This window comes from Mariniradius saccharolyticus AK6, assembly GCF_000330725.2.
In the GTDB taxonomy this organism is placed as follows: domain Bacteria; phylum Bacteroidota; class Bacteroidia; order Cytophagales; family Cyclobacteriaceae; genus Mariniradius; species Mariniradius saccharolyticus.
On the sequence record NZ_AMZY02000006.1, the window covers coordinates 56,167 to 113,837 of the forward strand.

A 57,671-nucleotide genomic window follows, 5' to 3' on the forward strand; every position below is an offset into this window, starting at 1 on the left:
GCCCTTCGCGGACTATTGAAATCCTGAACTTGGTGAGGTTTGAAGATTCCAAACTGGTCTACATTTACAATTTTGATGGGAAGTATTTTCGATTTTTTGATTCTCTTGCAGGGATGATTGGCTTTTTCGAGTCAGGCATAGAGCCTTTATACTCGTTTGATTCGGAGGATGAGTTGGATAATTTTCTTGAAAAGTTAAAAATTTGAAAGTCTCCCTCATCGAAAGGGAAATTCCGAAAAAGCCCACTAACTCCTCACTTGCCTCGATTTCGGTGATTTTGCGGTCGTGTCGTAAGAGAAATTTTCCAGCCTTCGGACCTACGCCATCGTAGCATCTTCATGAAGTACCCTCCCGTCCATTTCCCTCCAAAACTTGTAAAAAGCTGGTTTTGGAAATTCGCTGCTTCTTTGCCTGAGATTGTCGTGTCAGAGGTTCTTTTTCCCAACCAGACCCCATCATTAACTACCTCGTCCCCTCCAATACCTCGCTGACCAAGGTGACCAAAAATCGTCCCGGTTCCTCGCGCATGGGGAAATGCCCGCTGTTTTCAAAGCTGAAATTTGCTTTTTGGGGGCATTCAAGGCTTCGAGGTATTCTTTTGCCGGGCCACAGGGCGTATGCAAGTCATGAACGCCCATTGTGAAGTAGATTGGTATCTTGAATTGGTAGGGGAAATCGGGGGCATTGCTTTGGGACATGTGGTATGACCGTTGCTTGGTGGCATAGAAGCCGTTTTCCCCACAGAACTTGGGTACGGTGAATTTGGGTAAGGGATAGGGTTTGGGGATGGCAGTCATTGGCTTTTTAGGCATTTTAATTCCTCACTCGAATTTCTTCCCCACAATTGATGCGGGCTTGGTCCAAAGCCATTCCGATGAACATGGGGTAGCTCCAGGATTTGTACCTGCCCCATACATCACCTGCATATTTAGGATATATTTCATCTATGACCAAAGGGATCAGCGGTTGGGCTTTATCTTCCAGTAGTCTTAGGGCAATGGCTGCATGGAGGACGGTGGTTTCCTCTTCCGCTTGAAGGTATTTCCCCAATGTTTGATAGGCTTTGGGATCTTCCTTGATTTGGATGAGCATTTTGGCACTCTGAATGGCATTGATTGGAGAAGGGTCATCCAATATGTTTTCCAGTTCCTGAAGTAACAAGCTGGAATTCAACCCGGCATATTCCAAAGCAATCAAGCCCCAATATCGGACAAGGGGATCCTGATCCTGCATCCGTTTTAGGGTTGAAGCGCCATCTATCTGCCCTACCAGGTTCATTGCCTCAAGAGTTTTTTCCGGATCAAATTGGGTGTCATCCCTTAAGATTTCATAGACGGAACTTCCTTTTGCCCGGAGCATATATTCAGATTCGTTGAGCATTCCGGAATCCCTGTGCTTTACCATCCATTGATCCAGTTCTTTTTGGAATAAACCGATACGTTCCTGATGCTCAGGTTTCATCGCCAGGTTATTCAATTCATAAGGATCTTCTTCCAGGTCATATAATTCAATGGTCATTTTGGGATGAAAGTATTGTTCCATGTGATTAGGCAAGGTCTTTTCATTTCTTGCCCGGTAGATTTCCTCCATGGCCTGTTTGCCTTGGGTGAAGATGATGGCATTTTGAATGTAGGGAAGTTGGGGAAGATAATGGCGGATATATAAGTATCGCCCATCAGAAACCGACCGCGACATCTCATGACAATCGTCCGCACGGCTTCGGAAGCCAAAATTGTACTGGTTTTTCACTGCATTTGGGCCAAGAAAATTATTGCCTTCCATATAGGACGAAGGGGCTATGCCCGCCAAGCCCAAGACAGTAGGAGCAAAATCCACAAAACCCACCAGATCATCCACCTGTTGGGTTTCCAGATTGGATACCAGGTGTCGGTATTTTTCCGGTACATGAAGGACGAGGGGAATGCGTAAGCCAGAGTTGGTAAGCCAGCGCTTGTGTCGGGGAAGGCCAAAGCCATGGTCGGAAAATACAAAAATGATGGTATTGTCATACAGCCCGTCGTCCTTAAGCTGTTGGACAAGCTCCCCTACTCCTTGGTCAAACATGCTGATCAGGTCGTAAGCATGCGCGATGATTTCCCGCATTTTTGGGGTATCGGGAAAATAGGGTGGAATAGGTGCTTTTGCGGGGTCATGTCTCAGCTTGAGGTCCTTTTTTACCGACTCCGGGTCGTCGTTGTTGGTGGGGCCTTCGTGGGTAATCATAAAATTGACTACCGAGAAAAACGGTTGACCTTCTTTCCTGTTTCGCCAATGGGCATCTTTGCTGCTATCATCCCAACGGCCTTCGGCACTGAAGTTATAATCTGTTTTGACATTGTTGGAGGTATAATAGCCATGTTCCCGGAGGATTTCGGGGAGGATTTTCAGGTCATTGGGTAGGGGCACATCGGAACGTAGGTGTTGGGTTCCCAAGGAAGTGGCATACATGCCGGTAATCAGCGTAGAACGGGCCGGGGCACAGATGGGAGAGTTAGCGCTTGCCCTTGTAAAGATAAAGCCATCCGCTGCCAGCCCGTCGATATTGGGTGTAGTAGCGTATTCATCACCATAACATCCCCAAGCCGGATCAATGTCCTCGGTGGAGATCCACAGGATGTTGGGCGGGGGGAGATCTTTTTGGCTTTCAGAATTGCAGGAAAAGAAAATCAGCGCAGATAAAAGAAAAAAAGGAAGTATGGTTCTCATGGTGCCTTATCGTTAAAGTCGAAGTACTTTATGCAAAAACAAGCCTTTATGTTTCGATCCTTATTTGATCGACCGGTTACAATGAATGAATATGCAAATTTTTACTTAACGCCTCAAATGACAACATAAAATACATTCCTTAGTTTGTCAGGCTTGGAATTTGAAACAGTTTAGGGTGTTTTGGTTCAAATTGTGGGGTCGAAAAAAGACATACAGAAGCCTGATCATACAAAGGATCAGGCATTAATTTATTGTTTAATTGTTCAGATAGGACAGATGGGCTTCCTGACAATTTTTGCATGCTTTGGCACATGCCTGAAGTCCGGTAATCAATTCATTACATCACATGGTTATTCTACTATAAGGTAACAAATCCATTTAACTACCTTAAAAAAAATAGCAAATACCATTACATCAATCAGCAAGGGGTTTTACCTTATTGACCAGTTCTACCAAGAATTTTCCCGGTTCTTCCAAAAAAGGAACATGCCCACTGAAGTCAAAAGTAATGACCTGCTTATAAGGAGCAGAGATACTCTCCCAGTATTTTATGGCGGATTCATAGGGTGTATGCAGGTCATGCCTTCCCATCATGAGGATCATGGGTATGTCGAAGCTTTGTGGAAAATCAGGAGCCCCTCCATTGGAAAGGATCCTCCGGCTTATCCATGACGTACTTTTGGCGAGGTTGTCAATATCTTCAATCGTATACTCAGGAGATAGCGAAGGGAGCGCAAACAAAAGTTCAAAATCGGATTTTCCATACCATCCACCATTAAATTTCCTGGACCATTTGCGTACGGCCAATAGCTTGCCAACAGGAGTCTGTCCAATGGGATTCGGATAGGGCGCCAGGGATTTTAACTCCTCGAGGGCTTCGGCGTTTTGAGCATCTTGGGCCAAGCGGAGCAGGGTTTGGTAAATGACCGCCTCGGGATTTCCCGGAGCCATTTGCCCTATTCCGATATAGGCATGCAGTTTCTCAGGGATGCGTGCCGCCATGCGGATGCCGATGCCGGCGCCATAGGAGTAGCCCATCAGGAATATTTTCTCCTGCCCAAAGCGAAGCCTCAGGTGTTCCACAAGTTGATAAGCATCCTGGATGAGGGTCCTGAAATGCAGTTCTGCGGCGACGGAAGTGGTATCGGTGTTCAGCCAATTTTTACCTGCAGCACGCTGGTCCCATTGCACCACGGTGAAATAGTCTTCCCAAGGCCCCTGAAATGCCCACGCCGTGGGCATCGTCGGCGAGGCAGGTCCACCGTGAAGGAAAAGTAGAACCGGGTTGTTGCGGTCCTTGCCGCGGATGCTGATCCATTGTTGGCTGCCGTTGAGGTTGATTTGCTCCAGGGTCTCGATTCCCTTGGGTGTATGGATACGGCGCAGTTCTTGGATCAAGTCCTTTGCCGGGGACATCTCGTCAAGAACTTGGGCGAACGCGGTGGAAATTGAAAGAAGAAAGACTATTGGGAAAATTCGAATCATGGGTAGCATTTTTTCCTAAAATAAAAAAACCTCCGTTTTATCGAAGGCTTATTTTCAAAGGCTAGAGGGTCACGGACTTTGAGGCCACGGTCGTCGCATTCAGGTTGGGGAAAACCCTTTTGTTGGACACCGGATCTACGTAGTCGTTGGTGAAAAAAGAATCACCGTACACTCGTACATGAAGGGTCCCCGTAGCGCTGACGCCAAACGAGGTCAACTCGGCTGGGGTGAATGTCTTGCTGTAAGGGGCATCTTGTACAATATAGGTTGGGGAAAAGCCCTTGTAATTGGTATTGGAAACATCCGGCGTATCACTGAAAAAATAACGGATATAGCGCCTGTTGCTGCTGTTGCCTGCAGGTGAGGTGGTGACGGCCGTGACCAGGTTGCCTCCGGTGACGCCGAGTTCCACGGCAGTGACGGTCGTGGTGGACCCTTTACCCAAAGAGGGCGTGTCGGTAATGGGCGTGGAAGCCGCCTTGTGGTCCGTTACCTTTTTCTTGAACGTGCCATAACCGGTTTTCTCATACACCAAGACATGGTTGCCAAACGAAACATTGGGCAGTTGGAATTTACCCGCCGCATCGGTGAGAGCGGAAATCGCCGGGCTCGTGTTTTCGACGGTGACTTTCATACCGGCGTCTTCCTGTCTGGTCGATCCTTCGTCAAACAACAAAACTGAGCCTGAGATTGTACCCGAAGTCGGAGCTGGATCAAGCGTATCGGAACCGCATGAAACCAAAAAGCCAAGTAACGCTAGGTAGGCAAGAGAGGATTTAATCGTTTTAATCATAATTTTTCATAAATAACTTCTAAAAGTATGAAGTTCTTTTCTCCCCAAAAAACACCCAATAAAATTTCTCAATTAGGTGAGGCAAATACATTTAAATTCCAAAACCGGGCAAGGTTTCTATCCCTCTTTGCGCTCAAAACCGATAGCCAATCCGCAGGTCCATGTGTTCGGCCACATGACCGTGGGCTTTCATGGAGACACCCAGGGACACGTTGCGGAACGCGCGGTACATCAACAGGTAGCGTTGGTAGAAAGCCGCCGTTTGGTAGTTGTCGGGTTTGTGGAGATACAGGGCCATGCGCTGGCTGAAGTCGAATTTTCCGAACAGGAAATGGTTGGCAACAAAGACGGCCGGCATCAGGGCGGGCGATTCGTTGCTGACCGCATAATCCCCCACGATATCCAAGCCCCCACCGAGGGCATTGATCCGGGAGACGGAACGGTACGCCCCCAGCGCCAAGCCCAAAACGGGCTTTCTGGCCGTGGAACCCGTCACTTCACTCGTGGTAAAACCCGCGTCGATGTAGCCTACCCAATTTTTGGAAATGGGTGCTTTTTCATGGCTGGGCAATTCCGGATTTTGGAGATAGGAATTTAATCCCAATCCCAGCAGGGGAAAATTCATGCCCTTGTTGGGTTGGCGTTGGCCGCCGTTGGAGATATGGTTGTAGGCAAAGGACAAGTGGGCGGACCAAGCGTCCGAAAAACGGTATTCCAACTTTGGACTGACAAAGCCCAAGAAACTAATCGGAGAAGAGAAAAAGATGTTGTCCGGATTTTCGATGGCATCGAAATATTCGTTCAGATAGCTCACGCCGACCCCGGTGAGTAGGGAGATCCGCAGGCGATTGTTTTGCCAAAGGATGGGCTCAAAGGTCCCTGAAATGCTCGTCGCGGAACCCAAAACAGCGGGATTGGCAAAATTGTAATGGGAAAGCTGTATGCCGAGGAAGTGAAAACAAGCGCAGGCATCCCAATTGGTTTTGTCGGTTTTAAGGACCTGGTAATGCAGGTTGAAGCCGTAGGGGTTCGATTCGGATAGGGGCTTCAGTTCGGGAGAATGGGGAATGATAAATCCATATTGTCCTTCCAGCGAAAAGCGTTTGACGCTCTGGGCATTTGATTCCGCCCAAAGAAAAAGTGCTGCCAGAAATAGTAAGCGTTTTCCCATACCTGTCAATCCTACCTTATGATCCAAAATCAGGCAATTTTGTTTGCGTAAAGTAAAGCAGCTTCATTCTTTTTTTTTCAACCACCGTCGGAGATTGCTAACGAAAGGATGGCCAAGTGGTTAGCCCCCATTGTCTGAAACCAAAAGCTGGCTGTGTATCATGTGCTTTTTGCAGGGAAACTGCCGCATTCTCGTGCCAATTCCTTAAATTCAAAGACCAAACCACAGCATTATGAAAAGACTATTTCTGGGCATCCTCCTCGCCGCATGGATGTTTTCCTGTAATTCCGGCAACAAACATACTGGCGAACAAATAAGTGAAACCCGTGATCTGGATGGGGTATCCCGCCTGAAGATCAATGGGGTGTTTAGCCTCGTCCTTTCCCAATCGGACCAAGCTTCCCTGCGTATCGAGGGCGACAAGGAAATGGCCGATAAACTTCAGGTCAAGCAAAACGGGGACCTGCTCGAACTGAGCATGGAGGAGGGGGAAACGAGTTTTTTCCAGAACAAATCACTGACCGTTCACCTTGCGGTGGCTGATCTGGAGGAATTTACCTTTGAGGGCGTCGGCAATATCAAGACCGAAGAGGCCCTGACCTTGGACAATATCCTCATCAGAGGCAAAGGCGTGGGCAATATCAAGCTGGACATCGAGGCAGAAAGTATCGATGCGGAGTTTAACCTCCTGGGCAATATGGAGCTCAAAGGCAAAGCCACGGACGTGCTTTTGGTGAATGAGGGCATCGGCAATGTGGATGCTTCCGGGCTGATAGCGCAGACCCTGAGCCTCAAGAGCTCGGGAATCGGAAGGGTTTCGGTGCATTGCGAAGAGGATCTGTCCATCGAAGTCAACGGCATCGGGGCCGTGGAATACTCCGGCAATCCCAAGACCGTCAACGAAAAGGTGGATGGGATTGGGAAGGTGACGAGGAAATGAGGGATAAGTACGAAGTACGAAGTTGGAAGTACGAATGAAATTGTACCAAGTACGAAGTACGATGTACCAAGTACGAGGTAAGAAGTTAGAAGTACGACGGGGGAGGGACGAATGCTGGGTTGGGGTCTATGGACCAACTATAAGAATAACGAATGATGAACGTCGAACAGTGCCTAGCAGAACCCAGCAATACACCAATAACTTAATAACCAATAACCAAATAACGAAGTACGAGGGGGTTGTACCAAGTACTAAGTACGAAGTACCAAGTAGGGGAAAGTACGAAGGTAGAAGTTAGAAGTACGACGGGGGAAGGACGAATGCTGGGGCGGAGTCTATGGACCAACTATAAGAATAACGAATGATGAACGTCGAATAATGAATATCGAACAGTGCCTAGCAGAACCCAGCAATACACCAATAACTTAATAACCAATAACCAAATAACGAAGTACGAGGGGGTTGTACCAAGTACTAAGTACGAAGTACCAAGTAGGGGAAAGTACGAAGGTAGAAGTTAGAAGTATGACGGGGGAAGGACGAATGCTGGGGCGGAGTCTATGGACTATCGACTATGGTCTATGGACCAACTATAAGAATAACGAATGATGAATGTCGAATGATGAATATGGAATGACCCCGTCGGGAAGCACGAATCCACTAATACCTTAATTTCGAATGATGAACATCGAATGATGAATATCGAACGGTGACTCACGGTACACACCAATCCACTAATAACTTTATAACCAATAACCAGCAGCTTTTTAGCCATCCAAACCTTTTAGCTTTTTCCCGGTCGTTCTCCCTTTGCAGGCTTCTTCAATTCCGCTTATCTTGCCGCCTTCTAAATCCGAAAAGACTTTATGAGAAACAAATGGTTGCTGATAATGGCGTTTTTCCTTGCGGGAACGGCCATGGCACAGAAGAGCCCTGAGGAATTCTTGGGCTACAAAATGGGCGATCGCTTCACGCCGCACCACCGGGTGGTGGCCTATTTTGAGCACCTCGCGGCCACCCTGCCCAACGTGAAGTTGGTTTATTATGGAGAGACCTACGAGCATCGGCCGCTTTTTGTAGCGATTGTTTCCAGCCCTGAAAACATGGCCAATTTGGAAAATATCCGCCTCGACAACCTCAAGCGGACCGGAATGGTCGAAGGCAGTCCTGCTACGCAGGTTGCCATCAACTGGATGCAATACAATGTCCACGGCAATGAGGCTGTGGCCACGGAAGCTGCGATGACGACCTTTTGGCAGGTTGCAGATCCAAAAAATACCCAGTCCAAGGAATGGTTGAAAAACCAGGTTCTCATTATCGACCCTTGTGCCAACCCTGACGGAAAGGACCGGTATACGATGTGGTACAACCAAAAGCAGAACAGCATTATGCAGCCGGACCCGCAGTCCATGGAACATGCGGAACCTTGGCCAGGCGGCAGACCCAACCATTACTTGCTTGACCTCAACCGGGATTGGGCTTGGCAGACGCAACAGGAGACCCAACAGCGTTTGGCACTTTACCATCAGTGGATGCCACACTTGTTCGTGGACTACCACGAGCAAGGTATCAACGAGCCCTTCTATTTTGCCCCGGCGGCGCAACCTTTGCACGAGCAGCTTTCGGCTTTCCAGCATGAGTTCCAAGATATTTATGGCAAAAACACCGCCAAGCATTTTGACCAAAACGGCTGGCTGTATTTCACCAAGGAGCGCTTTGACTTGCTGTATCCTTCCTACGGCGACACCTATCCCATGTACAATGGGGCAATCGGGATGACGATCGAAAAGGGCGGTTCAGGACGTGCGGGTGTTGGGATGCTTAATGCCCTTGGCGACACGGTGACGTTAAAGGAACGGATTGCCCATCAACATACGGCGGGCATCTCTGCCGTGGAAGTGACGGCGCTGAATGCAGCGAGGCTGACCGATGAGTTTGCGAAGTACTTCCAATCCAACCGCAGCAACCCGCGTGGCAAGTACAAGAGTTTCGTCATCAAAGGTGACCAAAACCCCGAAAGGCTGAAGGCGCTTTTGGCACTTTTGGACAAAAACCATATCCAATACGGCTATGCCAAGGCAGCTTCCGGTCTCAAAGGATTGGATTACAATACAGGCAAGGCCGCCACTTTTGCCGCCACTGACAAGGATATCGTCCTGAATGCCTATCAGGCAAAGTCGGTCCTGACCCAGGTGCTCTTCGAGCCCGAGGCAAAACTCCAGGACAGCATCACCTACGATATCACAAGCTGGGCTTTGCCCTATGCCTACGGCCTACAAGCGTATGCCTTGGAGACCAGGCTGGATGCAGGGAAAAAGTTTGAAAAACCCGCATTTACCCCCAATCAGGTGAACGGAACACCCGTGGCCTATTTGGCCCCTTGGTATGCCACAAATCATGCGAAGTTTTTGGCTGCTTTGCTGCAGGCGAAAGTACGCGTGAGATATGCCGAAAAGGCATTTACCATCAATGGGAAGAATTACCCATCCGGTACCTTGATCATCCACCGAAATGGCAACCAATATGTGCCCGACTTCGACAAGAAAGTCACGGACATAGCCAACAAATTTGAAATCAGTCTAGAGAGCACAGTATCGGCATATGTGGAAAAAGGCAAGGACTTTGGTTCACCCGAAGTCAGGCCGATCACCGCACCAAAAGTTGCCCTTCTTTCCGGTGCAGGGGTTTCCTCCCTCAATTTTGGGGAAATTTGGTATTTCTTTGAGCAAGAGCTCAAGTATCCTTTGACTGTATTGGATGCGGGAAGTTTGGGCGGTGCTGACCTTAGCAAGTACCAAGTCTTGATTGTGCCCTCGTCTTGGGGAGGTTCACTTTCCGACAACAACCTGAAAAAGGTGATGGAATGGGTCCGCGCAGGAGGCCGTGTCATTGCTTTTGAGAATGCCATGAATGCCTTTGCCGACAAGGAAGGCTTTGACCTCAGCAGGTATGATACAGAGGAGGAAAAAAAGGCTGCCGAAAAGACCGAAAAGGATATCCAAAATGTGGAAAGGCTGGAGCCTTATCAGGACCGTGAACGCATGGGCATCGCCACTTCTGCAGCAGGGGCTGTATACCAAGTGAAAATCGACCCCACCCATCCACTAGGTTTTGGCCTTGGGGATAAATTTTACACCCTGAAAAACAACGGCAGCCGGTTTGCTTATTTGGACAAGGGTGTCAACGTGGGTATCATTCCCGATGCCGAGGCTTATCGCTTCGGTTATATCGGCAACAAGCTCAAGCCCAAAATGCCAAAATCCATGACCTTCGGGGTGGAAAACCATGGCCGTGGACAGGTGATCTATTTCTCGGACAATCCGATTTTCCGGGCATTCTGGGAAAATGGAAAATTGCTGGTGGCCAATGCCGTGTTTTTGGTAGGGCAGTAGGAGATGAGAAGGTTAAAAAGTTATTAAGTTATAAGGTTAATGGGTTGGAGTTGATGTAGAGATAGCCTTCAGGTATTTTGAGGATCGAATTTCCAAAAGTTTTATCAACAAGAATTGTCGGGGAAGGATGGGGTTGAATCCTGTGCTTCCCCGATTTTTTTTATGGTTTTCGGAAACGGAGTGATAGGACGCAGCTGTCATTTCCCGCCCTCCTATCCCTGGCAATTTGTAATTGGCTCAATATCATTACTCACTCTCCGAGCTGGACGGGATTACCATTCCATCTTTCTCTTGTTACTTTTTTTCTTGTCAAAAAAAGTAACCAAAAAAGGACAAGAAAGTCCAATCCTAGGCTATCGCGCAAGGCCCTAGCCGGCCCGGTGGACTTTCATTCCTCCGCGCGATCGATTGAGGTAATTTGTGCAGTTTGAAGAATTGACCACCTCAGCCCCAGTTAGGCCTCACGTTAAAAACAGGCCTCAATTTGTCACCCTAGTGCCGATAGCTATCGGCAGAGGGGGCTATTACATCAGTCAGAATAGATTCCTCGTGCCTACCAATGACAAGAATCCCAACATCAATAGTTCAACCCCTTTGGGGTTGATCCAAATTTGCATCACATTCTACCCCGGGTTAAAACCCGGGGCTATTCAAGGTTCAACCCCCCGGTGGGGGTTTGAGTCTGTTGTCATCTCGTTTCTGTAAATGCCAAATTTTAAAAACTCGGAATGACAAAGGATGGCTTCACCCTTTTTCTGGCGTAGAGTTCGGGGGATAGGCTTCCCTTTTTCACCCCGATCCCGATTGATATCATGGAGAGGGGTCTTTCGGTTGCTATGGACTACGGTAGATTCCTCGTTCCTCGGAATGACGAAGGATGGCTTCACCCTTTTTCTGGCGTAGAGTTCGGGGATAAGCTTTCCTTTGTCGCACCGATCCCGATTGATATCGTGGAGAGGGCTCTTTCGGTCGCTAAGAACTGCGATAGATTCCTCGTTCCTCGGAATGACGAAGGATGGCTTCACCCTTTTTCTGGCGTAGAGTTCGGGGGATAGGCTTCCCTTTTTCACCCCGATCCCGATTGATATCGTGGAGAGGGGTATTTCGGTTGCTAAGAACTGCGATAGATTCCTTGTGCCTCGGAATGACAAAGGATGGCTTCACCCTTTTTCTGGCGCAGAGTTCGGGGGATAGGCTTTCCTTTGTCACCCCGACCCCGATTGCTATCGTGGAGAGGGGTCTTTCTGTTGCTATGGACTGCGATAGATTCCTCGTGCCTCGGAATGACAAAGGGAGGTTTGTCCTTTAGATTGAAGCCTGTTATTTTGGAATAGGTATAGAGATTCCTCGTTCCTCGGAATGACAAAGGAAGGCTTTCAGCGTACAAGTTCTGGGCAATCCCGAAAGCAGGGCGATTGATTTTTGACAGAAGGAAATTTCCCGAAAGGTTATTATTCCTAAATTCAAGCACCAACCACCAATCCCATGAAAACTTACAGATATTTACCTGCTATCGTCTTTCTGTTGCTCTTGGTTTCCTTTCCCTTGTATGCCCAAAACACCAAAGCGCTAGTCGGAGGAACCTTGATCGATGGCTTTGGAGGGCCGCCGTTGCGGAATTCCGTCATTATCATCGAAGGTGAACGTATCAAGGAAATCGGGCAAGTCGGTTCCACAGAAATTCCGGCCAATGCGGAGATCATTTCCACCGAAGGTATGTCCGTTATGCCTGGGCTTTGGGACATGCACGTGCACCTTATGATCAATGGACACAGCAATTATACCCATTGGGACAGTACCTATATCGGCGTTTTTGAATCAGTCATTATGCCCTCCTCTGCGCATCAACTCCTGATGGCGGGAGTGACCTCAGCCCGGGACCTCGGCGCACCTTTGGAAGCCAGCATCAAGGTCCGTGACCGCATCAACAAAGGCGAAATCCCCGGCCCGACGATCTATGTTTCTGGGCCATTTATCCAAAAGGCCCCCTATCCCGGTACGGAAGCTTTCCGCTGGGGTATCAACGGCGCCGCAGATGCCCGGGCCAAGGTGAAGAAACTCGTGGATGCGGGTGTGGATGTGATCAAACTGATCGACCATGACGAGATGACTTTTGAGGAAGCCAAGGCCGTGGTGGATGAAGCGCACAAATATGGCAAGCCCGTGATTGCCCATTCACACAGGCCGGACGAAATCCGCATTGGCCTCAAGATCGGCGTGGATTGTTTTGAGCATACGGGTTTGGCATCTGCCCCCGAATATCCTGCCGATATCGTGGCCATGATCAAGGAAAGGACCGCCAAGATGAATATGGGGCCGCTGTTTTGGACGCCCACGGTCGAGGGCCTTTTCAACTACGAATATACCCGCAACAACCCTGAGAAACTGGACGATCCTTCTTGGCATTTGGGTTTACCGGATTCCATCATCCGCGATATCCGGGCATCTTTGCGGTTCCCGGGCAGGATGCCCTACTTCCAACTTACACCTGTGCGCAAGCCGACTCTGGAGAAGAAGTTCAACCAACTCAAAGAATCCGGGGTGGTTATGCTGATCGGAACTGATAGCGGCATTCCGATGAAGTTCCACAGCCAAAGCACCTGGAACGAGCTGGACGTCTGGGTTAACGAGTTTGGCTATGACCCGATGCTCGCAATCAAAGCGGCAACCTATTGGCCCGCAGTAGCCATGAAGGTCGACAAGGATTACGGGACTATTTCCGAAGGAAAATACGCCGATATCATCACGGTCCGGGGAGATGTACTTCGCCATGTCGTCCTCCTGCAAAATGTCGATATGGTGATCAAGCATGGAAAAAGGGTGAGGTAGGAAAGTATTGTACGATGTACCAAGTACGAAGTACCAAGTAGAGGGAAAAGTACGAATTACGAAGTTAGAAGGACGAGCGGAAGAAAAGTACGAGGTACGAAGTTAGAAGGACGATGGGGGAAGGACGAAGGGGGAAGGACGAAGGGAGGAAAAGTACGAAGTACGAGGGTAGAAGGACGAAAGCCGCGGCTATGGACAATGGTCTTTCTACTATGGGCTAAAAAGTGAATAACGAATATAGAACGCCGAATGATGAATGTCGAATGATACCAACGCGGAAACGCTAATACACCAATAACCTAAATCACGAGGTACGAAGTTAGAAGGACGAAGTTAGAAGGACGAATGCTGGGGCGGGGTCTATTGAGAATCGACCAACTATGAGAATAACGAATATCGAACGTCGAATAATGAATGTCGAATAATACCAACCCGGAAGCAGCAATACACCAATAACTCAATAACCAATAACTAATTACTCAATAACCAAAAAAACGAGTCCACCGCTATGGTCTATGGACTATCGACTATGGACTATCCGATAACTCAATAACAAATTACCATTAACCAAACGCCTACCATGGCCAAGATCAAGACCACTTTTTTTTGTCAAAACTGCGGAGCACAGAGTCCCAAATGGATCGGGAAATGCCCTTCCTGCGGGGAATGGAATACCTATGTGGAAGAAGTGATCCAAAAGGAAGAAGTTGGACGGGGGACATGGAAAGCGAGTCCTGCCAAAGAGAAAAGGGCAGCCGTGCCGAAGCGCTTGCAGGAGATCAATTTCGAGGAACAACCAAGGACCGTTACCAAAGACGCCGAATTGGATCGCGTCTTGGGCGGGGGAATTGTGCCGGGTTCCTTGGTGCTGATCGGCGGGGAACCTGGAATCGGAAAATCTACGCTGATGCTGCAGATTGCCCTTTCCTTGCCCCAATTGAAGGTCCTCTACGTATCCGGCGAGGAAAGCGAGGCCCAAATCAAAATGCGGGCTGATCGGATGCAGCAGTTTTCCGACAACTGTTATGTACTCTCCGAGACGAATACCCAGCAGATTTTCCAGCAGATCGAGCTCTTGGAACCGGACCTTTTGGTGATCGATTCCATCCAAACTTTGCACAGCCAATACGTGGAATCCGCTGCAGGGTCCGTCTCCCAAGTCCGGGAATGTACCGCGGAGCTGATGAAATTTGCCAAGGAGACGGGGGTGCCGGTATTTCTGATTGGACATATCACCAAAGACGGCTCGATTGCGGGTCCCAAGGTATTGGAACATATGGTGGACACCGTGCTGCAATTTGAGGGGGACAGGCATTTGTCCTACCGGATTTTGAGGACTTCCAAGAACCGCTTTGGCTCGACCAATGAACTTGGCATCTACGAGATGCGGACGGATGGCTTGCGTCCCGTCGCCAATCCCTCGGAAATTCTCCTGACCCAACGGGAGGAAATTCTCAATGGCGTGGCCATCGGCGCCATGTTGGAAGGGAATCGCCCGCTGCTGATCGAAATCCAATCCCTTGTCAGTCCGGCGACATATGGTACCCCGCAGCGCAGCAGTACCGGTTTTGATTCCAAGAGGCTGAACATGCTGTTGGCCGTTTTGGAAAAGCGTGGGGGCATGCGCCTGGGACAGCAGGATGTATTCCTCAATGTCGCAGGAGGTCTTCGGGTAGATGACCCGGCTTTGGACTTGGCTGTTTGTGCCTCGCTGATTTCCTCCTATGAAGATCATCCCGTGCCAGGGGATCTGTGTTTTGCGGGCGAAGTGGGCTTGGGAGGGGAAATCAGGGCCGTCCATCGGATCGAAAACCGCATCGCCGAGGCAGAAAAGCTGGGCTTCAAGAAAATCATGGTTTCCAAGTATGCCGTAAAGGGCTTGGATCTCAAAAAATTCAAAATCCAAATCCTGCAAGTCAGCAAGATGGAGGAAGTATATCAGCGGATGTTTGGGTAGGGTAGGGCGAAACCCTTGGAGGATTGTCAAAGCGGTATCTTCTCCCCGCTTTGCGTGCCCCTGAAGTATTTATCGCCTTCGATCAGCAGTATTTCCCCGTCGATTCCTTCCTTGATATTGGAGTCCACGGCAATGATTCTTGCTCGGTGCATCGCGGTGACCCTTCGAAGCGAGGTATGTCCCACGATGATCCGCTGTACATCGAAGTATTTCAACATGCTGTCAATCGTGCTGCCATCTACCTGACCTTCCACAAAATAGCCCCTGTACCAAATAGGGCCATTTTCCCCATTGAGAAAACTGATCGTGTTGCTGAGTTGGCGGGCGGGTCGTTTTGATCCAAGTATATAATTGTAAAACAACTTGTTGGTTTTTTCATCCGTCAATTCCCTGCCCAGGTATTCCGGCGAGATACCCGCATGGACAAACAGGTAATCGTCAATCTTGACCAGCGCGGGCCGATTGCGCAGCCAATCTCCCAAGACGGAGTTTTTCCCATACATCTCCTGGATGGTGATGCCCATCAGGCGGGCACTTTGGGTGTATTTTTCATTGAGAAATCGGTTGTCCCCACTGAGGAGCATTTGTTCGTGATTGCCAGCCAGGTAATGTACTTTCCCTCCTGCTGCCGCTGCCTGAATCTCCAAATGATACACGAGCCAAAGTGCTTCCGTAACCTGGTTGCCACGCCCGGCGATATCGCCATTGACGACCAAATGCCCGGTGCCAAATGCCCAGCGATTATTGGCATCGATGACGCCATGTTGGCGCAGCAGCTTGACCATGAGGCCAAATTGCCCGTGGACATCCGATATGACAGCTACTTTTTGGACGTTGGCAAAATGCTGTAGAGGCTCCGGTTTTTCCTTCATCTTCTTTTTGATGATTTCGATACCAAAATCCCATCCTAATGAAGTCTTGAGTTTGTCGGAGCTTAGGTTTTCGGCCGTTTTCAGCTGTCCGTCTTCAATCCACTTGGCGTGCAATTTATTGTTTTTGTAGTAGAGGTAGGGCCCTTCGGAAAAACGCTGATCCGCCTGTTGGGCGAGCAAGCTTTGAGCAGCCAACATGAAAGCGAAAACAATACTGGGAACGGGGAAAAATTTCATGGCTAAACTGGGTTAAGGGCCAAAACAACCTGAAATCAAGTTAGTGCTAAATATTTGCTTATCAACCTCCTTCATGGATTTAATTGGATGTATTGCTGTAGATTAGGATTAGTAAATTCGGAAAAAACCTAGCAAACCAAGCCTAAAATTTTTCAATACCCGGCGATGGATCGGTGTATGATTGCGGTATTCGTTTTACATTTACAGGCTATGAAGAAAAAGATTGCCCTTGTTACTGGAGGCTTCACCGGCGAATCGGTGATATCCCTCAAGAGTGCTGCCGTCGTCGAAAAGAACCTCGACCATGCCCGATATGACATCTTCAAGATTCTGGTGTATCCGGGGAATTGGTACCATGAAACCAGCAACGGCGATAAAATCCCTGTCGACCTGAACGACTTTTCGATCCTATTGGGCGGGGAAAGAATCAAATTTGACGGGATCTTCAATATCCTCCACGGCTCACCGGGTGAAGACGGCAAGTTGGCGGGGTATTTTGACATGCTGGGAATTCCCTACACCACCTGCGATGCCCTGACTTCGGCGATTACCATGAACAAGGGCTATACCAAGGCTATTGTGCAGGACATTCCCGAACTGCACGTGGCAAAGTCCATGCAGCTTTTTGGGAAGCAGGTCGGACAGGCGGAAAAGATCTTGAAAAACCTCAAACTCCCCCTTTTCGTCAAGCCCAACAATGGCGGCAGCAGCATTGGGATGAGCAAGGTCAAGGAGGCTTCGGCATTGCAGGAGGCATTGGACAAGGCATTTCATGAAGATTCCCAAGTCCTCGTGGAGGAGTTTGTATCCGGTCGGGAGTTTTCGATCGGTGTCTACAAAGCCAAAGGCAGCATTACCGTCCTTCCTGCCACCGAAATCATCAGTAGCAAGGAGTTTTTTGACTTTGAGGCCAAGTATGTGCCCGGAGTTACCGAGGAAATCACGCCGGGCAGGATGTCAGGCGAGGAAGTCGCCCGCGTCAACCGCATCATTGAAAAAATCTACCAAAAGCTCAACTGCAAGGGTTCGGTGCGCGTGGATTATTTCCTCGAACACGGCAGCGGTAACTTCTATTTTATCGAGATCAATACCGTCCCCGGCCAAACAGAGACGAGTTTGATTACCCAACAGGTCAAGGCGACGGGCATGGCGATCAGGGATTTCTATACGCTGTTGATTGAGGAGATGCTGGGGACTGGGAAGTGATCTTGCGGTTCCTCCGCTTTTGTCAAGGGGTATGTGCAGGCTGCGACTTTTTTCGGCAAAACAAAACCTGATACTGTCTTATCTATTGGTTGCTGATTGTCAGCCCCTCATGTGAAAACTCGATGGTTTCGACAGCCACTTCACCGGCATCAGCATTTATGTCTGTGGAACTGATTTTTGTGGGCCATGCGTTAGCCAATGTCCACACTATGGTTGGGTTTCCACCTTCGTCGCACAATTTGATGACCACATTTTGACGTGCGATCGTGTTCATTTTGATCTCCCCGTACCATTCCCAAAAGGCATTGTCGCTCTTGAATATGCCTTTTTTCATGGTCACATTACCAATTTTGGCGATTCCGGGCATTTTGATCGTAGAGAATACTGGACTGTTTACACCTCTGTATTCTATGGGTTGGGCTTCCGCTTCCAAGCCACTTACTTCTTGAAAAAGAACGTCTTTGACACTGCCCAAATCTATTTTGAAGTAAAACTTTGGCAAAGGCCAATTGCTGTCTTGTGTTTCTCCTGCCATGATCACGAAGGATTAATATTGCCTAAGCTACCCATTTTCTCTAGGGTTTTTGCATTTGTTGTTCAAAAGTAAGCACGATGAATTCCGCAGGTTTGACGATGGCCAATTTGACAGAAACCAGCATCCTACCTTCGAGCACATCCAATCCCGTCATGGTAACACCCAATCCGATCTGAACATCAAAAGCCTCCTCGGGCGAGGCGCCGGCAAGTGCGCCTTGCTTCCATTTATTTGTCAGGAAATTGACAATCATACTCTTTACCGAAGTCCAAGTATTGGATTCATTGGGTTCAAACACATAGGCTTCCAGTGCAAGCTTGATGGATTGCTCGAACATCAATACCGTTCGCCGGACATTGATATACCTCCAATCGAGGCTGTTGCCATCGAGGGTTCTTGCACCCCAAACCAGCGTCCCTATTCCTGCAAAAGTCCTGATGGCATTGATCGATTTCCCTGAGATATGAACATTTAAGTCCTCTTGTGCTTCCTGGGAAATTTCGACGGCAGGCCGAATTACGGCATTCAGGGAGACATTGGCTGGGGATTTCCAGACTCCCACGGTATTGTCTACCATGGTGTATATTCCTGCCAATGCCGCAGCGGCGGGCAATAGATTCATCTTACCCCTCATTTCTTCCAAAATAGAGGTATATGTTGGACTGGTTGCCAACAAGCCCTTGTGCAGCTCGTCTTTCTTGCTATTTAAGAAGTCGTCGAAATCGACTTCCGCAGATTGCGAAATATGAGGTTGTTTTTTTTGAAATACTGTTCTAAAATGGGCTTCATCCTTCGGGAATTCCCTAAGCAATTTTTTGGCTTTTGGCTCTGGAAGGATTGATTCCAAATCTATTTCAGGATCAAGGTTTTTAAAACTCAGTTTCCCTTGTTGAACTATAGTAGTATGTAACCATGGATAATAGGCAGTCCCGTAGCTTAAAAAATCCGTCCCTATGCTCACTCTGAACAAATCTATCGGATCGTCTCCGCCTTTATTTTTAAACCCGTCAAAGAGGTCAAAAATCCCGATCCTGTTTTGCATCTGACTACAATGCGCCAACACCTCCCGATACACCTCATAGCAATCCTCCCCCAGTAAGACTGCCTCCGGGATAACAACCATGGTCGGTTCCTGTTCCTTTTCCAATGAGCGCAAACCCCCGTCAATAGGGTTCCCTTTTTCGTCCTTGCCCTGACCCAAAAGTTGGTCTTTTTGGATTTCCAAGGAGTCTTTGCCCTCGTAGGTACCGACTGAGACAATGTAGCAAGTACCTCCCCCATTGGCATAAAACAGCCGGATGCTGTCAAAAAAGATAAGTTGGTTATGCGGTGCAAATTTGATTGCCATTTCAGCTGCTCCCAACATCAGCTTCCTATTGTCTCCTCCTTGAGGAGATTCAAGTTTGAAAGTTGGGTGAAATCCAGCCCCAAAAAAAGCCATATAATCCGACAAAGATGTAATTCTTGTAGGTCGGTTAAGCAAGGATTTGCCGTTGTGCAACGCCTTTTCCGTGTACCCGATAAATGCGGGTACCGCCGTCGCGACTTCTACAACAGCATTCGGGAAAGCATTTTTCTCTTCTATATAAATGCCTGGAATTTTTTGGGTTTGTGCCATGATGCATTTGGGGAATCATGCTGTAAAAGCTACAAAAAATCAGACGATTAAAATCAGGTTATTTTCCTTTCCTGCGATGGGGATGGACGGGATAAAAATGGACGATAAATTCCCCCCGACTCCCTTGGACAAAGAATCGTCCTTTGGTGGTAGTTGGGTGGATCCTGGCAATGATATCAAACATTTCATTTGCCAAACATTGTTGCTTTCCACAGGGCTAAAAGACTATTATTTTCCTTGTCTGCACGCGATTCATATAAGACATGCTGACAAAAAATACGCCTGACGAATTTAGATGAATGACGGCCCCAATTGCATCTTTCGAATTGCCGGACCATATTCTCCGGCCACTTGAGTCGAAAACTGTTAAATCTCCAATGTATTCAGACCGAATATGAATACTTCTGCTCCTGGAAGGATTGGGATAAACATCAAAAAGGTCCCACTCTTCATCTTCAATTCCTGTGACAATGTTTGCCACAAAGCTCTGATTGTCTAATTGGCCAGAAAGTACATTGATCGGTATGGAAACGGGCTCGAAGGTGTATTTTTCTGATTTTGGCGTAATCACACCCGTCCAACCTTTGGGTAATTCAATCCGATAACTTCCGTCTTCCAAGGTCCTTACTTCACTTGGGAGACCTGTAAGCAGAACATCGTGGACCGGTGATTCCCGTTCGTCTTTGATATATCCTGACAAAAGGTAGGTTCCCGTTTCTTTGATAGCCACAAAAACTTGATTGAGCAAATCACTTTGAAGATTGGTAACCTGAAGACTATTGGGAACAAATGTATATCCCTCCGCCACAGGAGTAATTGACCCAGTCCAACCTTTAGGTACTTCACCAAAAAACTTTCCGGACTGGTCTACTCTGGTAGTTTCAGGGAATCCCGTTAATGTGACTCCTGGGAAAGATTGGCCGTTTTCATCATTAACTATCCCTATAATGTAAACAGAGCCAATTTTTCGAATGAGGAAGTTTTGGTCTACCAAGTCGGACCTCAAATCGACGTATAGCATCGAACCGGGATTAGATTCGTAGCCAGTCAATTCGGGAGTGATTGTACCTGTCCACCGTGCCGGCACTTCTCCGACATAGTATCCAAAATCATTGGTATACACGACCTCAGAAAAACCTGACAATGGAATCTGGGCAATAGGTTGGTTACTGACGTCGCTTACCTTGCCCGAAATGAAGTAAGTGCCCGTGTAGGTGCCGACAAAGTTTATATTTTGGGTCGGATTTCGGGCATCCTGTATAGATACAAATGCGGGACTGAACTCATAATTTCCCAAGGTCGGGGTGATCCTGCCGGACCAACCGGTGGGAACTACTACCTCGTATTCCCCATTTGAATTGCTGCGTACAATGTTGTTTTTTGCCTGAATAGTCACTCCGGTCAATGCTTTGCCTTGATCATCGGTGACTTTTCCTGAAAGAATAACCGGAGCCAATAGAGACTGATTGGTGTAATATACACGCTCGTCCAAAAGCTGAACCAAAAATATTTTGCCTGCTGATGATTCATAGTGAAAATTCCTCTCAAACCGATCCGTTTGGCTGATTCCCATTCCCTCTGTCCTCTTTACCCAATTCATGCCTTTATCTGTGGAATAGAAGGAGCCTCCCGAACTCCGAGAACTATTTACAGAACTATACCAGTCACCGTTTTTGGCGCAATGGATTTCATTTAATGTGAGGTCATCCCACCAATTACCAGCTTTGCGGACGTACCAAGGCTTCCATGGGGAATCTTGAGAAACATCATTGATATGCTTGACCAAATTCAACCGGGTTGAAAAATTGACATTGGTCCCCGCCACACTTACCACTACAGAATCCTCCGGGGTAATGCTTATGCCAAAGGAATTCAACACTTTGATGGTACCGAAATTGTCAACCAACAAAGCGGATTGTTTCCATGTCATTCCCATATCATCTGAAAAATATAATCCTCCTTTACCAGAAGTATTCTCATCCGGCAAGCTGACATAGACTCTGCCATTTTTATCGACCGCGAGTTGTTCTGCTGCGAGCAATCCGGTAGGCAGACCTGTATTTCGCGGTTCCCAAGTCTTGATATCACCCCCACTGTAGAAAACGCCATCTCCCACAAATCCTTCCTCATTTGTAAATCCACTGGCAATAAAAAAATACGTTTGGTCTTTGTTCTCTATAATTTTCCTTATCGGATAAATGGTACCCACACCTACCGAGTCCCAAGTTGATCCTTCGTTTTCAGAAAAAAAGATCTTGCCATTTCCCCCTGCGATCAAAGTCCCCGAAGAAGAAAAAAGTAGGCTTGAAATGTGGGATGAAGCTAATTTTTTCTCCCATTCAAAACCTTCATTGTGCGAAAGCCAAATGCCATCGGCAGTTCCCACCACCAATATTGAATCCTCTCTGGCTGCAAACGAGGTCTTGACCCCACCAGGAAAATCCCTTGTGGTATGCCAAAATTCTTGAGCCATTAGGGAAAATGCACTAACGAGCGCTATGATTGCGGTCAAAAAAAGTAGCTTCATAATATTGATTCCATTTTCTAATTGCACCATTTCACTTAACCTCAAGGAAATCCGGGTCGATTTTCAACTTAGAACTCCATTGGTCTTGGTTATTTTTTGATAAGGAAGATTCCCGCAATCACCAAAATGAGACCTATCCCCTTTACCCAATTGAATGGCTTTACTGGCATTCCAAATAGGCCGTAATGGTCCAATAAAAGCGAGGTCACCATTTGACCGCAAACAACGAGACCCAAAAACACGGCGATCCCAATTCTTGGTGAAGCGACGATGGTAGAAATGATATAAAATGCACCGACCAGTCCCCCCAGCCAGGCATAAGGAGGGGACTGACCGATCTGCAAAAATGATTTGTACATTGCCGAAGGGTTCGATATGCTATATACAACCAAGGCGATCGTTCCCACAGAAAAGGATATCAACGAGGACGTGATGGCATTTCCCGAAAAAGATGTCAGCTTATTGTTGAAGGCAATTTGAAGCGGCAAGACAAACCCGGCTACCAAGGCCAGTACTAAATAAATCTTGTTCATTTCTATCTTGATTTTGAGAACGATCGATTATCCAGCACCGATGCTTTCGTCATTTCCTCTTCGAATAGGACTTGTTTAAGCTTTTTATTGAATCTTCTTTTGAGTCTATTGTTAAGGAAATCTTCAGAACGCAGTACGATGAGTTCAGAATGAAGCATGTTATCGTTGACGTCATAATAGTGGACAAAGGCACGGTCACACTTAAAAGGATCATTTTCTACCACCCAATAACCCTTTGAAGGCATGTGGAGGTTACGGCTAGTCGATGCATGCAAGCAATTTGTCTCAATAGAAATGAGGATAAGGAATACGCAGATCATTGTTTTCATGATTTTTTTTAGTTTAAATGGTTTTAAAATATTCGATAGTGGAGAAGTAAATTTTTAACAGAAAGGAATTCAATAAGGCAGTGCACAGAGTACCACTTCCAGGAAACGGTCTTTCTTACCCACTCCGGTTTAATTCAATTGATGTCGGAGGAAGACGCCAAGGTTGTAAAGTGTGGAAACCTCGCTGCCCCGTTCGTCAATGTTTAAGGCGATGCCCGCCGCTGTTTTTCCAAGCAGCATCCCCGCACGGAAATTTTGGAAACTTCTGTTGTGATGTTTGGGGCCATAGTTGGTCATCAGCTGGGCTCGGGAATAAAGTCGGACCCCTTCGGCAATAGCCGGCGTATACTCCAACAACAGCATCATTTCCACTGATCCACTTTTTTGTAGATCAACCCTTGGAACTAGGAATGCCCTAAAATCACGGTTAGCATATCGGAATTGAAGGGAGGCAGACGGCGAGATGCCCGGCTTGCTGGCGTAAAATGTGCCCAGGCCAAGCTTGACAAAATCCGTCAGAGAATAAGTGATATAGGATTGGCTCATCAATTCATTCATCTCCTCCCCTTCATAAAAGGCGTGAAGCGAAGAGGTATGCATAAACCCAAACCGGGAACTACCCATACTTTTTGAAATGGTATGCTGGTAGAAGAAATTCTGTTTTCCCAGCATTGCTTCAATGGTGGCGGTTTGTGCATTTACGGCAGCAACAGCGAACACCCCAATCAAGACGACTACCCATCGGATCATAAGGGATGATTTTTAACCATTTTTCGATCCCAGGACAGCGCTCCTCCCCCAGTAATGAACAACATCACGCACATCGACAAAACGAGCACGTGGTATTCATATCCTTCGCCGGCATTAGTTCCCGACCAGTTCATATGGAATCCGTAATCGAAGTGGTAGCTGGCCATGCCGATAAAAATTCCAAATACACCCAATGCGGCAATCCGCGTCAGCGCCCCGGTAATTAGCATCAATGACCCGAAGAATTGGATACAGATGACAGCAAATGCGATAAATGCCGGAAGTCCCATATTGTCTGATAGGAACTTGATAGTGGCCTGTAATCCACTCCCTCCAAACCACCCTAGCATACTTTGGGCGCCATGAGAGAAAAGGACAATTCCGAGAGCAAAACGAATGGCTGTTGCTCCCCAATTTTCAGTTGTGTTCAAAAGTTGTGTTTTCATTTTTAGATTGTTTTTGTAGTGAGTAAATTCTTTTTTTCGGTGTAATCTTTGGACTTCGATTTAAGTTGCCTGGTAAGCTCGGCTATGCGTTGCCCAAAAAGTTCTGCAGTGTGCAGGTCTTCAGGTTCAAAAAATTCCTCATGGGAATTGCTGGACAGCGTCATCAATCCTAAATAACTGGCCATCCCATTTGGCTCGGGAAGCTGCTTACCGGCGCTGTCGTATTTAGGCATTATGCCGAGTGGAATCCATAGCATACCGTGTTGGGCTGCGAAGATGGATAAACTGGTAAGCGTATTGAGCTTATCCCCATTCGTACTGGAGGAATTAGTGAACCCTGCCGCCAATTTGTCTTTCCAAAGTTGGTTGGCCCATGCCCCACCGGTAGATTCCATAAAGAGTTTGAACTCGGCCGACACATTCCCAAAGTATGTTGGACTGCCAAAAACCAAGGTGTCAGATTCCAATAATAATTTGGGCTGCTGTATCGCCATCTTGCTGTCAAGCAAAATGACATCGTTCAACTTTTTTCTTGCACCTTCTGCAATTCGCTCGGCCACTATTTTGGTGTGTCCAAAGCCACTGTGATAAATAATTGCTACTTTCATGTCTCTATGTGCGGTTTTTCCGCCTTTTGTTCCATACAAAATTAGAGTGCGGTGAAGGGCTGGGAAATAAACTGGATTATCGTTTTTAGTTGAACTAGTTCAAGATGAAGGCAGATTTACTATTTGAGAGCATAGAAAAAGAGATAAAGCTTTCTGAGACTGACAAAGAGTTAATTGTCTCCCTTGTCAGGGAGCGGAAAATCAAGAAAGGCCAGTTTTTGTCACATGAGGGTGCTATCAGCCGTTGCACCAACTTTGTAATTGAAGGCAGTATTCGTACCTACTTTATTGATCTCAACGGACAAGAACATATTGTACAATTTGCTATCGAAGGATGGTGGATTAGTGACCTAAACAGCTTTATCATGCAGGTACCCGCTACGTTCAATGTACAGGCTATCGAAGATTCCACGGTATTGGAATTGGCATATGAAAACCTTGAACTGCTTTATGAAAAAATCCCAAAATTGGAACGCTATTTCAGGATTCTGACACAAAGGGCGTTTGTGGCTTTCCAGCAAAGGATTATTCAAAACATCAGTATGACTGCAGAGGATAGGTATTTGTCCTTTGTAAAAAAATATCCCAAAATAGAGGTGAGGATTCCGCAGAGGTTGGTAGCTTCTTACCTGGGTATTTCACCTGAATTTTTAAGTAAAATTAAAAAGCGCCTAAAGGACTCAAAGTATAATTTGAAATAGGGGTATGTAAGTCTTGATTGTATTTCAACTCTTGAAGCAAAACCCATAGACAACATCCATCAAAAAAACAAAACCCCTTCTCGGTATCGAATAGGCCCTAGGTGGTAGTTAGGTATATCGCATTTTTCACACAAGCCGGATAGAAAGCAAAAAAGCGGCCTGAGCCGCTTTCCTGGTTTGTTACAATCCAAATTCCTTTTTGACCTTGTCGACGTAGTCCAGCTTTTCCCAAGTGAAGAGTTCGACTTCGAGGGTCTTCGTGGAACCGTAGGGATTCCGGAAGGTTTTGGTGACAATCTCGTTTTTGCGTCCCATGTGGCCATAGGCGGCGGTTTCCTCATAGATGGGATTCCGCAACTTCAGGCGCTGCTCGATGGCATAGGGCCTCATGTCGAAGATCTCTCCGACTTTTTTGGCGATTTCGCCATCGGTCATGTTGACCTTGGCGGTACCGTAGGTATTGACGTAGATGCCCATCGGCTTGGCAACGCCGATGGCATAGGAAACCTGAACGAGCATTTCGTCGGCCACACCTGCCGCCACCATGTTTTTAGCGATATGGCGGGTTGCGTAAGCTGCGGAACGGTCCACTTTGGAGGGGTCTTTGCCGGAGAAGGCACCACCCCCGTGGGCACCTTTGCCACCATAGGTATCCACGATGATCTTTCTACCTGTCAAGCCGGTATCCCCATGGGGGCCTCCGATTACAAATTTCCCGGTCGGGTTGATATGGTAGGTAATCTTATCGTCGAAGAGGGCCTGAATCTCAGGCTTCAGCTTGGCTTTCAACCTAGGGATCAAAATGCCGATCATGTCTTCCTTGATCCTCGCGAGCATGGCTGTCTCTTCGGCAAAGTCATCATGCTGCGTGGAAATCACGATCGTATCGATGCGCAGTGGCTGGTTGTCATCGGAATACTCGATCGTCACCTGTGATTTGGCATCAGGACGGAGGTATTGGATATGCTTGTTTTCACGCCTCAGCGCGGCCAATTCGATCAAAATCCTGTGGGAAAGCTCCAAGGCCAAAGGCATGAAGTTGTCGGTTTCCGTTGTAGCATAGCCAAACATCATTCCCTGGTCACCGGCGCCCTGTTCCTCGGGATGAGCGCGGTCGACACCTTGGTTGATATCGGGAGATTGCTCATGGATGGCAGAGAGCACGCCGCAGGAATTGCCGTCAAACATGTATTCTCCTTTTGTGTAGCCGATGCGGTTGATCACCTGACGGGCGATCAATTGGACGTCCAAGTAGGTTTCCGACTTCACCTCGCCTGCCAAGACCACCTGACCTGTGGTAACCAAAGTCTCACAAGCGACTTTGGAACGGGGGTCAAAAGCTAAAAAATTATCGATCAAAGCATCCGAAATCTGGTCTGCGATTTTGTCCGGATGTCCTTCAGACACTGATTCTGAAGTAAATAAATATGGCATATCCTGTTGGTTTTCTTATTCGACTCGTAAAATTAGGGTTTCAGGGCGAAATAAAAAATGGAGACAGTACAAGTTTCCCTACTGGTTCGATAGGGTTTGAAACGGCTACATTTCAAAAAACAAGCCCCCAGGTCGGAGGAAGAAAGCGCCGCGCCCTGCCAATCCCACAAGAATCCTTAACTTTGCGGCATTTCCTGATTTTCCCAACATGAACGAAAGGTATATGCAGCGCGGTGTATCCGCCGCCAAAGAGGATGTCCACCGTGCTATCGCAAAGCTGGACAAAGGGCTTTTTCCCCAGGCTTTCTGCAAAATTGTAGAAGACCACCTCGGCAACGACCCTGCCTACTGCAACATCATGCATGCTGACGGGGCAGGAACCAAGTCCTCCCTTGCCTACATGTATTGGAAAGAAACCGGGGATTTGGGTGTATGGAAGGGAATTGCGCAGGATGCGATCATCATGAACATCGATGATCTATTGTGCGTCGGTGCGATCAACAATATCCTGGTTTCGTCCACGATCGGCCGAAACAAAAACCTGATTCCGGGGGAGGTGGTTGCCGCCATCATCAATGGGACTGAGGAGGTGCTTCAGTTGCTGCGGGACCATGGCGTACAGGTGACATTGACGGGAGGCGAGACCGCGGATGTGGGGGATTTGGTCCGCACCGTCATCGTGGACAGCACCGTCACCTGCAGAATGCCGCGCGCGGAGGTGATTTCCAACCATACGATCCAACCGGGCGATGTGGTCGTCGGATTGGCTTCTTTTGGACAGGCAAGGTATGAAAACGAATACAATGGCGGCATGGGCAGCAATGGGCTGACCTCTGCGAGGCATGACGTTTTTGGGAAGGTGCTGAAGACCAAATATCCCGAAAGCTTTGACCCTGCCGTCCCCGAGGCATTGGTTTACTCCGGAAAATACAATCTGACAGACAAAGCCCCCGGGCTTGCAGTGGATATGGGCAAATTGGTACTGTCACCGACAAGGACCTATGCACCGATCATGGTGGAGGTTTTCAAAAACCTACGTAAAGAAATCCACGGCTTGGTACACTGCAGCGGTGGGGCACAAACCAAAGTGTTGCATTTTGTTGAAAACGTCCATATCGTCAAGGATAATCTTTTTGACACACCGCCGCTTTTTACAATCATCCAAGAGGAAAGCAATACCGATTGGAAAGAAATGTACAAGGTATTCAATATGGGCCACCGGCTAGAGGTATATCTCCCGGAAGTCTTTGCCCAAGAAGTGATCGATATTTCAGAGTCATTCGGCGTGGACGCCAAAATCATCGGACACGTGGAGGCACATGCGGGCAAAAAAGTCAGTATCATCGGGCAACACGGCAGGTTTGAATATGCCTGAAATCAAGCTTGCCCCTCGATGCCCATAAAGAAAATTTTGTAGATTTAGTCCTGTTCCAATTCCTATAAACCTATGACCACCAGCTCGCTGCCAAGAAGAATTTTCAGGGTATTTGCGTGGATCGTGGGCGTATTACTGGTATTGGCGCTTGCCTTTTTCACCCGCGTAGATCGCAAGGACTATCATTTGGAGGAATATTATCTCCAAACCATGGGCCACCTTGATACATTGAACCTCCATCCAACACTTGGCCCGACCTGGCTGGCAGGCTGGTCCAAGGTCAATACCACGCCGCAAACGCCTGCAAAGCTGCTTGGCTATCGGCCAAGGGGAAGATATGATTTTGTGCAAGACAGCAGCTATATCCGATCGCTGATTATCGGCAATGGACGGCAAAAAATCGCCTTTGTCAACTATGAATTGATGATTGTCCATCCCTACCTCCAAGAGCGGATATTAAAAAGGTTGGATGAGCTCCATTTCCCAGTTGACATGGTTTATTTCACCGCTACGCATACCCACAGTGGCTTGGGGGGATTTATTCCCGGGCTGATGGGAAAGCTTGCCTTGGGAAGTTTTGACAGGAACGTCGTGCAGCTTTTGGAAGACAGGACGCTGCAAAGTCTCCAATTGGCACTTTCCAGTATGGATACAGTCTCCATGCATTTTCGAAAGGTCGCTACCGACAACCTTGTGGCCAACAGATTGATTGAAGGCAACCCGATAGACCCCTACGCCCGGCAGTTGATCTTGGAGAAAAAGAATGGGGCAAAAGGTCTGATGACGACTTTCAGCGCACATCCGACGATCCTACACCCAAAGTTTATGGGCCTTTCGGGCGACTACCCACATTACTTCAATGAGAGGCTTGAAAATACCAGCGTCGACTTTTCGCTCTTTGCAGCCGGGACGGTCGGCAGTATGCGGCCACTTTCTTCTGGTGATCAGCCTACAGATGTCCGAGCATTTGCGGATGAGCTTGCAGGACAGTTGGCCGAAAAGGAAGGACAAGTCTTTTTGGAAAGTTCGCAACGGATGAAATGGGCGGCACTGCCGGTCCAATTGCGCAAAGCCCACTTCAGGTTGGGGAAGAATGTCCGGGTAAGACCTTGGATTTTCAACCAACTTTTGGGTGAAACCAACGCGCATTTTGACTTGGTCCTCCTTGGAAATGTCCTGATGATCAGTTCCTCCGGCGAAATCTCCGGCGAAATGATGGAAGCTTGGGAATCGTTTGCCCTGGAAAATGGCTTGCACCTGATGATTACCTGTTTCAACGGCGGGTACATCGGATACATTACGCCCGATGACTATTATGACATGGAACTGTATGAAACCCGGGATATGAACTGGTTTGGACCTTACAATGGCGCATATTTCGACGAAATCATCCGGAAGTCTATTTCCCGCATGGCACAAAATTAAATGAATTTTTTTAAGAGGATTTCCCTCACCCCAGCAACAACAGCACCCAGGTTATCAAAAAGCTAGCTTCCAAAATTTGCCGTTTGAGCTGCGTATCCCTTTTTGAATTAAGAAAAACCACCATATGGATATGCGAAATCAGCAAAATGACCAGCGCATGCATGTGGTAAAATGACGGCTGGAGCATAAGGCTTGCGAAGAATAGCAGGTTCACTGTGATTGCCAATACCACTATCCCTCTTTCCAAGTGGACAATATTTGCAACCGAAGCGATGGACCTGAATCCATGGCGGGCATCTGATTCCCGGTCCCAAAGCGACAAGATCCAAAGATTGATCAGGGCCAACAAAAAGAACCCGAACAGGTATAAAAAAACATAGGCCGGCAAAAGTTCAAATCCTTTTTGCCAGATTGGGAAAATTGAAATGCCGGCGACGTAGACTAGCGCGATGAGGATTTCCTTCGTCCATGCCCCAAAGCGACCAGCGTATTTGCCCAAAAGCGAGGTCCCCGCTACCAATCCGGCCAGTGCGCCGGCGTAAGGAACAAATCCTTGAAGCGTTTGGTCGAACCCCACGAGGATCAATGCCATGGCTGCACAAAGCCCCAACGAAAGCCAAATGATTTTGTAATGCCGTAAGAAAAAGCTCCTTCTTGGCTCCTCATCCGTGTTGTTCAAGGCCCGAGCGTCCAAGAGATGATCAAGCATATAGATTCCCCATACGACTAGCCCCAGTCCAAGGTACACCGAAATTGGTACCTCCACTTCCAAGAAACTGGCAAAAAAATACATGCCGCCCATCGCTGCCAAGACCACATCCAAGGAAAGGAAATTGATCAACAGCCAGATTTTTCGAATAAATACCATTGCACAAAATGATGGGCTGATCAGCGAAAACCAATCACCGATCAAGCCGATTTTCTTTATATTGGAAGGAATAAACCCATTCAAACCTATGAAAAAACTCCTATTAATCCCCATGCTTTTATTGTCAGTGATTGTTTTTGGCCAAAACAAGACAAAAGTCGCCTGTGTAGGCAACAGCATCACCCAAGGACCCGGCAGGGACAATACAGATAGCTACCCGCTCCAAATGCAAGCGATATTGGGAGATGGCTATGAAGTGAAAAACTTTGGAGTCAGCGGCAGAACCATGCTCAAAAAGGGAGATTATCCGTATTGGAACGAGGCTCAGTTTGAGGAGGTCAAGACCTTTCAGCCTGATATCCTGGTCATCAAACTTGGCACGAATGACTCCAAGCCCCAAAACTGGCAGTACAAGGATGACTTCGTCAATGACTATGTGGCCATGATCACCGAGTACAAAAAGCACATGCCCAAAAAAGGAAAGGTCTATATCTGTATTCCGGTCCCGGTGTTCAAAGACAACTTCGGTATCCGCGAGCGCGTGTTGGTGGATGAAATGCGCCCCAAGTTGATGGAAATTGCCAAAAAGACCAAGTCCAAAACCATAGATCTTTATTCCCCATTTGAAGGAAAATCGGCCCTGCTTCCGGACGGGGTTCACCCCAACAAAGAAGGCTTGGGAATCATGGCACAGACTGTAGCCAAGGCATTAAAGGACTGATCGTTTAGACCCAAAGGAGCTTTTCTCAATCCAAGCCGGTGAAATAAATTACGGGCGGTTGAATTGTCCTGCAACCGCCTTGAATAAGATTTCCCTGGGCTATAATTTTATTCATGGCCTTTTTGAGGAAAGCTTGATTCTCGACGCAAAGATTCTGAGAATCTGAAACTGGAGGGTTTTCCACGGTTTCATGGTTTCATTCCTACGGGCCTTTAGAACCAAAGTAATCATGTCAAAGTACCCAAAACAACCACAACTATTTGTTGCGCATATTATCATTGCCTGCAGTATTTCAGTAATTTTTTCGGGCTGCCAAAAAGAAAACCCGGAAAATCGTCACAACACATGGACACACTATGGAGGCAGTCCTGACCAGTCAAAATATTTTGACGCTGGCGAGATTACAAAGGAAAACGTGGGGCAACTTGAAATCGCCTGGCATTTCCCTACGGAAGACGAGACTCCCTATTTTTTCAGCCCGATTATCGTGGATTCAGTCATGTATGTGATGGGAAAACACTCCTCTCTTATCGCTGTGAATGTCCGGACGGGAAAGGAAATCTGGATCCATGCCAATTTGAATGGACTTACCCGGAGAGGCCTGAACTACTGGGAAAGCAAGGACAAAAAAGATAAACGACTGATTTTCACGATCAGCAACACGATCCAAGCCATCAATGCCGAAACCGGAGAGACCATATTGGGTTTTGGAACGGACGGCTATGTGGATTTAAGGGAAGGTCTGGGACGTGAACCAAGTTCCATCCGAAGAATCCAGCCTATGATGCCGGGGGTGATTTTTGAAGACTTGCTTATCATTGGATCTGCACCCGGAGAAAATTACTTCTCCGCTCCTGGTCATGTCAGGGCTTACAATGTAGTGACAGGAAACTTGGAATGGATATTCCATACGGTGCCGCAGCCCGGTGAATTTGGCTATGATACCTGGCCAAAAGATGCCTACAAATATGTAGGAGGTACCAACGTTTGGAGCGAGATTTCTATCGATACCCAAAGAGGCATCGCCTATCTACCAATTGGGTCCCCCACCTATGATTATTACGGTGCTGATAGAATTGGCTCCAACCTCTTTGGTAATTCGCTTTTGGCACTGGATGCGAGAACGGGAAAGAGATTATGGCACTTCCAAACCGTGCACCATGATCTTTGGGACTACGATATAGCCTCTGCACCGCAGTTGCTGACAGTAAATCACCAGGGCAAAAATGTGGATGCTGTGGCTGTTGCGACCAAGCATGGCTTTGTATTTGTCTTTGACCGGGTAACTGGCGAACCCCTTTTTCCAATCGAAGAAAAGCCATTCCCTCCAAGTGAGATGCTTGGGGAACAAGCTTGGCCTACGCAACCCATTCCCTCTCTTCCCACCTTTACCAAACAGGAAGTCACCAAAGAGACTTTGAATCCGTACTTCCCGGACAGCATCCGGCAGGTTTGGTTAAAAAGGTTGGAAAATGCAAAGTCGGGAATTTATATCCCGCTGTCAGATAAGCACGAGAATATTACGATGCCGGGTGCGTTGGGCGGAGCAAATTATGGCAATACTGCGTCCAACCCGACCAATGGTATGATGTACATCTTGACGCAGGAACATGCGTCTATCTACAAACTGAACAAGGTAGAACCACCCAAGGTTGATTTGTCTGCAAATGATCTCCAAAGGGTTCAGACTTTATTTAATTCAACCTGTCAGACCTGTCATGGGAAAGACATGGCAGGTGGGTCAGCGCCGGCCATTAGATACGCGGGACAATATTTGTTTTATGATGATTTTAGAAACACTGTGATCAACGGAAAAGGACAAATGCCTGGGTTTGTCCATGTGGATGAAGAAACGTTGAAGGCAATGTACCGGTATATCGGCGGCAATCCGGCGACAATGAATTTTCGGAGAAACCTGGAGCCAAAAATCCCCGATGGTCCAGTCGTGGCATCTGGTGGCGCAACGATCAAACCTGATCAAAACAAGGTAGCGCCGATGTCTGATTATCCCGAAGATATCGAACATCCGGCGGAGAGGTACACGACTGACTACGGTTTGGATTGGCCTGGCTTGGCCGCGCCACCATGGTCATCCATCGTCGCCTACGACCTGAATACCGGTAAGATCGCTTGGAGAAGGCCTGTCGGTCAGGATTCGCTCTACGTGCAGGGTGACCAAAGCAAAGGTGCCCCAGGCGGCACCCTGAGGAAGGGGATGATCGTCACTTCGACGGGAGTGGTCTTTGCTACCGCAAAAGGGGGGAAGTTATATGCTTTCGATGCCGACAATGGTGAGCTATTGTGGGAACAAACGATGAGTCATGAAGTCAATGCCCAACCCAGCATGTACATGCTGGACGGAAAGCAATACCTTGTCATCAACGCAACGTCAAATTTCACAAGAGACAGCTACAACCATTCCAAAAAACCGGGCGCAATGCCTAGGGGATATGTTGTCTATGCTTTGCCGGCTAAGAAATAATAAAAATTTGTCAATTTAGGAGTGAGCGTGACCTCCCAAAAAGCACCGAGTGGGTAGTTTTTGGGAATTCTGAAAAATAAAACCAAACCCAAAGGACCTATGAAAAAGATCTTGATTTTACTGATTCTGAGTATCAGTTTGCAGGCAGCTGCCCAAAAGCTCAGCGAGCGGATCATCCCGAATGACCCCTCAAAATACAGGGAACTGTCCGCAGTACACCAAGGTGCCGGTAACATGGGCTTCACCCAATTGATTGGCCGAAATGACTTGGCGACGAATTTCCTCTATTTACATGCGGGAAAAATCCAGGCAAAATCTGGGATTGGCCATCATTTTCACCATTCGATAGAAGAAATGTTTGTCATCCTGGACGGGGAAGCAGAGTTTACCGTCAATGGCCGTACTTCCAAAATCAAAGCGCCCGCAGTGGTACCCTGCAAAATGGGAGATTCCCATGCGATATACAATTCTTCAGATGCAAACCTGACCTGGCTCAACTTCGCCGTCAGTCGCACGAAGGGCAAGACGGATGCCTTTGACCTTGGGGATACCCGTGTGGGTGCTAGCCTCGACCCGGTTCCCGCCTTTGTCAATGGTAGGTTGGAAAAAGAAAAGCTGAAGCCGAATAATCCAGCCTATTCTGGCGAAGGGGTCCTGTACCGGAGGATTCTGGGGCCGGAAGTATTTACGACCGATTGGCATCATGTCGACCACGTAGTCATTCCTGTGGGCGGGCGGGGAATCACTCGGAAACTTGAGGGTTTTGAAGAGGTCTATTATGTGACCAAGGGGAAAGGAAAGGTTAGCATCGGAAATGATACCGGAACTTACAAAGCCCATGATGCTTTCTGGGGGGCATTGGGAGAGAGCTTGAGTTTTTCAAACGATGGGCCCGAGGATCTCGAACTATTGGTAATTGGCATTGCGGCACCCAGGCAAAAGAGCCTTGCTATCGAGAAGCCACTGATTGCCCCAAAAGCCATGGTACTGCAGATGGAGTTTGTGGTTGATAAGGAAAACGCCAAAGCCTTTGAGGAAATGTATTATTCGATTTATGTCCCGGCAATGGTCGTCCAGCAGGGGTATTTGGGTTCTAAGTTACTGCGTTTATTCCCTGAAAATTTATCCAAGGAAATCCAGGCAGAACCGACTACTTACAATTACCAGATCATGATTTCTTTTGATACAGAAGAAAACAGGAGGAAATGGGTCGCCAGCAAACAACATGATATTGCCTGGCCTGCGGCATCCGGGCTTGCCAAGGAATTTAAATGGAAAGGCTATGACGTGATGGGCGATGATGACCAACGTTGACGACCGAATTTGAAACAAATATCCATAACCATGAATACAAAAGCATTTATCCTCTTTTTCAATCTTGTCCTGATTACAGGATGGCTATCTGCACAGACCATATCGAAGGAAGAGATGATTTTCCTGACCTCAGAATGGAAAGGAGAGCGTTTCCCGGATGGTAGACCTAGAATCCCCGATGATTTGTTGGAAAGGGCAAAGCGCATCATGATCGACGACGCCTGGAACGCCTTGCGGAATGAGGGATACCACAATCAATTTGAAGGTGGCTGGAAAATGGTGAATGAAACCTTGATGACGGGACGTGCTGTCACCGCCATGTATCTCCCAAGCAGGCCTGATGTCGAACGAAACATCAAAGAGAGAGGTGCCAGGCAGGGCAGAAAAGGCAACACCAATTCATGGCCCATCGATACCCTTGTGCCAGGGGACCTGTATGTAGCGGATGCCTATGGCAAAATTGGGGGTGGACCGATCATGGGCTCTACCTTGGCCAATTCCATATTCAGCAAATCAGGCAACGGCGTGGTTTTCGATGGCGCGGCTAGGGATCTTCAGGAGATCAGGAATATGAAGGGATTCAACGCGTTTGTGCGTGATTTCCACCCGTCCTTTACGGAAGAGATGGTGTTGATGGGACTCAATACACCGATACGCATTGGAGGAGCGATCGTGCTGCCTGGTGATTTGGTGATCGCCACTGTCGAAGGTGTGCTTTTTGTTCCGGCGCATTTGGCAGAACAGGTCGTCTCTGTGGCCGAATTTGTAGTCAGGAAAGACCAATTTGGATTCGAAATGGTGAGGAACAATATCTACAGCACTGGAGAAATAGACAGCCAATGGACAGACGAAATCAAGACTGCCTTTCTCAAATGGCTGGAGAAACGCCCCGACCTCGGTACCATGACAAGACAGGAATTGGACCAAATGATGAGTAAGCGGACCTGGTGAGAATATCACACACCTTTAGATGGAAAGATCACAATACGTCAACAATCCCATCCTTACTCATTTTCCTCCAACTACAAATAATTCACATATCCTTCCTTATTCGTCCTGATTTTAAACACCTTGCTGTAACTTACTATATAAAGAGTCTTCATATCCTCATCCCCGAAGCAAAGGCTTACTGGGAAGGAAGGCATGTTGATCATCCCTACAAATTTTCCTGTTTTGTCAAATATCTGCACGCCGTAATAGGTCGCCACATAGATGTTTCCCTCTTTGTCAATCGCCATACCGTCCGCTCCTGAAGATCTGCCCCCTCTTTCCAACACATCTTCGGTTAGGTGCACTTTTGCAAACTGCCGTCCATTGCTGATGCTGCCATCGGCTTGGACATCATAAGCCCAAATGTAATTGTCCTTTTCACTTTTGACAGGGTACCATTCTTCTTTGTCAAAGCAATTGTTTATATAAAGCGTCTTGCCATCTGGAGAAAGCAATATTCCATTAGGCATGGCAAATTCGTTGGGTTTGGTGATTCTTGAAATTTCGCCTTTTGGAGAAACATAATACACCGCTCGGCCGGGTTGGAATTTTTCAGCTTCCATCGTGAATTGAGGATCGGTGAAATAGAATCCGCCTTTTGTATCAGTGATGATGTCATTTGGCCCATCAATGGGCTTCCCTTCATACCGATCTGCGAGCACGCGCAGCACCTGTCCATTTGTATTCATTTCCACTACCCTATGGCCCATCATGTCACACACGATCAGGTTGCCATTCTTGTAGGGATACAGCCCATTTGTTTGCATCTGACCTTGGGCAATATTTCGATAGCTGCCATCGGGATTCATCACGACAGTGGAGCTTTTTTTCGGATCTCCATTGTAATCTTTATCGAAGTACATATTGGAGAAGTAAAGCTTGCCATTCATCCACTTCGGCCCTTCGGAAAAAAACAGTTCGGGCTTTGTTTTTTTGCCATCAATAACCAATTCCAGCGTGGCGTCTTCAGGGATGAACTCGCGAAATCTTGACATGCTTTCGCTTGCCTTTTGAGAATAATCGGGTCGGGAAGGCCAAAAAATATCCAAGGCATCCGCACCAGAGGATCCGATGTTGGCCCCATGCACAAAATTGCCCGGAATCCGAACCGCATCATGGGCTTCCATGCGTTTGGTTTCATCCAGAAGGATTTCATCCACAGCACCTCTCAGCACAAACATGATTTGTTCTTCGGGATGGATATGATGTCCAAATTTCGAATCCGGATCCATCGAAATAAAGCTCAAGAGCATATTCCTTCCCGAAATCAGCCTTGCATGCGCGCCAGAAGCAAGTTCAGTCAGTTGAATGTCGTAGAGATCGTAAATCTTGTTAGGTTCCAAATTTGGAGAAAGGGGATTTTCGATATCCGAAATATCTGAGGGAAGGTTTTCTATACCTGCAAGCTGTAGGTAGTCCAAGCGCAAGGGGCTGCATACCTCGAAAACCTTCGCCCCTTCACTGCCACTTTGAATGGAATATTTGCTGCCCTTTTCCAGATAGACAAAGTCAATCCTAGGAGTACCGTTATGGATTCCGGTTGGAGCCTCCCTTTTCTTAGAGGTCATGGTCATTGAATTTCCGTTGATCTGAATGGTGGCCGCTCCATCGATCAGAAACACAAACAGGTCTGATTCAATCGTTTTTTCAGGAATCACTGCCTCTGGATCTAGTCTTAGTTCGGCCAGCATGGCCCCTTTGCCCCAAAGAAGCTTTCCCGTTACTCCGGGTTGTAGGCTAAAATCCCCGATTGAATCAAAACTTGAAACCCTTCCATCTCCCAACATCGCCGAAATCTTGGTATCGGAAACATCGATGAGCTGTCTCACCGTAAGGCCATACTTTTCGATCAGTTCGGCGTTTCTTTTTCCCCATTCGGGTCCTGAAGGTGAACAACTTAAAAAGGCAAAAACAAATAGTAATCCAACGAGATGATGATGGCAAATTCTTCGGTTCATAGGTTATTTGGATAGGTTTATCACTCAAAAATTAACCAATAAAAAATTCAGAACATCAACCACTTATACGAAATCGCGGTGAAACACTTCCTTTTTACGTAGGACTTTTGATGCCGAATCTAGGCTTTGGAAATGAAAAAAGCCGCTCGATGGCGGCTTTTTTGGGTTTAATTGTTCTGTTGAATATGCTTAATTGCCTTCAAGCGCATTGGCTCCGGCCACGATTTCAAGGATTTCACTTGTGATGGCTGCCTGACGGGTTCTGTTGTACATCAACTTCAATTCCTTGAGCAGTTCTGCGGCGTTTTCGGTTGCCTTGTCCATGGAGGTCATCCTGGCGCCGTGTTCAGAAGCATTGCTTTCCAAAACAGCCTTGTAGAATTGGGTTTTCAAAGCGGTAGGAACCAAGTCCTGTACGACATATTCTTTGGATGGTTCCAAGATATAATCCGTCGGCTTCGCCTCGGTTCCTGAAGTATTCAGGGATCCCATGGGAAGAAACTGTTCCACGGTGATATCTTGAGTCGCGACGTTGCGGAAGTGGTTGTAAACCAATACAACCTCATCGAATTCACGTTTGATAAAACCTTCCATCGCGAAGGAGGCGATCTTCCTTACTTCCTCGTAGGAAACATCCTTGAAAATCTCAAAGAAATCGCCATTGATCCTGAAATCTCTCCTCGTGAAAAATTCAAAGGCCTTTTTACCCAAAGGCAAGACGGTCACGTCTTTTCCCTTGTACTCATTGCTGACCAAACCACTTGTGGTTTTAAGGATATTGGAATTGAAAGCACCGCAAAGTCCCTTATCCGAGGTCATCGCTACGATCAAGACCTTTTGGACCGGCCTCTTTTCGGCATAGGCGATTTCCAATTCTCCACCCATGGACGATACCACCTCATCCAAGATCGCGGTTAGTTTTTGGGAATAGGGACGCATTTTCAGGATACGTTCCTGGGCCCTTCTCAATTTGGCAGCCGCAACCATTTTCATGGCACGAGTGATCTGCTGTGTTGAGGCCACAGAATTGATCCTTTGCTTTACTTCCTTCAGGTTAGCCATAGCTCAAATGTGTTCGAAAAGGATAACCGAAAGCCGAAACAAATCCGGCCTTCAGCACCTACTTATTCAAATTAGAGTTTTGTATACTTTGCAGTCAGATCTTTTGCAGCCTTTTCGAGGATTTTCCCTGCAGCGTCGAGATCGTTTTTGAGCAACAATTCCAGTGCTTCGGGGTAGCTGCTTTTCAACAGATTATAGAATTCAGTTTCAAACTGACGAACTTTATTCACTGGAATGGTATCCAAGAAACCCTTTGTAGATACGTAGATGATGGCTACTTGGTATTCGACCGGAACTGGAGAGTACTGAGCTTGTTTAAGTATCTCTTGGTTCCTCCTACCTCTTTCGATTGTCCGCTTTGTGGATGCATCCAAATCAGACCCAAACTTGGCAAAGGCTTCCAATTCACGGAATTGCGCTTGGTCCAACTTTAGCGTACCTGCCACTTTTTTCATTGATTTTATCTGCGCGTTACCACCTACCCTAGAGACGGAGATACCCACGTTGATTGCAGGACGGATACCGGAGTTGAACAGGTTGGACTCCAAGAAAATCTGTCCGTCGGTAATGGAAATTACGTTGGTCGGAATATAGGCAGAAACGTCACTTGCCTGCGTTTCGATAATTGGGAGGGCGGTTAGCGACCCACCACCTTTCACCAAATGACGAATAGACTCAGGAAGATCATTCATTTGTTGGGCGATCTTGTCGGAGTTATTGATTTTAGCCGCTCTCTCCAACAATCTTGAGTGCAAATAGAACACGTCACCTGGATACGCTTCACGTCCCGGAGGTCTTCTCAACAAGAGGGAAACTTCCCTATATGCAACGGCCTGCTTGGACAAGTCATCATAAATAATCAATGCAGGTCGGCCGGTGTCACGGAAGAATTCACCGATAGATGCTCCTGCGAACGGGGCAAAGAATTGAAGTGGTGCAGGGTCAGAGGCAGAAGCAGAGACAACCACAGAATATGGCAAGGCTCCACCTTTTTCCAAAGCTGATACGATACCTGCTACGGTAGAAGCTTTCTGTCCGATTGCCACATAAATACAATAGACTGGTTGGCCTTTTTCGTAATATTCTTTCTGGTTCAGGATAGTATCGATAGCCACGGCTGTCTTACCTGTTTGACGGTCACCGATGATCAATTCCCTTTGACCCCTACCGATAGGAATCATGGAATCGATCGCCTTGATACCTGTTTGAAGTGGCTCATTGACCGGCTGACGGTAGATTACACCTGGAGCTTTTCTTTCCAGTGGCATCTCATAAAGCTCTCCTGTAAGTTTTCCTTTGCCATCGATAGGATTTCCCAATCCATCAACAACACGGCCCAACATGCCATCGCCAACTTTTATCGAAGCGATTTTCTTGGTCCTTCTGACGTTGTCTCCTTCTTTAACAAGTTTGGAGTCACCAAAAAGCACGGCGCCCACATTGTCTTCTTCCAAGTTGAGTACCATCGCCTTGAGGCCGTTGTAAAACTCCAACAACTCACCAGCTTGTGCCTTGGAAAGTCCAAAAATACGGGCTACACCGTCACCAACTTGAAGGACGGTTCCCACTTCTTCGAGTTCAGCTTCTGTATTAACATTGGAGAGCTGCTCTCTCAATATGGCTGAAACTTCATCAGGTCTTACTTGTGCCATTATATTTTCAATTATTTGTTTCTGTTATTAATACAATTTGACAAAATACCGTTGGGCAAATCCCAATCTCAGGTCTCTTAACTTGCCGCTCAGGGAATCATCCAAGACTTTGTCGTCGACTTTGAGGACGAAACCACCAATCAGGTTCGGATCGATTTTCTCCTCCAATTCAACCTTGGCTTTACCAGAAATTTCCTTCACCACGGCTACGAACTTGGAGCGAAGATCGGCAGTTAGGGGTACTGTGGTAGTCACTTCCGCGATCTGGATCCCAAGATGCTGGTTGTATTGCCGGATAAATTCCTTGGCGGTAGCCAACAGTACATTGGATCTGTTTTTCCGGGTAACGATATCAAAAAAATTCATCGTGATCTGGTGTCCGTCCTTTTCGAATAGTGCCTTTAGTACATTGCCCTTTTTCTCGGTATTTACGATAGGACTTTCAAACATGAGCACCAAGCCTCGATTTTCGGACGAAAGTGTGATCAGTTTTTTGACATCCTTCAAAACCGGTTCGAGTGCATTTCTCTCGACTGCCAATTCCAAAAGCGCTTTTGCATATCTAGACGCTACTTTAATCGCAGTCATATTCAGTTCATCTTAACGTCTTTCAACAACTCATCCACCAAGGCCTGCTGTGCAGCATCCGTGGCAAACTTTTTCTTCAGGAGCTTTTCAGCGACTTCGAGGGAAAGCATACCTACTTGCACTTTCATTTCTTCAAGCGCTGCCCTCTTCTCAGTTTCAATAGCCGCTTTGGCATTTTCCAGGATTTTCCCTGCATCTGCCTGAGCCTTTACCCGAGCTTCCTCGATAATCTGCTTGGCTGTCTCAGAGGCTCTGTGCAGCATCTCGTCGCGCTCGATCTTTGCCTCGTGGACAATTTTTTCGTTTTCAGCCTTGAGGTTAGCCATTTCATTCCTTGCTTGTTCGGCTGACTTCAGAGCCGACTCGATGCTCTTCTCACGTTCGTCCAAGGCCGCCAAAATTGGCTTCCAAGCATACTTGCTGAGAAGGAATAAAACGATCAAAAATCCGAGTGCAGACCAAAAGATCAGACCTAAGCCAGGTGTAATTAGTCCCATAGTTTATTATTTAATGCTGATTTGTTCAATAGTTGAAAGGAGGGGACTGACCTAGCGTCAGTCCCCGCTTCTTTGCTTAGAAAGTGTAATTACCCAATGCAATCAGCAGACAAACTACCACTGCAAACAGGGAAACCACCTCAATAAGAGCCGCGATGATCAGCATGGCAGTCTGGATTTTACCAGCTGCTTCAGGCTGACGGGCGATGCCCTCCATAGCTTGCCCACCGATTCTACCAATACCCAGACCTGCGCCAATCGCGACAATTCCGGCACCGATACCTGCACCCATAAGTGCAAAACCGGCAGTAAGTAAGATTGAAGTTAACATACGTGTTAGGTTTTATAAATTGAACAAAGAAATTCCTGATTAATGGTGGTGCTCATGCTCCGCTACCGCCAATCCAATGTACATGGCAGAGAAAAGGGTGAACACATATGCTTGAATGGTGGCGACCAATAGTTCAATGAAGTTGATAAATACAACCATGATTGTACTCGCCACCCCAACTGCGTAAGATTCAAAAACGAATATCAGCGCAATGAAGCTCAAGATCACAATGTGGCCCGCAGTGATGGCCACAAAAAGACGGACCATCAAGGCAAATGGCTTGGTAAACAAACCAATGATTTCGACCGGAACGATGATCAACAACAGTGGGGCCGGTACGCCAGGTGTCGCAAACACGTGCTTCCAATAATCCTTGTTACCATTCAAGTTGGTGATGATGAAGGTAAAGATCGCCAGTGTAAACGTCAGAGAAATGTTGCCCGTGAAATTCGCCGCCTCCGGAAAAAGACCCAACAGGTTGCCTATCCAAATGAAAAAGAACAAGGTCAACAGATAAGGCGTGAATTTCAGGCATTTCTTGTGGCCGATGTTTGGGAGCGCAATTTCATCCCTTACAAAGACTACTATTGGTTCAATGAAGGACGCTATGCCCTTTGGAGCTGTTCCAGGACTCTTGCGGTAATGTTTCGCCGCCGAAAGCATTAAGAAAAGAATTACTGCCATGATGATGAACATCATCGCCACGTTTTTGGTAATCGAAAAATCATAAAAAACCCTGGATGAATCTGCTGCTTTGAGCTTGTATGTCTTGTCGATGTAGTAGCCGTTGACGACTACGTTTTCGCTGATTTCGTGGGTCTCGTGGTCGTGAAACTGTGAAGACATAAACACTTCCAATCCTTGGTCCGGAGAGTAAACAATCACCGGAAGCGGCAAGGTGACATGGGTGTGGCCTATGGTTGCAAAATGCCACTCGTAATTGTCCATCACGTGGGGCAAAATAAAGCCTGTCTTGCTTTCACCATCCCCCGCGGCCAAAACCGGAAAAGAAACGTTCAGTAAAATGACTGATAATAAAAGACTTATTGAAAGAAATTTGCGGAGCATCAGATAATTCTTTAGTGCCTATCTCGAATTCGGGCGCAAATTAGCTATAAGCATGTATATATCAAACAATAAGTAAAGGAAATAAACGATAAAGAAATTGACGATGAACAAAATAATATTTTCAACACCAAGCATTAACATGACTGCCACGAAACCAATACTGGATAAGAGGCGCAGTCCAATTCCGCCCAACAGGATGCTCACAGAATTTTCTTTGCTGAGTTGTAAAAGGTAGTGGGTAAACATTCCAGTAATCCAAGTCAGGATAATAAAAAATGCCATGATGGTCCACATGCTTTCATGGATCCAGGCAGGCTTTATGTATTGCTGGATCACGTAAATCACTCCTCCCAATAACAGTGAAAGAAGTATCAATTTGAGGGTAAGGATTTTGATTGCCTTCATGAAAGCTTGGGTGAAGGCGCAAAGCTAGTCTTTTTTGTGCTTTTGTTCAGCACGCTCGTCATTTTTCAGACTTACGTAGAGTTGGTAGAACGCAATCACCGTAAATAGCAGACAAAATAAAAGTATCCACAGTGGAAACTTCATGCCACTTTTTTGCTGAATCTTCCAACCTATCCAAGTCCCGAGGCCAATCACAGCAAAAAGCTGGAAAGAAAGCCCAAAATACTTCAGAAAAACAGGTGGGCTAGGCGGAGACGAGCTGTTTTTGGGATTTTTCTTCATGCGGTCCCGATTTGGAATTCATGCCTGCTTTGGCATCCATCCTGCAGTCGCCATTGAAGGTAGCTCCATTTTCGATGACCAGCTTTTGGGTGCTGATATTTCCAAGGATGACGGCCGTCTTGGTAAGGTACAAAGTACCCGAACAGGTGACTTCGCCTTCCACTTTGCCGGAGATTTCCATTTCGGGGGATTGGAGGTTACCCTTGATGGTGGCCGAATCGCCTATGACGATCTTGGTTTTTGATTCTACCAAGCCTTCCAATTGACCTTCAATCCTGATATTCCCAGCTGCTCTGATATCACCTACTATTTTGGTCTCTTTGGAAATCACGTTGGTTGAACTCACCATCTCTGTTGCCGATTTTTTTTCTTCTAACTTGTTGAACATACTAGTCGAATGTAATGAACTCCTTTGGATTTAGGGGGGTGCCTTTGTACCACAATTCGAAGTGGAGATGCGGCCCGGTCGTCAGTTCGCCCGTATTTCCTATCACGGATACGATTTCGCCTGCCCTCACCACATCACCAGTGTGTTTCAATATTACCGAATTATGTTTATAAATCGAAATTAAGTCATTGGAATGTTGGATGCTGATCACATACCCGGTTTCCAGCGTCCAAGAGGTCCAAATGACCGTTCCGCCTGCAATTGCCTTGACAGGCTCATTTTCCTTAGCTACGACGTCAACTCCAAAGTGGTCATTTTTCGGGGAAAAAACTGCCGTCAAAACGCCCTTGATTGGAGGAAAAAAGTAAGTCTCCATAAACGTGCTGTTGCTCACCCCAACGACGGGAGTAGACTCGAGGGGCAATCCCTGAAACTCGTCCAGAATACTCTGTGTACCTGCCGAAGGCTGATATACCAATCCCTCTGGCTTTTCGACCTGTAAACTTTCTTCCGTTTTGGGGGCTGAAAGATCCTCCATTTCCGTTACGTTGCCCTCCATGATCTTTTCGAGGTTGGCGAGGTAGGTGTCTTTTTGGCTCACGGCCATGGTCAGCGAATCCACCATATCTGTCAGCATCAGTACTTTGGCTGTATTCTCCGTTTCCATAAACATCGGGTCAAACCACTGCCTGAGAAAGGTCCTTGCCAAAATCAGGGAAAGGCCAAAAACGATGATAAAGGAAAGTACGCCCAAAATCAGAATCCTGAAAATCGATATATTGACCGATCCCAAGACAGAAAAATCCTGTTTCTTCCGGACGACAACCAAGTATTTTTCATTGAGCCTATCGGCCCATTTTTCTCTTAAACCCACACTTGCAAGATTTCGGTAAAGCCTGTAAAAATATTATATTCCGCCGAAGCGTTTACTAATTTACACCATTTACAGTAATTTGGAAACCCAAAGTCTACGGCTAAGCCATGAAGCAAAAGATTTCCCTGTTTGTATTTCTGCTTTTTTTGATGGCCTGCTCTTCTGAGCGGAACACTTTTTTGAACCGGGCCTTTCACAATACAACGGCAAAATACAATGCCTATTATTATGCCAACGCAAAAATCCAGGAACTTGAGGCTGGCATCCAGGCCAATCACCGGGAGGATTTCACACAAGTACTTCCTGTTTTCTATCGCATTGACAGTGCTTTTATCAAGGAAAACAAAGAACTGCTCAAAGATACCCGTGAGTTTGCCTCCAAAGCTGTGGATTGGCACAGAATATCCAAATGGGTAGATCCAAGCTATTTCCTCCTGGGCATGGCGGACTATTACGAGGCACAATTTGACGATGCTTCCAATACATTCAAATACCTCAACGTCAATTCAAAAAAGAAGAAAATCAGGCACAGAAGTCTCATCCAACTCCTTAGAATTTCCACCGATTTGGGAAATTTCGAAGATGCAAATTATATCATCGACTATCTCACCAAGGAAACAGGGATCAGCTCCGACAACAAGTTCCACCTGTACAAGAACCTGGCGTACTATTACGACAAAAGGGGAGAAATCAATGGCAAACTCGGGGCATTGGACCGGTCACTTGCTTTCACGAAGAACAAGAAAGAGTTGTCCCGCACCAACTTCATCATTGCCCAGCTTTACCAGCGGGAAGGGCTCAATTCTTTGGCTTTTGATTATTACCAAAAATCCCTACGAGGAAATCCCCCTTATGAGCGGTACTTTTTTGCCCAGTTGTATGCGCAGCAGGTTGCCGACCTCAACCGCGGCAAAGACGTAAAGCGCGTCCGGAGTTATTATGACGATCTTTATAAGGACACCAAAAACAAGGAGTTGCGTGATGTGATCCTTTATGAGAAGGCGGTTTTTGAATTGAAACAGGGTGATGTCGAAGAAGCCGAGAGACTCTTGATCCGTGCGGCAAAGGAAGATGGCAACAATCCAATACAAAAAGGCTATATCTATTCGAAACTGGCGGATATCGCATTTGAAATCAGGAACGATTTCGTCACTTCCAAATATTTCCTTGATAGTGCCGCCACAAATTTCCGCCCAGTCGACCCTCCGTATGAGGACATTATGGCCCGCAAGGAAGTCTTGGATAGATATGTGGAAAATTACCTGACGGTCAGCAGAAATGACAGCCTTCTCCAGCTGAGCGAACTCAGCCGCGAAGCGCAGGAACGAATTGCCCAGGACTTCATCAAAGCAGAAGAAGAGCGCCTGCTGAAGATGGCAGCGGAGAAAGACCAACCCAAGGCAACCGGCATCTTCGATAATTTGTTAGCCTTCAGTGGCCGTGGTTCTGGACAGTCATTTTATTTTGAAAACGCCCTTGCCATACAGCAAGGCAGCATAGATTTTTCGCGAAACTGGGGCAACAGGCCGCTACAAGACAATTGGCGACGGGCGAGCCAAAGCTTCCAAACTCCAACTTCCAGCCAAGGCAATGTGATTGGCCAAACCGACAGTCTTGGAGCGGAACCGGAAAACCCCATTCTTTCCCAACTTCCGGAATTGGAGACGCTGCTTTCCAAGATCCCAAGCAATCCCGAGCAAATCAACCAAATGCGTCTGGACCTCGAAGAGGCATATTTTGAGCTTGGCAAGATCCTGTTTTTCGATTTGAATGTTCCGCTGATTGCAATCGAAAACCTCGAAAGCCTGATCACCAAATATCCAAATTCGGTGAAAAAACCCGAGGCCTACTACATCTTGTATCTGGCCCAAAAGGAAACCGGCGGTAATGCAGACATCTATGCACAGCGGCTAAATCGGGAATTCCCGAACTCGCCCTTTACACTTTCGATCAACAATCCCGAAAAAATATCGGGAAACCAAGCGTATCTGGAATCTTCCCGTGGTTACAAAGACGCCTACGAGCTTTATCAAAACAAGCAATACACCGAATCGAGACAGAAAATCCGCTCCACACTTGAGCAGTTTCCTTTGACAAAAAACACCGATCGACTGCTGCTGTTGGATATCATGGTCACGGGCAAAATCGACTCGAAAGACCTCTACCAAGAAAAATTGGAAAACTTCATCCAAACCTCGGAGGATGAGCCCTTGGTAAATATGGCAAGAAATATGCTTGGACTATTGACTGGGCCGGAATCTGCCGAACAAGAAGCAGGCGAAAGCGAGCCCGAAGAGCAGTCTGCGGAAACTACCGAGGAAGAAGTCCCCGTCGAAACTGAGGCCGAGGAAGCTGAAAGCCCTTACAAAGATAATCCTAACCAAACCCATATATTTGTGATCGCAATGGACCCGGAGAAAGCGCGGGAATCCAAAAACCTCTTGGGGGACTTGGAACTGTTCCACAGCCAAAATTTCGCAAGTTTCAAGCTGCGGACCGGCAATATGAACATGGGGAGGGAAAATGTTATATTCATTATCAGCCCTTTCAGTAATGCCGAAAAAGGGATTACCTACAGGGACAAGTTCATGTCCGATTTCCAGTCCAACATCCTTTCAGATGAAGAAAAGGGTAACTGCTTTCTCATATCAATAGAGAACTTCCAAGAACTCAACCGAAGGAAAAATCTGGACGAATACAGAAATTTCTACAAAAAGGCGTACTAAATACCTTTCCGATACTTTCTACAATGGCGAATATCACCACCGAAAAAATCATCAAATACATTTGGATAGCTTTTGGAGCAGGATTATTGGGCTTCATCATCTTTGTTTGGGCAGTGAGCGCCAATTTTCTGGGCCTTTTTGGAGAATTGCCCGATTTCAAGGAGTTGGAAAACCCCCAAAGCGAACTTGCGTCCGAGCTCTACACTTCCGACGGAGTCTTATTGGGAAACTATGCCCGCGAAAACCGTAGCCCGGTGAGTTATTATGAACTCTCGCCGAATTTGGTCAATGCCCTGATAGCCACCGAGGACGTACGTTTCCAGGACCATTCAGGAATTGACTTCCAAAGTATGGGAAGGGTTTTGTTCAAATCCATCATCCTGCAGCAAGGGGCAGGCGGAGGAAGTACGCTCAGCCAACAGACTGCCAAAAATCTTTTTAAGACCAGAAACCAAGACAGTCAGGGGATTCTCAGCCGAGTGCCCGGCCTGAGGATGCTCATCATCAAAACCAAGGAATGGATCGTGGCTGCGAAGCTCGAAAAGTCCTATACCAAGGATGAAATCCTGACCTTGTACCTCAACACCTCAGAATTTGGAAGCAATGCCTATGGTATCAAGACGGCATCCAAAACCTTTTTCAACAAAGAACCCATTGATTTGAATATCCAGGAATCGGCGATTTTGGTCGGCCTGCTCCAGGCACCTACGCGATTCAGTCCTGTTTTCAATCCAGAGAATGCCATCCGAAGGAGAAATACAGTTTTGGGTCAAATGGAAAAATATGATTTCATTTCTGAACAAGCCCATGATTCGCTGACACAGTTGCCGATTGAGTTGGATTACAAAGTCCTCAACCAAAACCAAGGTTTGGCGACTTACTTCAGGGAGGTCATTAAGGCCGATTTGATCAAATGGACGAAAGAAAACCTCAAACCCGATGGATCCCCCTATGACCTGTTTGGAGATGGTCTGAAAATCTACACGACCATTGATAGCCGAATGCAACGCTATGCTGAAGAGGCCGTGGATGAACACATGCGGGAGCTTCAGAAAAAATTTGAAAAGGAAATGGGCACGCGCGATCCTTGGATTGACAACAACGGACGTGTCATTCCCGATTTTCTGGAGACCGCGGTCAAGCGTACCGATGCTTACAGAAACTTGGTAAAGCAATACGGTGCCGGGTCCGATTCTATCCAAATCATGCTTAACCAGAAAAAACGGATGCGTATATTCTCCTGGCAGAGAGGTGAAATCGATACCACGATGAGTACTATGGACTCACTGAGATATTACAAAAAACACCTCCAGACCGGATTTGTCTCCATGGATCCACATACCGGTCACATCAAGGCCTGGGTCGGAGGTATCAATTACAAATACTTCAAATTTGACCATGTCAGGCTCAGCAAGCGTCAGCCAGGCTCAACCTTCAAGGCATTTGTGTATGCTGCCGCGATCGAAAATGGCTACAGCCCTTGCTATACGGTCATTGACCAACCCGTCGAAATCAATATTCCCGGACAACCGACTTGGAGCCCCAGCAACGCCGATGGCAAATTCTCCTACGAAAAGATGACCATCCGACTGGCAATGGCCCAATCTGTCAACTCAGTAACGGCATTTATGATGAAAAAGCTCGGACCAAAAGTAATCGTAGAAACTGCCCACCGATTGGGTATCACAAGCGATTTGGAAGAAGTGCCCGCGCTAGCTTTGGGTACAAGCGATGTTTCAGTGTTGGAAATGGTTGGTGCCATGGGCACCTTTGTGAATAAAGGAGAGCATATTACTCCGTTTTATATTGACCGCATAGAGGACAAAAATGGCAATGTCCTCGAGCAGTTTACGCCGAAAAAACGACCCGCAATGAGTGAGGAACATGCTTACCTGATGACATACATGCTAAGGGGTGGGTTTGAGGAATCCCAAGGGACAAGCCAAGGAGTGCCCTGGACCCTTCGTGAAGGCAACCAATTGGGAGGAAAAACTGGAACAACCCAAAATGCCTCCGATGGATGGTATATCGGGATGAGCAAAGACTTGGTTTCTGGAGCTTGGGTTGGCGGCGATGATCGGGCTATACATTTCAGAAGCTGGATTTCAGGCCAAGGTAGCCAAACTGCGAGACCTATTTGGGTAAAATATATGGCCAAAGTCTATGCCGACGAGACCTTGGGATACACAAGGGGACCGTTTCCACTGCCGGAGAGACCATTGAGCATTGAGATTGACTGCGCTAAGTATGAGTTGGAAAATCGCGGCTTTACGGACTTTGACTACGATCCGAAGAAAACCGATTTCTAAATCTACCGTATCTCAAGAATTTGCAAAAACAGCCTACTCGGCTGTTTTTTTATATTTGTAGGCTATGTTGACAAGTTCGTCGTTCCAAGCTTCAGATTACAATTCACTCCCCGATTTGCCTGGGGTTTATAAATACTTCAATGCCTTACAGGAACTGATCTATGTAGGCAAGGCAAAAAGTCTGAAAAAAAGGGTCAGTAGCTATTTCGTAAAGGGCACGCGTCTGAATTACAAGACCAGACGGATGGTCAAGGAAATCCAGAAAATTGAAATCACGATCGTGGAAAACGAGCTGGATGCGCTTTTGCTCGAAAACAATCTCATCAAAAAAACCCAGCCACGTTACAATATCCTTCTCAAGGATGACAAGACCTATCCCTACCTCCTTCTGACCAAAGAGCCATTCCCAAGAATCTATCCGACCCGCAAACTGATACCCAATCGCGGAACCTATTTCGGACCATTCGCATCCGTAAAGGCGATGAACAACGTATTGGAACTGATCCGCAGTATTTTTACCATACGCACCTGTAGACTGGATCTCAGCGCTGAAAATATCCAAGCAAAAAAATTCAAGATCTGTTTGGAATACCATATTGGCAACTGCCTCGGCCCTTGCGAGGGATTGCAAAAAGAAGAAGATTACCTCAAAGAAATCGAGCATGCCAAGCATATTTTGAAAGGAAACCTTGGCGCAGCGAAAACCTTCCTCAAGAAAAACATGCTGGAGGCGGCTGAATCATTGGCTTTTGAACGGGCACATTATTTCAAAAACAAACTTGACCTCCTCGAAAAATACCAAGCCAAATCCTTGGTAGCAAACCCATCCATCCAGGACTTGGACGTTTTTGGGATCGAATCCGATGAGAAATCCGCCTATGTGAATTACCTCAAGGTGAAAAATGGAGCCATCATCATCACCAAAACCGTTGAGCTGAAAAAGCGACTGGACGAAACGGAAGGCGAACTTTTACTTACGGCAATCATCCGACTCAGAGACCAGTTTAATTCTGACGCAGAGGAAATCATTGCGAATATTCCCTTGGAAGAGGAGTTTGAAGGAATGAACGTAACTGTCCCGAAAATTGGCGATAAGAAGAAACTTGTAGAACTCTCTCTAAAGAATGCACAGTACTATAGAACCGAAAAACTCCTCAGCGCGGGTGAAGTCAAAGACAAAAAAGACAGAGTCATCAAACAACTACAGGCTGACCTTTCCCTCAAGGAAATCCCCAGGTATATCGAGTGCTTTGACAACTCCAATATCCAAGGCACTAATCCGGTAGCCAGTATGGTCTGCTTTCTCAACGGAAAACCCGCGACAAAAGAATACCGCCACTTTCATGTGAAGACCGTCGAAGGGCCCAATGACTTTGCAAGCATGACAGAAATCGTGGGTCGTCGCTACCGTCGGCTATTGGAGGAGGAAAAAGACCTTCCCAACCTGATTGTAATCGACGGAGGAAAAGGACAGCTCTCTTCAGCAGTGGAAGCGATGAAGGAATTGGGGATTTATGGCAAAGTGCCGGTGATTGGTATCGCCAAACGCCTGGAGGAAATCTATTTCCCTGAAGATCAATATCCTCTTCACATCGACAAGAAATCTGAGTCACTCAGGCTCCTGCAAAAAATCCGAGACGAAGCCCACCGCTTTGCCATTACCTTTCACCGACAGGTACGCAGTAAGAAGGCTTTCAATACCACGCTCACGGACATCGAAGGGATCGGCGAAGCAACGGCCAATAAGCTTTTGAAACATTTCAAATCGGTCAAAAAGATCAAAGAAGCCGATGTGGAAAGCTTGGCAGCAGTGATCGGGACAGACAAAGCGGAAAAAGTCTTCAACACGATACAACAAAAAAAGAGCGGGGATTAGCCCGCTCTTTTTTTGGATTGTTTACCATTCCCATAGTCCATTCTCGAAGTCGAGTAGCTTGTGCTCAAACTCCAGAGAGTTGAGATAGGCCTGCAATTCCGGATTTGGATGGTTTGGATTGACCATATCCGCAATGTAAGCATTGTCTGGATTCGTATATCTCCTTACCACCGACCTGAACAGCCTTTGATCAAATACCTGATCGTAGGTTAGGTTCTTGGCGGAGTTTTGGAATATCAACCACCTTGCCTCAGGATGTTCCTGGAAGTGGTTGTAGAAATCCTTGAACCGGATAAAGCCGATGGTTTTCTGACCAGCATTGGCATTTGTCTGTGAAGGCATCACCAATTCGATGTGTTTGACATCAAATTTGATTTGGGAATGATGCTTATCGAAAACAAAATGCTCCATGAAATCCAGGTAGTACAGCTGTTTGACGAAAATACTGTCACCATTGGCCGCGATCCAAAAGTTCTCCTGGAACTCAGAAATGGATAGCGGACGGGTAAATTCTTCATCAGCAAATACTTCCAAAGCATTGTCTTCCACAATTGCCTTGTATATTTGATTGATGATCCCGTCATTTTTCGTATCACCGGAACCGTACAAAGGTTGGTTGTACTTTTCCCTCAGATCGATCCTTCTCCACACAGAGATTTGGTACATTTTGTCGTCCTCGCGGATCGGATGGGCTGAAAAAACAGTGTCCATCTTGAATTGCCTATCACCAGATCTCGAAGGAGTGACGCTGGTAGCACCTTGGCCCATCACATCCATGCCAAGAATTAGCAAGGAAAACAGACCGATGATTTTAGGATAAATTTTCATATTCCTGAATTTTTGGCCGGAATCAACCGACCTGTGATTACTTGATTGCTAGCCTGTAAATCTCTGGGGTTGGAAGCGTAGTCTTAATTTTGTTTCCACGGAAATTGGTCCTAGTAACCTCCGTAACCCTCACTACCAAACCGTCTCCACTCTTTGCAGAAGCCAGAAGGTTACGAATTGCGACACTCTCCCCAGAAATACCGACCTTTTCGCGCGGCACCTCATTTCTCAAAAGAATAACTTCTCCGCCTGTTACTTCAAATTTAGCATCTTTTGCCATGGTTCTGCCGAAGTTTACTTCTGGTATTGCCTTGACCAACAGCGTAGAAGGTCCAGGAGCCGGATAAGCAACACTCAAGTCTATTGGGCCACGGCCATCAAACAAGCGGATACTCGGATTTGGTACCGGCTTGATATCGTAGTCAACATTACCAATTTTATTGCCGCCACTGCTGACGCCGATGGTTACTTTTCCTGAGGCGCCCGGGATTACCGTTACTTGACCCGGCTTGCTTCCTTGGATAAAGGTACCATTGCTGATTGTAAAGGCTGGTGCGTAGGCATTACCCAAAGCTGGTACATCAATCATCAGGTCATTGGCGCAGTCCGCATAAAGCTGGTTTACCACCTCAGAAGTAACCTTGATGACAGGCTGGGCAATGTAATAATCGTAATCAACAGTTAATACCGTATCTACACCCCCGATGTTTGTTGCAATCTCACCTCTAATCACCGATTTGGCCAAACCGCGGTCATCATATTGGCTAGCTGGTGGTACAGTGAATTCAATTTTTCCAAACCCTTCTTCAACTGGAATCTCTCTTCCGTTGTAGCGCATTACAGGACTCGCAGAAGAGGAGGAAGAAGCGATGAACATATCGGCCTGGAACTTGGTACCTGCTGCCACCACATTGGATTGCGCAGCAATTTTTGCTTTTGTGATGTCTGCCTTGAAATAAAACGACCCGATAGAGCCATAAATTGCATTCAAGGATTCCGCTTCAATATTCAATACCTCATTTTGGTATTGGGAGATCAAAGCCATTACTGCACCTACTGGAGACTTCACAAAGTTCAGGAACACGAAATTCTTGTTTCTGACATCAGGGTCGTTTTTGAAGATGTCGATATCCTTGGCGTCTTTCGCGATGTCATTAAAAGACATTTCGATATTCAACCCTTTAAGAATTTCAGATATCTCCTTTGGATACGTATTCAACTTCTCCTGCATCTCGAAACCCTTGCGGTTGTTGTTGAAAATGTTGCCGGCAATGTCCACGTTTTTCAAAGCGGAGTTTTTGAATTGACCTTGATCATTTTTCGCATCGGACACTGTCAACAATTCTGTTTTCAGATCTTCCAGATACTTATAGACCTCTGAAGTCTTTTCCCTGACTTTTCTTGCCGCTTCTACCTTGGGCACGTCTCTTACGTTGTTGCCCTGCTGTTCTACTGCGCCTGCGATGGATGCTACGGTGGACTCGTTCTTCGCAATAAAGTTTTTCGAAGTCCTTTCCATTCCATCATTCAAAAGCACAAACTTCTGGAGAATCTGGTTACTTACCTGCAATGCCAGCAACGCTGTCAATACAAGGTACATCATCCCGATCATCCGCTGTCTAGGTGTCTCTTTACCTCCTGCCATAATTTCTAAATACGTTTGATGAATTATGAATCAGGCTTAGCCTTTCATGGCTGTCAACATGCCACCATAGATTTTGTTGAGTGAGCTCACGTTGGAATTCAATTTGGCCAACTCGCTCTTAAACTGTTCTGTTTCTTTTCCAGCTTCTGTCAAGCCTTCCATTGCAGTGGCCACGTTGGCATAAAACTTATTCAAAGTCTTGAGGTGTGTTTGGGCATCCAAAAGCTCCATTTCGTACACATTGTTCAATGCAGAAAGGTTTTTGGTCACAGTGACCACTTGATTGTGATATTCTTTCGCATCCTGAGAAGCGGATGAAAGTTCTGTCAATGCCATTGCTGTCTTTCCGTAAGACTGATTGATATCAACCAAGGTTTTGGAAGCCGTCTTTACGTTTGTAGCATATTCATTTGTAGCTACTGCTGCGTCTGCAATAGTGCCCATTTTTTCAGCTGAGCTAGCTAAGTTTTGGATTCCTTTTCCAAGGCTGTCGATCAGTTCCGGACCAACTTTGGCGTTGGCGAGCATTTCGTCAAACTTAGCCGCGAGTGGATCTTTTGCTGCAGCTTTGGATGCCTTTGGTTGGGCGGGCTCTTCACCAGCCAACTCTGGATAGACTTTTGTCCAATCTACCTCTTCGTGCCTTGGTTCAAAGGCAGAAAGGAAGAAAATCAAAGCTTCTGTAGTGAGACCGACACCGATCATCAAGCTGGCGAAAGGCCAGTCAAGGATTTTGAACATTGCGCCGAGGATTACAACTGCTGCACCGATACCGTAGATTTTTGGCATGATGACGGTGTAGAATTGATGTTTGAAGGAGTGTTTGTTGTTTGCCATAATTGTGTAAAAGTAAAAGGTGATAGAGTGATTAAGGTATCGTTAGAGTTTATCTTTTTCTTCTTCTGTTGTTGCTTACATCCATGGAACCTGATCTGCCCAAATAGGTCATGGCAGTGCGGAAACCGATATGAGCCGTTTTTACGTCTTGGAATTCATAAGTTCTGGTACTGGTTTCCAAATAGTGTGCAATGTCTTTCCAAGAACCGCCGCGAACGACTTTCCTTTTCTCGTTGGCATTGTCATACCTAGGATCCAAATCCCAAGTCAAGGCGCCTGCAACAGGGCTGTAGGCATCGAGTACCCACTCGCCGACGTTTCCTGACATGTTGTACAAACCAAAACCATTTGGAGCAAATACATCCACAGGTGCTGTGTAAGCAAACCCATCGTCGATGTAGTTGCCTCTTCCAGGCTTAAAGTTTGCCATCAAGCATCCCCGCTTGTTTTTCAGGTACGGACCACCCCAAGGATACTTGGCAACTTCTTTTCCGCCTTTGGCTGCATATTCCCATTCAGCCTCTGAAGGTAGGCGGAACGCAGGATAGTCAAATTCGTACTTGTCGTTTGCGTTGAGGTGATAGGTTCTCCACTGGCAGTACATTTGTGCCTGCTCCCAGCTTACGCCTACTACCGGATAGTTGTCAAATGCCGGATGGTCAAAATAGAACTCCATCAACGGATCGCCATAGTGGTAGGTGAAACTCGTGTTCCATACAGTAGTATCAGGCAACACGGTGTTGAGGTCGAAGGTCGGAGCGTCCTTCAAAGTCGTTGGAGTAGCATATGCATACTCACCGGCACGAACTGCCTCTACAAATTGCCTGTACTTGTTGTTGGATACTTCATACTTATCCATGTAAAACTCGGAGATGGTCAATTGCTTGTTCAAAGACGACTGCGAAAACGCAATGTCCTCGTCGGCTTGGCCCATCCAAAAAGTCCCTGCCTTGATAGGCACCATGTCCATAGGGAGGAGTTGTTGCCACACAACTCGCTTCGGTACGCCCGTGACTTCACCTCTTCGGTTAGCTTTTTCACTGGCAGATCCTTTCTTGCCCAAAAGTCCGCAACTTGGTAGTAACCCTACCACCAAAAGTGCCGAAATTATGCTCAAAACGCGTGAATTCATTTTTTTAGACATAAATTACATTAAACCATTTACCAAATTTTAACCACTTTTTCGAGTAGCTACAAGAGCGAAAATTAAAGTAAAATCTTAGAAATACACAAATCAGATGAGCAAATTTCCAAGATTTTTTTTTTTAGAACCGGAACCTAGGAGTCCTTTGTATCGTACGTTGAAAATCCCTGGTCACATCGGGAAGCACATAGGATAACATGAACTCGTGGCTGGTCGGGGCCTTTGCGGGCTGTCCGCTGACAACCAAGTCAAAGGCATATCCCAAACGGAGGGAGTTGTCTCGAAGGATACTATAACCTAGCAACATTGATACCGATTCCTCTCCCCTGAATGCTACACCTGCGCTTACTTTCTGGTTGTACGTGGCAATAACGCTCAAATCATAGGAAAAATTATTGAAGGAGACAGATTTCACAAGGACACTCGGTTCGAAGGTCCATTGTGCAAAGGTCTTGATGCGATACCCTGCCAATAGATAGGAGTGGTTCATAAGTTGATTGTCAACTTCACCGCCCGCGAAATCAAACACTGGCTGGTTGATGTGTCGGCTACTCAGGGCGAAGTAGTATTTTATCTTATCAAAGAAAATACCCCCACCATAATTGAAATTCATTTGGGTTTCGCTGCCAGTCTGTGGAATGTTTGGATCTGGATTGATCACTATCAATTCATCGAATCTCAATGTGCTCGAAAACATTCCGCCCGACGCGCCGATGCTGATTTGCCCTCGACGCAATCTCTTGTGGTAGGCCACAGACACGTTGAGTTCTTGGTTTGTTGACGGACCGATATTGTCGTTGACAAAATTGATCCCAAGGCCCAGCTTGGTATCATTGATCCTTGCCGAACCGGTAAGGAGTTGTGTAATAGGCGCCGGACCATTTGTCCCTGCATAATTCAACCATTGGGTTCTGTGCAGCGCTGAAAACCGATAGCCCCCATCCTTTCCGGCAAATG

General features: G+C 46.9%; 48 protein-coding genes (2 of these 48 only partly in view). 16 read left to right on the forward strand and 32 right to left on the reverse strand.

Translation table 11 applies throughout. The annotated features are described in order from the left end of the window. On the forward strand, positions 1 to 206 hold the 3' portion of the coding sequence (locus tag C943_RS04385; protein WP_008624647.1) for a hypothetical protein. Its footprint begins 37 nt before the window's first position; the window shows 206 of its 243 coding nt (coding positions 38-243); its start codon lies off the left edge, out of view; the stop codon is at positions 204 to 206. Between the two features lie 252 nt (positions 207 to 458). Here C943_RS04385 and C943_RS22330 read toward each other — a convergent pair whose 3' ends face one another. From C943_RS22330 to C943_RS04410, 5 genes are all read right to left on the reverse strand, one after another. Next, entirely contained in the window at positions 459 to 812 is a 354-nt protein-coding gene (locus C943_RS22330; RefSeq protein ID WP_040478987.1) for a hypothetical protein, read from the reverse strand. A 1-nt stretch (position 813) separates the two neighbouring features. Beyond that, complete coding sequence (locus tag C943_RS04395; RefSeq protein WP_008624651.1) at positions 814 to 2,706, reverse strand: sulfatase-like hydrolase/transferase; 1,893 nt, start codon at positions 2,704 to 2,706, stop codon at positions 814 to 816. A 414-nt stretch (positions 2,707 to 3,120) separates the two neighbouring features. Continuing rightward, positions 3,121 to 4,191, reverse strand: a complete 1,071-nt coding sequence (locus C943_RS04400; RefSeq protein WP_008624653.1) for an alpha/beta fold hydrolase — start codon at positions 4,189 to 4,191, stop codon at positions 3,121 to 3,123. A gap of 61 nt (positions 4,192 to 4,252) precedes the next feature. After that, positions 4,253 to 4,984 (reverse strand): peptidase associated/transthyretin-like domain-containing protein, encoded by a 732-nt coding sequence (locus C943_RS04405; protein ID WP_051069496.1) that lies wholly within the window; start codon positions 4,982 to 4,984, stop codon positions 4,253 to 4,255. A gap of 133 nt (positions 4,985 to 5,117) precedes the next feature. Next, positions 5,118 to 6,182, reverse strand: a complete 1,065-nt coding sequence (locus C943_RS04410; RefSeq protein WP_008624657.1) for an acyloxyacyl hydrolase — start codon at positions 6,180 to 6,182, stop codon at positions 5,118 to 5,120. A 205-nt stretch (positions 6,183 to 6,387) separates the two neighbouring features. On the opposite strand from C943_RS04410, the gene C943_RS04415 reads away from it, so the two are divergent. Both C943_RS04415 and C943_RS04420 read left to right on the forward strand, forming a co-directional pair. Then, positions 6,388 to 7,095, forward strand: a complete 708-nt coding sequence (locus C943_RS04415) for a head GIN domain-containing protein (protein ID WP_008624658.1) — start codon at positions 6,388 to 6,390, stop codon at positions 7,093 to 7,095. 866 nt (positions 7,096 to 7,961) lie between these two features. After that, on the forward strand, positions 7,962 to 10,487 hold the full coding sequence (locus C943_RS04420; RefSeq protein WP_008624663.1) for a M14 family metallopeptidase: 2,526 nt from the start codon (positions 7,962 to 7,964) through the stop codon (positions 10,485 to 10,487). A 650-nt stretch (positions 10,488 to 11,137) separates the two neighbouring features. Here C943_RS04420 and C943_RS22195 read toward each other — a convergent pair. Further along, complete coding sequence (locus C943_RS22195; protein WP_169334602.1) at positions 11,138 to 11,557, reverse strand: hypothetical protein; 420 nt, start codon at positions 11,555 to 11,557, stop codon at positions 11,138 to 11,140. 415 nt (positions 11,558 to 11,972) lie between these two features. Between C943_RS22195 and C943_RS04435 the strand changes: the two genes are divergently transcribed. Both C943_RS04435 and radA read left to right on the forward strand, forming a co-directional pair. Next, positions 11,973 to 13,316, forward strand: coding sequence for an amidohydrolase family protein (locus tag C943_RS04435; RefSeq protein ID WP_008624683.1), 1,344 nt, complete (start codon positions 11,973 to 11,975; stop codon positions 13,314 to 13,316). Positions 13,317 to 13,896: 580 nt separating this feature from the next. After that, complete coding sequence (gene radA, locus C943_RS04440; protein ID WP_008624684.1) at positions 13,897 to 15,273, forward strand: DNA repair protein RadA; 1,377 nt, start codon at positions 13,897 to 13,899, stop codon at positions 15,271 to 15,273. A 26-nt stretch (positions 15,274 to 15,299) separates the two neighbouring features. Here radA and C943_RS04445 read toward each other — a convergent pair whose 3' ends face one another. After that, entirely contained in the window at positions 15,300 to 16,382 is a 1,083-nt protein-coding gene (locus C943_RS04445) for a metallophosphoesterase (protein ID WP_051069498.1), read from the reverse strand. Between the two features lie 210 nt (positions 16,383 to 16,592). Here C943_RS04445 and C943_RS04450 point away from each other — a divergent pair, with 210 nt between their 5' ends. Then, positions 16,593 to 17,588, forward strand: a complete 996-nt coding sequence (locus C943_RS04450; RefSeq protein WP_040479131.1) for a D-alanine--D-alanine ligase — start codon at positions 16,593 to 16,595, stop codon at positions 17,586 to 17,588. An 82-nt stretch (positions 17,589 to 17,670) separates the two neighbouring features. Here C943_RS04450 and C943_RS04455 read toward each other — a convergent pair whose 3' ends face one another. The 7 genes from C943_RS04455 to C943_RS04490 form a co-directional block, all read right to left on the reverse strand. Then, positions 17,671 to 18,123, reverse strand: coding sequence for a phage tail protein (locus C943_RS04455; RefSeq protein ID WP_040478996.1), 453 nt, complete (start codon positions 18,121 to 18,123; stop codon positions 17,671 to 17,673). 40 nt (positions 18,124 to 18,163) lie between these two features. Further along, positions 18,164 to 19,741, reverse strand: a complete 1,578-nt coding sequence (locus tag C943_RS04460) for a phage tail sheath family protein (RefSeq protein ID WP_008624689.1) — start codon at positions 19,739 to 19,741, stop codon at positions 18,164 to 18,166. A gap of 217 nt (positions 19,742 to 19,958) precedes the next feature. Next, entirely contained in the window at positions 19,959 to 22,268 is a 2,310-nt protein-coding gene (locus C943_RS04465; protein WP_008624693.1) for a T9SS type A sorting domain-containing protein, read from the reverse strand. A gap of 89 nt (positions 22,269 to 22,357) precedes the next feature. After that, a complete protein-coding gene (locus C943_RS04470) occupies positions 22,358 to 22,801 on the reverse strand; it encodes a DMT family transporter (RefSeq protein ID WP_040479000.1) in 444 nt (147 codons plus the stop codon). A 458-nt stretch (positions 22,802 to 23,259) separates the two neighbouring features. Continuing rightward, positions 23,260 to 23,880 carry a hypothetical protein gene (locus C943_RS04480; RefSeq protein ID WP_008624703.1) on the reverse strand — a complete coding sequence of 207 codons (621 nt, stop codon included), beginning with the start codon at positions 23,878 to 23,880 and terminating at the stop codon, positions 23,260 to 23,262. Next, on the reverse strand, positions 23,877 to 24,326 hold the full coding sequence (locus tag C943_RS04485; RefSeq protein WP_040479005.1) for a DoxX family protein: 450 nt from the start codon (positions 24,324 to 24,326) through the stop codon (positions 23,877 to 23,879). Before C943_RS04485 ends, C943_RS04480 begins: the two co-directional genes overlap by 4 nt. 2 nt (positions 24,327 to 24,328) lie before the next feature. Further along, complete coding sequence (locus C943_RS04490) at positions 24,329 to 24,934, reverse strand: flavodoxin family protein (protein ID WP_008624706.1); 606 nt, start codon at positions 24,932 to 24,934, stop codon at positions 24,329 to 24,331. 104 nt (positions 24,935 to 25,038) lie between these two features. Between C943_RS04490 and C943_RS04495 the strand changes: the two genes are divergently transcribed. Then, the gene (locus C943_RS04495; RefSeq protein ID WP_008624707.1) at positions 25,039 to 25,635 is read left to right on the forward strand and encodes a Crp/Fnr family transcriptional regulator; all 597 of its coding nucleotides are present in this window, start codon (positions 25,039 to 25,041) and stop codon (positions 25,633 to 25,635) included. Positions 25,636 to 25,815: 180 nt separating this feature from the next. On the opposite strand, the gene metK is transcribed toward C943_RS04495, so the two are convergent. Then, a complete protein-coding gene (metK, locus tag C943_RS04500; RefSeq protein WP_008624708.1) occupies positions 25,816 to 27,069 on the reverse strand; it encodes a methionine adenosyltransferase in 1,254 nt (417 codons plus the stop codon). A gap of 208 nt (positions 27,070 to 27,277) precedes the next feature. On the opposite strand from metK, the gene C943_RS04505 reads away from it, so the two are divergent. Next, positions 27,278 to 28,444 carry an AIR synthase related protein gene (locus C943_RS04505; protein WP_008624709.1) on the forward strand — a complete coding sequence of 389 codons (1,167 nt, stop codon included), beginning with the start codon at positions 27,278 to 27,280 and terminating at the stop codon, positions 28,442 to 28,444. A gap of 72 nt (positions 28,445 to 28,516) precedes the next feature. Then, positions 28,517 to 29,869: a neutral/alkaline non-lysosomal ceramidase N-terminal domain-containing protein gene (locus C943_RS04510; RefSeq protein ID WP_008624710.1), complete on the forward strand. Its 1,353-nt coding sequence runs from the start codon at positions 28,517 to 28,519 to the stop codon at positions 29,867 to 29,869. 25 nt (positions 29,870 to 29,894) lie between these two features. Here the strand turns inward: C943_RS04510 and C943_RS04515 are convergent, their stop codons facing one another. Continuing rightward, on the reverse strand, positions 29,895 to 30,737 hold the full coding sequence (locus tag C943_RS04515; protein WP_211208860.1) for a UbiA prenyltransferase family protein: 843 nt from the start codon (positions 30,735 to 30,737) through the stop codon (positions 29,895 to 29,897). A gap of 88 nt (positions 30,738 to 30,825) precedes the next feature. Here C943_RS04515 and C943_RS04520 point away from each other — a divergent pair, with 88 nt between their 5' ends. The 4 genes from C943_RS04520 to C943_RS04535 all read left to right on the forward strand — a co-directional run bounded on the left by C943_RS04520 (position 30,826) and on the right by C943_RS04535 (position 36,205). Next, positions 30,826 to 31,458, forward strand: a complete 633-nt coding sequence (locus C943_RS04520) for a GDSL-type esterase/lipase family protein (RefSeq protein WP_040479011.1) — start codon at positions 30,826 to 30,828, stop codon at positions 31,456 to 31,458. A gap of 229 nt (positions 31,459 to 31,687) precedes the next feature. Then, positions 31,688 to 33,940: an outer membrane protein assembly factor BamB family protein gene (locus C943_RS04525; protein ID WP_008624714.1), complete on the forward strand. Its 2,253-nt coding sequence runs from the start codon at positions 31,688 to 31,690 to the stop codon at positions 33,938 to 33,940. Between the two features lie 99 nt (positions 33,941 to 34,039). After that, positions 34,040 to 35,254, forward strand: a complete 1,215-nt coding sequence (locus tag C943_RS04530) for a cupin domain-containing protein (RefSeq protein ID WP_008624717.1) — start codon at positions 34,040 to 34,042, stop codon at positions 35,252 to 35,254. Between the two features lie 30 nt (positions 35,255 to 35,284). Continuing rightward, positions 35,285 to 36,205, forward strand: a complete 921-nt coding sequence (locus C943_RS04535) for an RraA family protein (RefSeq protein WP_008624718.1) — start codon at positions 35,285 to 35,287, stop codon at positions 36,203 to 36,205. Positions 36,206 to 36,276: 71 nt separating this feature from the next. Here C943_RS04535 and C943_RS04540 read toward each other — a convergent pair whose 3' ends face one another. The 11 genes from C943_RS04540 to C943_RS04590 form a co-directional block, all read right to left on the reverse strand. Further along, entirely contained in the window at positions 36,277 to 38,202 is a 1,926-nt protein-coding gene (locus C943_RS04540) for an SMP-30/gluconolactonase/LRE family protein (RefSeq protein ID WP_008624719.1), read from the reverse strand. 189 nt (positions 38,203 to 38,391) lie between these two features. Beyond that, complete coding sequence (atpG, locus tag C943_RS04545) at positions 38,392 to 39,264, reverse strand: ATP synthase F1 subunit gamma (protein ID WP_008624720.1); 873 nt, start codon at positions 39,262 to 39,264, stop codon at positions 38,392 to 38,394. Positions 39,265 to 39,335: 71 nt separating this feature from the next. Then, positions 39,336 to 40,916 carry a F0F1 ATP synthase subunit alpha gene (gene atpA, locus C943_RS04550; RefSeq protein ID WP_008624721.1) on the reverse strand — a complete coding sequence of 527 codons (1,581 nt, stop codon included), beginning with the start codon at positions 40,914 to 40,916 and terminating at the stop codon, positions 39,336 to 39,338. A gap of 27 nt (positions 40,917 to 40,943) precedes the next feature. Continuing rightward, entirely contained in the window at positions 40,944 to 41,504 is a 561-nt protein-coding gene (gene atpH / locus C943_RS04555; RefSeq protein WP_040479014.1) for an ATP synthase F1 subunit delta, read from the reverse strand. Positions 41,505 to 41,506: 2 nt separating this feature from the next. Then, entirely contained in the window at positions 41,507 to 42,001 is a 495-nt protein-coding gene (atpF, locus tag C943_RS04560) for a F0F1 ATP synthase subunit B (RefSeq protein ID WP_008624731.1), read from the reverse strand. Between the two features lie 76 nt (positions 42,002 to 42,077). After that, positions 42,078 to 42,332, reverse strand: a complete 255-nt coding sequence (gene atpE / locus C943_RS04565; protein ID WP_040479016.1) for an ATP synthase F0 subunit C — start codon at positions 42,330 to 42,332, stop codon at positions 42,078 to 42,080. Positions 42,333 to 42,371: 39 nt separating this feature from the next. After that, a complete protein-coding gene (atpB, locus tag C943_RS04570; RefSeq protein WP_008624735.1) occupies positions 42,372 to 43,400 on the reverse strand; it encodes a F0F1 ATP synthase subunit A in 1,029 nt (342 codons plus the stop codon). An 18-nt stretch (positions 43,401 to 43,418) separates the two neighbouring features. Next, positions 43,419 to 43,805 carry a hypothetical protein gene (locus tag C943_RS04575; RefSeq protein ID WP_008624738.1) on the reverse strand — a complete coding sequence of 129 codons (387 nt, stop codon included), beginning with the start codon at positions 43,803 to 43,805 and terminating at the stop codon, positions 43,419 to 43,421. Positions 43,806 to 43,829: 24 nt separating this feature from the next. Next, complete coding sequence (locus C943_RS04580) at positions 43,830 to 44,087, reverse strand: AtpZ/AtpI family protein (protein WP_008624739.1); 258 nt, start codon at positions 44,085 to 44,087, stop codon at positions 43,830 to 43,832. Continuing rightward, positions 44,050 to 44,475, reverse strand: coding sequence for a bactofilin family protein (locus tag C943_RS04585; protein ID WP_008624741.1), 426 nt, complete (start codon positions 44,473 to 44,475; stop codon positions 44,050 to 44,052). Before C943_RS04585 ends, C943_RS04580 begins: the two co-directional genes overlap by 38 nt. 1 nt (position 44,476) lies before the next feature. Further along, entirely contained in the window at positions 44,477 to 45,349 is an 873-nt protein-coding gene (locus tag C943_RS04590; protein ID WP_008624743.1) for a M23 family metallopeptidase, read from the reverse strand. Positions 45,350 to 45,456: 107 nt separating this feature from the next. On the opposite strand from C943_RS04590, the gene porW reads away from it, so the two are divergent. The 3 genes from porW (at position 45,457) to uvrC (ending at position 52,260) form a co-directional block, all read left to right on the forward strand. Further along, entirely contained in the window at positions 45,457 to 48,075 is a 2,619-nt protein-coding gene (gene porW, locus C943_RS04595) for a type IX secretion system periplasmic lipoprotein PorW/SprE (RefSeq protein ID WP_008624745.1), read from the forward strand. A 23-nt stretch (positions 48,076 to 48,098) separates the two neighbouring features. Then, positions 48,099 to 50,384, forward strand: a complete 2,286-nt coding sequence (locus tag C943_RS04600; RefSeq protein ID WP_008624747.1) for a penicillin-binding protein 1A — start codon at positions 48,099 to 48,101, stop codon at positions 50,382 to 50,384. A 64-nt stretch (positions 50,385 to 50,448) separates the two neighbouring features. Then, complete coding sequence (gene uvrC / locus C943_RS04605) at positions 50,449 to 52,260, forward strand: excinuclease ABC subunit UvrC (protein ID WP_008624749.1); 1,812 nt, start codon at positions 50,449 to 50,451, stop codon at positions 52,258 to 52,260. A 21-nt stretch (positions 52,261 to 52,281) separates the two neighbouring features. On the opposite strand, the gene porN is transcribed toward uvrC, so the two are convergent. The 5 genes from porN to C943_RS04630 all read right to left on the reverse strand — a co-directional run. Then, positions 52,282 to 53,088 (reverse strand): type IX secretion system ring subunit PorN/GldN, encoded by an 807-nt coding sequence (gene porN, locus C943_RS04610; RefSeq protein WP_008624750.1) that lies wholly within the window; start codon positions 53,086 to 53,088, stop codon positions 52,282 to 52,284. A gap of 37 nt (positions 53,089 to 53,125) precedes the next feature. After that, entirely contained in the window at positions 53,126 to 54,733 is a 1,608-nt protein-coding gene (porM, locus tag C943_RS04615; protein WP_008624751.1) for a type IX secretion system motor protein PorM/GldM, read from the reverse strand. 36 nt (positions 54,734 to 54,769) lie between these two features. Then, the gene (porL, locus tag C943_RS04620) at positions 54,770 to 55,570 is read right to left on the reverse strand and encodes a type IX secretion system motor protein PorL/GldL (RefSeq protein WP_008624752.1); all 801 of its coding nucleotides are present in this window, start codon (positions 55,568 to 55,570) and stop codon (positions 54,770 to 54,772) included. A gap of 49 nt (positions 55,571 to 55,619) precedes the next feature. Next, positions 55,620 to 56,714: a T9SS ring complex lipoprotein PorK/GldK gene (gene porK / locus C943_RS04625; RefSeq protein ID WP_040479019.1), complete on the reverse strand. Its 1,095-nt coding sequence runs from the start codon at positions 56,712 to 56,714 to the stop codon at positions 55,620 to 55,622. A 121-nt stretch (positions 56,715 to 56,835) separates the two neighbouring features. Beyond that, positions 56,836 to 57,671, reverse strand: partial view of a PorP/SprF family type IX secretion system membrane protein gene (locus tag C943_RS04630; RefSeq protein ID WP_040479022.1) — the 3' portion only. Its footprint extends 136 nt past the window's final position; the window shows 836 of its 972 coding nt (coding positions 137-972); its start codon lies off the right edge, out of view — the gene reads right to left on this strand; it ends in the stop codon at positions 56,836 to 56,838.

Coding starts and splice junctions, on each gene's coding strand:
- C943_RS22330 (WP_040478987.1), bottom strand. CDS start 812: ATGCCTAAAAAGCCAATGACTGCCATCCCCAAACCCTATCCCTTACCC.
- C943_RS04395 (WP_008624651.1), bottom strand. CDS start 2,706: ATGAGAACCATACTTCCTTTTTTTCTTTTATCTGCGCTGATTTTCTTT.
- C943_RS04400 (WP_008624653.1), bottom strand. CDS start 4,191: ATGATTCGAATTTTCCCAATAGTCTTTCTTCTTTCAATTTCCACCGCG.
- C943_RS04405 (WP_051069496.1), bottom strand. CDS start 4,984: ATGATTAAAACGATTAAATCCTCTCTTGCCTACCTAGCGTTACTTGGC.
- C943_RS04415 (WP_008624658.1), top strand. CDS start 6,388: ATGAAAAGACTATTTCTGGGCATCCTCCTCGCCGCATGGATGTTTTCC.
- C943_RS04420 (WP_008624663.1), top strand. CDS start 7,962: ATGAGAAACAAATGGTTGCTGATAATGGCGTTTTTCCTTGCGGGAACG.
- C943_RS04435 (WP_008624683.1), top strand. CDS start 11,973: ATGAAAACTTACAGATATTTACCTGCTATCGTCTTTCTGTTGCTCTTG.
- radA (WP_008624684.1), top strand. CDS start 13,897: ATGGCCAAGATCAAGACCACTTTTTTTTGTCAAAACTGCGGAGCACAG.
- C943_RS04445 (WP_051069498.1), bottom strand. CDS start 16,382: ATGAAATTTTTCCCCGTTCCCAGTATTGTTTTCGCTTTCATGTTGGCT.
- C943_RS04450 (WP_040479131.1), top strand. CDS start 16,593: ATGAAGAAAAAGATTGCCCTTGTTACTGGAGGCTTCACCGGCGAATCG.
- C943_RS04455 (WP_040478996.1), bottom strand. CDS start 18,123: ATGGCAGGAGAAACACAAGACAGCAATTGGCCTTTGCCAAAGTTTTAC.
- C943_RS04460 (WP_008624689.1), bottom strand. CDS start 19,741: ATGGCACAAACCCAAAAAATTCCAGGCATTTATATAGAAGAGAAAAAT.
- C943_RS04465 (WP_008624693.1), bottom strand. CDS start 22,268: ATGAAGCTACTTTTTTTGACCGCAATCATAGCGCTCGTTAGTGCATTT.
- C943_RS04470 (WP_040479000.1), bottom strand. CDS start 22,801: ATGAACAAGATTTATTTAGTACTGGCCTTGGTAGCCGGGTTTGTCTTG.
- C943_RS04480 (WP_008624703.1), bottom strand. CDS start 23,880: ATGATCCGATGGGTAGTCGTCTTGATTGGGGTGTTCGCTGTTGCTGCC.
- C943_RS04485 (WP_040479005.1), bottom strand. CDS start 24,326: ATGAAAACACAACTTTTGAACACAACTGAAAATTGGGGAGCAACAGCC.
- C943_RS04490 (WP_008624706.1), bottom strand. CDS start 24,934: ATGAAAGTAGCAATTATTTATCACAGTGGCTTTGGACACACCAAAATA.
- C943_RS04495 (WP_008624707.1), top strand. CDS start 25,039: ATGAAGGCAGATTTACTATTTGAGAGCATAGAAAAAGAGATAAAGCTT.
- metK (WP_008624708.1), bottom strand. CDS start 27,069: ATGCCATATTTATTTACTTCAGAATCAGTGTCTGAAGGACATCCGGAC.
- C943_RS04505 (WP_008624709.1), top strand. CDS start 27,278: ATGAACGAAAGGTATATGCAGCGCGGTGTATCCGCCGCCAAAGAGGAT.
- C943_RS04510 (WP_008624710.1), top strand. CDS start 28,517: ATGACCACCAGCTCGCTGCCAAGAAGAATTTTCAGGGTATTTGCGTGG.
- C943_RS04515 (WP_211208860.1), bottom strand. CDS start 30,737: ATGGTATTTATTCGAAAAATCTGGCTGTTGATCAATTTCCTTTCCTTG.
- C943_RS04520 (WP_040479011.1), top strand. CDS start 30,826: ATGAAAAAACTCCTATTAATCCCCATGCTTTTATTGTCAGTGATTGTT.
- C943_RS04525 (WP_008624714.1), top strand. CDS start 31,688: ATGTCAAAGTACCCAAAACAACCACAACTATTTGTTGCGCATATTATC.
- C943_RS04530 (WP_008624717.1), top strand. CDS start 34,040: ATGAAAAAGATCTTGATTTTACTGATTCTGAGTATCAGTTTGCAGGCA.
- C943_RS04535 (WP_008624718.1), top strand. CDS start 35,285: ATGAATACAAAAGCATTTATCCTCTTTTTCAATCTTGTCCTGATTACA.
- C943_RS04540 (WP_008624719.1), bottom strand. CDS start 38,202: ATGAACCGAAGAATTTGCCATCATCATCTCGTTGGATTACTATTTGTT.
- atpG (WP_008624720.1), bottom strand. CDS start 39,264: ATGGCTAACCTGAAGGAAGTAAAGCAAAGGATCAATTCTGTGGCCTCA.
- atpA (WP_008624721.1), bottom strand. CDS start 40,916: ATGGCACAAGTAAGACCTGATGAAGTTTCAGCCATATTGAGAGAGCAG.
- atpH (WP_040479014.1), bottom strand. CDS start 41,504: ATGACTGCGATTAAAGTAGCGTCTAGATATGCAAAAGCGCTTTTGGAA.
- atpF (WP_008624731.1), bottom strand. CDS start 42,001: ATGGGACTAATTACACCTGGCTTAGGTCTGATCTTTTGGTCTGCACTC.
- atpE (WP_040479016.1), bottom strand. CDS start 42,332: ATGTTAACTTCAATCTTACTTACTGCCGGTTTTGCACTTATGGGTGCA.
- atpB (WP_008624735.1), bottom strand. CDS start 43,400: ATGCTCCGCAAATTTCTTTCAATAAGTCTTTTATTATCAGTCATTTTA.
- C943_RS04575 (WP_008624738.1), bottom strand. CDS start 43,805: ATGAAGGCAATCAAAATCCTTACCCTCAAATTGATACTTCTTTCACTG.
- C943_RS04580 (WP_008624739.1), bottom strand. CDS start 44,087: ATGAAGAAAAATCCCAAAAACAGCTCGTCTCCGCCTAGCCCACCTGTT.
- C943_RS04585 (WP_008624741.1), bottom strand. CDS start 44,475: ATGTTCAACAAGTTAGAAGAAAAAAAATCGGCAACAGAGATGGTGAGT.
- porW (WP_008624745.1), top strand. CDS start 45,457: ATGAAGCAAAAGATTTCCCTGTTTGTATTTCTGCTTTTTTTGATGGCC.
- C943_RS04600 (WP_008624747.1), top strand. CDS start 48,099: ATGGCGAATATCACCACCGAAAAAATCATCAAATACATTTGGATAGCT.
- uvrC (WP_008624749.1), top strand. CDS start 50,449: ATGTTGACAAGTTCGTCGTTCCAAGCTTCAGATTACAATTCACTCCCC.
- porN (WP_008624750.1), bottom strand. CDS start 53,088: ATGAAAATTTATCCTAAAATCATCGGTCTGTTTTCCTTGCTAATTCTT.
- porM (WP_008624751.1), bottom strand. CDS start 54,733: ATGGCAGGAGGTAAAGAGACACCTAGACAGCGGATGATCGGGATGATG.
- porL (WP_008624752.1), bottom strand. CDS start 55,570: ATGGCAAACAACAAACACTCCTTCAAACATCAATTCTACACCGTCATC.
- porK (WP_040479019.1), bottom strand. CDS start 56,714: ATGTCTAAAAAAATGAATTCACGCGTTTTGAGCATAATTTCGGCACTT.